56 protein-coding genes and 1 pseudogene (1 of these 57 cut by a window edge) are annotated in these 55,576 nt (G+C 75.8%); 16 read left to right on the top strand and 41 right to left on the bottom strand.

From position 1 onward, the window contains the following. The 3 genes from ACI79L_RS07460 to ACI79L_RS07450 form a co-directional block, all read right to left on the bottom strand. On the bottom strand, positions 1-175 hold the start of the coding sequence (locus ACI79L_RS07460) for a winged helix DNA-binding domain-containing protein (protein ID WP_456936164.1). 911 nt of this gene lie to the left of the window's left edge; 175 of the gene's 1,086 nt are visible here — the first part of the coding sequence; its start codon is at positions 173-175; the stop codon falls past the left edge of the window. Between the two features lie 54 nt (positions 176-229). Beyond that, positions 230-1,099 carry a diguanylate cyclase domain-containing protein gene (locus ACI79L_RS07455; RefSeq protein WP_456936163.1) on the bottom strand — a complete coding sequence of 290 codons (870 nt, stop codon included), beginning with the start codon at positions 1,097-1,099 and terminating at the stop codon, positions 230-232. A 525-nt stretch (positions 1,100-1,624) separates the two neighbouring features. After that, positions 1,625-2,824 carry an EAL domain-containing protein gene (locus tag ACI79L_RS07450; protein ID WP_456936162.1) on the bottom strand — a complete coding sequence of 400 codons (1,200 nt, stop codon included), beginning with the start codon at positions 2,822-2,824 and terminating at the stop codon, positions 1,625-1,627. Between the two features lie 151 nt (positions 2,825-2,975). Here ACI79L_RS07450 and ACI79L_RS07445 point away from each other — a divergent pair, with 151 nt between their 5' ends. Both ACI79L_RS07445 and ACI79L_RS07440 read left to right on the top strand, forming a co-directional pair. Further along, positions 2,976-3,611: a dihydrofolate reductase family protein gene (locus ACI79L_RS07445; protein ID WP_456936161.1), complete on the top strand. Its 636-nt coding sequence runs from the start codon at positions 2,976-2,978 to the stop codon at positions 3,609-3,611. A gap of 71 nt (positions 3,612-3,682) precedes the next feature. Next, entirely contained in the window at positions 3,683-4,432 is a 750-nt protein-coding gene (locus tag ACI79L_RS07440) for a thioesterase family protein (protein ID WP_456936160.1), read from the top strand. 10 nt (positions 4,433-4,442) lie between these two features. On the opposite strand, the gene ACI79L_RS07435 is transcribed toward ACI79L_RS07440, so the two are convergent. Then, on the bottom strand, positions 4,443-5,117 hold the full coding sequence (locus ACI79L_RS07435) for a response regulator transcription factor (RefSeq protein WP_456929733.1): 675 nt from the start codon (positions 5,115-5,117) through the stop codon (positions 4,443-4,445). Then, positions 5,114-6,259: a sensor histidine kinase gene (locus ACI79L_RS07430; protein WP_456936159.1), complete on the bottom strand. Its 1,146-nt coding sequence runs from the start codon at positions 6,257-6,259 to the stop codon at positions 5,114-5,116. The genes ACI79L_RS07435 and ACI79L_RS07430 overlap by 4 nt, the downstream gene beginning before the upstream one ends. A gap of 182 nt (positions 6,260-6,441) precedes the next feature. Here ACI79L_RS07430 and ACI79L_RS07425 point away from each other — a divergent pair, with 182 nt between their 5' ends. Together ACI79L_RS07425 and ACI79L_RS07420 are read left to right on the top strand one after the other, a co-directional pair. Then, positions 6,442-7,317: an ABC transporter ATP-binding protein gene (locus ACI79L_RS07425; protein WP_456936158.1), complete on the top strand. Its 876-nt coding sequence runs from the start codon at positions 6,442-6,444 to the stop codon at positions 7,315-7,317. A 25-nt stretch (positions 7,318-7,342) separates the two neighbouring features. Beyond that, the gene (locus ACI79L_RS07420; RefSeq protein WP_456936157.1) at positions 7,343-8,125 is read left to right on the top strand and encodes a hypothetical protein; all 783 of its coding nucleotides are present in this window, start codon (positions 7,343-7,345) and stop codon (positions 8,123-8,125) included. Positions 8,126-8,217: 92 nt separating this feature from the next. Here the strand turns inward: ACI79L_RS07420 and ACI79L_RS07415 are convergent, their stop codons facing one another. The 3 genes from ACI79L_RS07415 to ACI79L_RS07405 all read right to left on the bottom strand — a co-directional run bounded on the left by ACI79L_RS07415 (position 8,218) and on the right by ACI79L_RS07405 (position 10,832). Further along, positions 8,218-8,751 carry a DUF4240 domain-containing protein gene (locus ACI79L_RS07415; RefSeq protein ID WP_456936156.1) on the bottom strand — a complete coding sequence of 178 codons (534 nt, stop codon included), beginning with the start codon at positions 8,749-8,751 and terminating at the stop codon, positions 8,218-8,220. A gap of 72 nt (positions 8,752-8,823) precedes the next feature. Then, the gene (locus ACI79L_RS07410) at positions 8,824-9,972 is read right to left on the bottom strand and encodes an acyl-CoA dehydrogenase family protein (RefSeq protein ID WP_456936155.1); all 1,149 of its coding nucleotides are present in this window, start codon (positions 9,970-9,972) and stop codon (positions 8,824-8,826) included. After that, positions 9,966-10,832 (bottom strand): hypothetical protein, encoded by an 867-nt coding sequence (locus tag ACI79L_RS07405; RefSeq protein WP_456936154.1) that lies wholly within the window; start codon positions 10,830-10,832, stop codon positions 9,966-9,968. The genes ACI79L_RS07410 and ACI79L_RS07405 overlap by 7 nt, the downstream gene beginning before the upstream one ends. A gap of 72 nt (positions 10,833-10,904) precedes the next feature. Between ACI79L_RS07405 and ACI79L_RS07400 the strand changes: the two genes are divergently transcribed. After that, a complete protein-coding gene (locus ACI79L_RS07400) occupies positions 10,905-11,981 on the top strand; it encodes an alkene reductase (RefSeq protein WP_456936153.1) in 1,077 nt (358 codons plus the stop codon). A gap of 55 nt (positions 11,982-12,036) precedes the next feature. On the opposite strand, the gene ACI79L_RS07395 is transcribed toward ACI79L_RS07400, so the two are convergent. From ACI79L_RS07395 to ACI79L_RS07350, 10 genes are read right to left on the bottom strand one after another with little or no spacing between them, the layout of a single operon-like run. Continuing rightward, entirely contained in the window at positions 12,037-14,499 is a 2,463-nt protein-coding gene (locus ACI79L_RS07395; RefSeq protein ID WP_456936152.1) for an FAD-dependent monooxygenase, read from the bottom strand. Beyond that, positions 14,496-15,743 (bottom strand): beta-ketoacyl synthase N-terminal-like domain-containing protein, encoded by a 1,248-nt coding sequence (locus ACI79L_RS07390; RefSeq protein ID WP_456936151.1) that lies wholly within the window; start codon positions 15,741-15,743, stop codon positions 14,496-14,498. The genes ACI79L_RS07395 and ACI79L_RS07390 overlap by 4 nt, the downstream gene beginning before the upstream one ends. Continuing rightward, positions 15,740-17,026, bottom strand: coding sequence for a beta-ketoacyl-[acyl-carrier-protein] synthase family protein (locus tag ACI79L_RS07385; protein WP_456936150.1), 1,287 nt, complete (start codon positions 17,024-17,026; stop codon positions 15,740-15,742). The genes ACI79L_RS07390 and ACI79L_RS07385 overlap by 4 nt, the downstream gene beginning before the upstream one ends. Next, entirely contained in the window at positions 17,023-17,448 is a 426-nt protein-coding gene (locus ACI79L_RS07380) for a cupin domain-containing protein (protein WP_456936149.1), read from the bottom strand. Before ACI79L_RS07380 ends, ACI79L_RS07385 begins: the two co-directional genes overlap by 4 nt. A gap of 19 nt (positions 17,449-17,467) precedes the next feature. After that, on the bottom strand, positions 17,468-18,424 hold the full coding sequence (locus tag ACI79L_RS07375) for an ACP S-malonyltransferase (protein WP_456936148.1): 957 nt from the start codon (positions 18,422-18,424) through the stop codon (positions 17,468-17,470). Beyond that, a complete protein-coding gene (locus tag ACI79L_RS07370) occupies positions 18,421-18,912 on the bottom strand; it encodes an SRPBCC family protein (protein ID WP_456936147.1) in 492 nt (163 codons plus the stop codon). The genes ACI79L_RS07375 and ACI79L_RS07370 overlap by 4 nt, the downstream gene beginning before the upstream one ends. Positions 18,913-18,940: 28 nt before the next feature. Next, the gene (locus tag ACI79L_RS07365) at positions 18,941-20,683 is read right to left on the bottom strand and encodes an acetyl-CoA carboxylase biotin carboxylase subunit (RefSeq protein ID WP_456936146.1); all 1,743 of its coding nucleotides are present in this window, start codon (positions 20,681-20,683) and stop codon (positions 18,941-18,943) included. Continuing rightward, positions 20,680-21,186 (bottom strand): acetyl-CoA carboxylase biotin carboxyl carrier protein, encoded by a 507-nt coding sequence (accB, locus tag ACI79L_RS07360; protein ID WP_456936145.1) that lies wholly within the window; start codon positions 21,184-21,186, stop codon positions 20,680-20,682. The genes ACI79L_RS07365 and accB overlap by 4 nt, the downstream gene beginning before the upstream one ends. A 37-nt stretch (positions 21,187-21,223) precedes the next feature. Continuing rightward, positions 21,224-22,981, bottom strand: coding sequence for an acetyl-CoA carboxylase carboxyltransferase subunit alpha (locus ACI79L_RS07355; protein WP_456936144.1), 1,758 nt, complete (start codon positions 22,979-22,981; stop codon positions 21,224-21,226). Further along, positions 22,978-23,292 carry a TcmI family type II polyketide cyclase gene (locus tag ACI79L_RS07350; protein WP_456929754.1) on the bottom strand — a complete coding sequence of 105 codons (315 nt, stop codon included), beginning with the start codon at positions 23,290-23,292 and terminating at the stop codon, positions 22,978-22,980. The genes ACI79L_RS07355 and ACI79L_RS07350 overlap by 4 nt, the downstream gene beginning before the upstream one ends. A gap of 441 nt (positions 23,293-23,733) precedes the next feature. Here ACI79L_RS07350 and ACI79L_RS07345 point away from each other — a divergent pair, with 441 nt between their 5' ends. Then, positions 23,734-24,426, top strand: a complete 693-nt coding sequence (locus ACI79L_RS07345; RefSeq protein WP_456936143.1) for a LuxR C-terminal-related transcriptional regulator — start codon at positions 23,734-23,736, stop codon at positions 24,424-24,426. A 361-nt stretch (positions 24,427-24,787) separates the two neighbouring features. After that, positions 24,788-25,468, top strand: coding sequence for a LuxR C-terminal-related transcriptional regulator (locus tag ACI79L_RS07340; protein WP_456936142.1), 681 nt, complete (start codon positions 24,788-24,790; stop codon positions 25,466-25,468). Between the two features lie 26 nt (positions 25,469-25,494). On the opposite strand, the gene ACI79L_RS07335 is transcribed toward ACI79L_RS07340, so the two are convergent. Continuing rightward, complete coding sequence (locus ACI79L_RS07335; protein ID WP_456936141.1) at positions 25,495-26,376, bottom strand: ABC transporter permease; 882 nt, start codon at positions 26,374-26,376, stop codon at positions 25,495-25,497. After that, positions 26,373-27,389: an ABC transporter ATP-binding protein gene (locus tag ACI79L_RS07330; protein ID WP_456936140.1), complete on the bottom strand. Its 1,017-nt coding sequence runs from the start codon at positions 27,387-27,389 to the stop codon at positions 26,373-26,375. Before ACI79L_RS07330 ends, ACI79L_RS07335 begins: the two co-directional genes overlap by 4 nt. Positions 27,390-27,732: 343 nt before the next feature. Between ACI79L_RS07330 and ACI79L_RS07325 the strand changes: the two genes are divergently transcribed. Beyond that, on the top strand, positions 27,733-29,070 hold the full coding sequence (locus ACI79L_RS07325; RefSeq protein ID WP_456936139.1) for a right-handed parallel beta-helix repeat-containing protein: 1,338 nt from the start codon (positions 27,733-27,735) through the stop codon (positions 29,068-29,070). Between the two features lie 60 nt (positions 29,071-29,130). On the opposite strand, the gene ACI79L_RS07320 is transcribed toward ACI79L_RS07325, so the two are convergent. The 5 genes from ACI79L_RS07320 to ACI79L_RS07300 are packed head-to-tail and all read right to left on the bottom strand — an operon-like array spanning position 29,131 to position 35,093. After that, a complete protein-coding gene (locus ACI79L_RS07320; RefSeq protein WP_456936138.1) occupies positions 29,131-29,814 on the bottom strand; it encodes an SRPBCC family protein in 684 nt (227 codons plus the stop codon). Further along, positions 29,811-32,222, bottom strand: coding sequence for an aerobic carbon-monoxide dehydrogenase large subunit (cutA, locus tag ACI79L_RS07315; protein WP_456936137.1), 2,412 nt, complete (start codon positions 32,220-32,222; stop codon positions 29,811-29,813). Before cutA ends, ACI79L_RS07320 begins: the two co-directional genes overlap by 4 nt. Continuing rightward, positions 32,219-32,737: a (2Fe-2S)-binding protein gene (locus tag ACI79L_RS07310; RefSeq protein WP_456936136.1), complete on the bottom strand. Its 519-nt coding sequence runs from the start codon at positions 32,735-32,737 to the stop codon at positions 32,219-32,221. Before ACI79L_RS07310 ends, cutA begins: the two co-directional genes overlap by 4 nt. Beyond that, positions 32,734-33,609, bottom strand: a complete 876-nt coding sequence (locus ACI79L_RS07305) for an FAD binding domain-containing protein (RefSeq protein ID WP_456936135.1) — start codon at positions 33,607-33,609, stop codon at positions 32,734-32,736. The genes ACI79L_RS07310 and ACI79L_RS07305 overlap by 4 nt, the downstream gene beginning before the upstream one ends. Continuing rightward, the gene (locus tag ACI79L_RS07300) at positions 33,606-35,093 is read right to left on the bottom strand and encodes a uracil-xanthine permease family protein (protein WP_456936134.1); all 1,488 of its coding nucleotides are present in this window, start codon (positions 35,091-35,093) and stop codon (positions 33,606-33,608) included. Before ACI79L_RS07300 ends, ACI79L_RS07305 begins: the two co-directional genes overlap by 4 nt. A 183-nt stretch (positions 35,094-35,276) precedes the next feature. Here ACI79L_RS07300 and ACI79L_RS07295 point away from each other — a divergent pair, with 183 nt between their 5' ends. The 3 genes from ACI79L_RS07295 to ACI79L_RS07285 are packed head-to-tail and all read left to right on the top strand — an operon-like array spanning position 35,277 to position 38,846. Further along, positions 35,277-36,776, top strand: a complete 1,500-nt coding sequence (locus ACI79L_RS07295; RefSeq protein WP_456936133.1) for an FdrA family protein — start codon at positions 35,277-35,279, stop codon at positions 36,774-36,776. Then, a complete protein-coding gene (locus tag ACI79L_RS07290; protein ID WP_456936132.1) occupies positions 36,773-38,182 on the top strand; it encodes a DUF1116 domain-containing protein in 1,410 nt (469 codons plus the stop codon). The genes ACI79L_RS07295 and ACI79L_RS07290 overlap by 4 nt, the downstream gene beginning before the upstream one ends. A 52-nt stretch (positions 38,183-38,234) precedes the next feature. Beyond that, positions 38,235-38,846, top strand: a complete 612-nt coding sequence (locus tag ACI79L_RS07285) for a hypothetical protein (RefSeq protein ID WP_456936131.1) — start codon at positions 38,235-38,237, stop codon at positions 38,844-38,846. Positions 38,847-38,849: 3 nt separating this feature from the next. Here the strand turns inward: ACI79L_RS07285 and ACI79L_RS07280 are convergent, their stop codons facing one another. After that, complete coding sequence (locus tag ACI79L_RS07280; protein ID WP_456936130.1) at positions 38,850-39,614, bottom strand: DUF2470 domain-containing protein; 765 nt, start codon at positions 39,612-39,614, stop codon at positions 38,850-38,852. A 130-nt stretch (positions 39,615-39,744) separates the two neighbouring features. Between ACI79L_RS07280 and ACI79L_RS07275 the strand changes: the two are divergent. Continuing rightward, positions 39,745-39,870, top strand: a pseudogene (locus ACI79L_RS07275) (30S ribosomal protein S4); the annotation flags it as partial. A 92-nt stretch (positions 39,871-39,962) separates the two neighbouring features. Continuing rightward, positions 39,963-40,280: a 30S ribosomal protein S4 gene (gene rpsD / locus ACI79L_RS07270; protein WP_456936129.1), complete on the top strand. Its 318-nt coding sequence runs from the start codon at positions 39,963-39,965 to the stop codon at positions 40,278-40,280. Here rpsD and ACI79L_RS07265 read toward each other — a convergent pair. The 14 genes from ACI79L_RS07265 to ACI79L_RS07200 form a co-directional block, all read right to left on the bottom strand. After that, the gene (locus tag ACI79L_RS07265; RefSeq protein WP_456936128.1) at positions 40,268-40,939 is read right to left on the bottom strand and encodes a 3-oxoacid CoA-transferase subunit B; all 672 of its coding nucleotides are present in this window, start codon (positions 40,937-40,939) and stop codon (positions 40,268-40,270) included. The two genes, rpsD and ACI79L_RS07265, sit on opposite strands and share 13 nt — an antisense overlap. Next, positions 40,936-41,604, bottom strand: coding sequence for a 3-oxoacid CoA-transferase subunit A (locus ACI79L_RS07260; RefSeq protein ID WP_456936127.1), 669 nt, complete (start codon positions 41,602-41,604; stop codon positions 40,936-40,938). The genes ACI79L_RS07265 and ACI79L_RS07260 overlap by 4 nt, the downstream gene beginning before the upstream one ends. A gap of 154 nt (positions 41,605-41,758) precedes the next feature. Further along, entirely contained in the window at positions 41,759-42,022 is a 264-nt protein-coding gene (locus ACI79L_RS07255) for a hypothetical protein (RefSeq protein WP_456936126.1), read from the bottom strand. A 12-nt stretch (positions 42,023-42,034) separates the two neighbouring features. Continuing rightward, on the bottom strand, positions 42,035-43,165 hold the full coding sequence (locus tag ACI79L_RS07250) for an SRPBCC family protein (protein WP_456936125.1): 1,131 nt from the start codon (positions 43,163-43,165) through the stop codon (positions 42,035-42,037). Next, complete coding sequence (locus ACI79L_RS07245) at positions 43,162-44,751, bottom strand: hypothetical protein (protein ID WP_456936124.1); 1,590 nt, start codon at positions 44,749-44,751, stop codon at positions 43,162-43,164. The genes ACI79L_RS07250 and ACI79L_RS07245 overlap by 4 nt, the downstream gene beginning before the upstream one ends. A gap of 93 nt (positions 44,752-44,844) precedes the next feature. Further along, complete coding sequence (locus ACI79L_RS07240; RefSeq protein WP_456936123.1) at positions 44,845-45,597, bottom strand: GvpL/GvpF family gas vesicle protein; 753 nt, start codon at positions 45,595-45,597, stop codon at positions 44,845-44,847. A gap of 2 nt (positions 45,598-45,599) precedes the next feature. Continuing rightward, positions 45,600-46,040, bottom strand: a complete 441-nt coding sequence (locus tag ACI79L_RS07235) for a gas vesicle structural protein GvpA (RefSeq protein ID WP_456936122.1) — start codon at positions 46,038-46,040, stop codon at positions 45,600-45,602. After that, the gene (locus ACI79L_RS07230) at positions 46,037-46,411 is read right to left on the bottom strand and encodes a gas vesicle protein K (protein WP_456936121.1); all 375 of its coding nucleotides are present in this window, start codon (positions 46,409-46,411) and stop codon (positions 46,037-46,039) included. Before ACI79L_RS07230 ends, ACI79L_RS07235 begins: the two co-directional genes overlap by 4 nt. Then, positions 46,408-46,620, bottom strand: coding sequence for a gas vesicle protein GvpJ (gene gvpJ / locus ACI79L_RS07225; protein ID WP_387991074.1), 213 nt, complete (start codon positions 46,618-46,620; stop codon positions 46,408-46,410). The genes ACI79L_RS07230 and gvpJ overlap by 4 nt, the downstream gene beginning before the upstream one ends. Next, entirely contained in the window at positions 46,613-47,668 is a 1,056-nt protein-coding gene (locus ACI79L_RS07220) for a GvpL/GvpF family gas vesicle protein (RefSeq protein ID WP_456936120.1), read from the bottom strand. Before ACI79L_RS07220 ends, gvpJ begins: the two co-directional genes overlap by 8 nt. After that, positions 47,665-48,090 carry a gas vesicle protein gene (locus ACI79L_RS07215; protein WP_456936119.1) on the bottom strand — a complete coding sequence of 142 codons (426 nt, stop codon included), beginning with the start codon at positions 48,088-48,090 and terminating at the stop codon, positions 47,665-47,667. Before ACI79L_RS07215 ends, ACI79L_RS07220 begins: the two co-directional genes overlap by 4 nt. After that, positions 48,087-48,368: a gas vesicle protein GvpO gene (locus tag ACI79L_RS07210; protein ID WP_456936118.1), complete on the bottom strand. Its 282-nt coding sequence runs from the start codon at positions 48,366-48,368 to the stop codon at positions 48,087-48,089. The genes ACI79L_RS07215 and ACI79L_RS07210 overlap by 4 nt, the downstream gene beginning before the upstream one ends. A 554-nt stretch (positions 48,369-48,922) precedes the next feature. Next, entirely contained in the window at positions 48,923-50,026 is a 1,104-nt protein-coding gene (gene bar, locus ACI79L_RS07205; protein ID WP_456936117.1) for a barbiturase, read from the bottom strand. A 13-nt stretch (positions 50,027-50,039) separates the two neighbouring features. After that, a complete protein-coding gene (locus ACI79L_RS07200) occupies positions 50,040-50,993 on the bottom strand; it encodes a carbamate kinase (RefSeq protein ID WP_456936116.1) in 954 nt (317 codons plus the stop codon). A gap of 121 nt (positions 50,994-51,114) precedes the next feature. On the opposite strand from ACI79L_RS07200, the gene ACI79L_RS07195 reads away from it, so the two are divergent. Beyond that, positions 51,115-51,555: a hypothetical protein gene (locus ACI79L_RS07195; protein WP_456936115.1), complete on the top strand. Its 441-nt coding sequence runs from the start codon at positions 51,115-51,117 to the stop codon at positions 51,553-51,555. A gap of 3 nt (positions 51,556-51,558) precedes the next feature. Here the strand turns inward: ACI79L_RS07195 and ACI79L_RS07190 are convergent, their stop codons facing one another. Continuing rightward, positions 51,559-52,377, bottom strand: coding sequence for a PHP domain-containing protein (locus ACI79L_RS07190; RefSeq protein ID WP_456936114.1), 819 nt, complete (start codon positions 52,375-52,377; stop codon positions 51,559-51,561). A 78-nt stretch (positions 52,378-52,455) separates the two neighbouring features. Here ACI79L_RS07190 and ACI79L_RS07185 point away from each other — a divergent pair, with 78 nt between their 5' ends. Both ACI79L_RS07185 and ACI79L_RS07180 read left to right on the top strand, forming a co-directional pair. Continuing rightward, the gene (locus ACI79L_RS07185) at positions 52,456-54,681 is read left to right on the top strand and encodes a DEAD/DEAH box helicase (protein WP_456936113.1); all 2,226 of its coding nucleotides are present in this window, start codon (positions 52,456-52,458) and stop codon (positions 54,679-54,681) included. Positions 54,682-54,723: 42 nt separating this feature from the next. Then, positions 54,724-55,356, top strand: a complete 633-nt coding sequence (locus ACI79L_RS07180; protein WP_456936112.1) for an alpha-ketoglutarate-dependent dioxygenase AlkB — start codon at positions 54,724-54,726, stop codon at positions 55,354-55,356. Positions 55,357-55,576: the final 220 nt, after the last annotated feature.

The following is a 55,576-nucleotide window of genomic DNA, read 5'->3' as shown; positions in this document are numbered from 1 at the left end:
CGCCGTCGTCCGGCACGACACCGCGGATCGCCAGCGCCCACAGCCCGCCGTCGGGCCCGGTGTCCTGGACGCCGAGGTCGAGGACGGCGGTGTCGGCGGACGTGCCGGCGACGCGGTCGAGCTGCTGGGTGGTGACGCGGTACGCGAGGACGTCGTCGGCGGTCGCGGTCGGCACGCCGCGGACCCTAGGCCCGGCCGGGCACGGGCGGCCCGTCCCCGGCCGGGGGAGTCAGTCGCGCCGGCCGCGGCGGAGGCTCTTCACGCCGTACATGGCCATGTCGGCGCGGTTCATGACGCTGTCCGGGTCGTCGCCGGGCCCGCCGGTCGCCGTCCCGGTGCTCACGCCCACCCGGACCTCGCCGTCGGCGACGTCGAACGGCTCCTGCACCGCGGCCTCGATCCGGCGCGCCCGGTCGGCGGCCGCGTCGGGGTCGAGGCCGCGGGAGACGACGACGAACTCGTCGCCGCCGAGGCGCGCGACGACGTCGTGCGGGCCGGCGAGCGCGCGCAGCCGCCGGGCGACGGCGACCAGCAGCCGGTCGCCGGCCGCGTGCCCGAAGCGGTCGTTGACCGCCTTGAAGCCGTCGAGGTCGCAGAAGACCAGGCTGCACCCGTCGCCGGTCTCGACGTCCAGGCGGGCGGCGAGCACGGCGAACAGCGCGCTGCGGTTGGCCAGACCGGTCAGCGGGTCGGTGACCGCCTGCCGCCGCACCTGCGCCTCCCGCTCGCGGTGTGCGGTGACGTCGATGCCGATGAAGGCGACGGCGTAGGGGGTGCCGTCGTCGCGGGTCAGCACGCTGGTCTGCAGCTCGACGCGGCGCTGCCGGCCGTCGCCGGTGCGCCAGTCGACCTCGCCGGGGATCGCCGGCCGGCCGGACAGGACCATCGCCAGCGCGGCGCGGGCCAGCTCGACCTCCTCGGAGAGGGTCACCACCTGCCAGAAGGGGACGCCGACCAGCTCGGCGGCGCGGCGGCCGGTGAAGCGCTCGAGGGCGGGGTTGGCGAGCAGGACCCGCCCGTCGCCGTCGCAGACGAGCACGAGGGCCGCCGTCGCCTGCACGGTGGCGCGGGCCAGGCCGTCGAGGGCGGTGGGCGTCACGGACACGGTGGCACCGGACCGGGCGCCACGGGGGCCGGCCGGCCGGTCGGGGGTCCCGGCCGCGGACGGCCGTCGGGGTGCGTGCACCGGAGCTCCTCGGGGTGGCTGCTGACCTCCTCTGCATCGGCGCGTCCGGGCCGGTCCTCGAGGGCGCCTCCCCCCGTCGGGTGGGCTCGAGTGGCGCGCGCGGCCGGTCCTGGCGTAGGGGAGCCGGTCACGTTCCGTCCGCTGACCCGCGCGGACCTGCCGCTGCTGGGCCGCTGGCTCGAGGAAGCGCTGGTCGCCCGCTGGTGGGCGCACGAGACGACGCCCGAGGCGCTGGAGGCCGACCTCGGCCCGAGCGTCGACGGCACCGACCCCGGCGAGGGGCTGCCGGCGCTGACCGGCGGGCGGCCGTTCGGGCTCGTGCAGCGGTGCCCCGATCGCCGACTTCCCCGAGTACGCCGAGGAGCTCGGGCCGGTGGTGGACGTGCCGCCGCGGGCGCTGTCGATCGACCACCTGCTGCGCCGGCCGGCGCCCGGGGGTCAGGCGGCGGGCAGGGCCATCGGCGGCATCACGGGGGACAGCGCCTCCGGCGGGCCGGGGCGGCCGTAGTACCAGCCCTGGCCGAGGTCGACGCCGAGGTCGCGCAGCCGGGAGGCCTCCTCCGCCGTCTCGATGCCCTCGGCCACCAGCGTCACACCGCAGCCGTGGCCGAAGGTCACCAGCGACCCGACCAGCGTCGACAGCACCGGGTCGGTGTCCAGGCCGCTGACGATGCTGCGGTCCATCTTGATGACGTCGGGGCCGGTCACCACGATGTGCCGGAGGGAGGAGAAGCCGGCGCCGACGTCGTCGATGGCCAGCCGCATGCCGGCCGCGCGGAAGGGCACCAGCGCCCTGGTGAGCGCGTCGTAGTCCTCGACCGGGTCGTGCTCGGAGAGCTCGAGCAGGACGCGGTCGAGCGGCAGCTCGCGCAGCAGCGCGGCGCACTCCGGGGTGAGCAGGGTCTGCGGGGACACGTTCATCGCCACGTAGCCGCCGACCCGGTCCAGGTGGGCGGCCGCGCCCCGGAGGGCGAGCAGCTCCACCTCGGAGCCGCGGCCGACGCTGTGCGCCTCCTCGAAGACGACGTCGGGGCCCTTGGCCCACTCGCGCGGGAAGCGGCTGAGCGCCTCGGCGCCGACGCGGACGCCGGTGACCAGGTCGACGATCGGCTGCAGGACCACGCTCGGGCCGCCCGCGGCGACCAGCGGGTCGAGCCGGCCGTCGATGTCGTCGCGGCGCTGCTGCTCGCGGATCTCGGGCTCGATGATCACCGACGCCGCCGACGCGAGGACCTGCATCAGCGCCTCGTCGCGGCGGGTGAGCTCCTTGTCCGAGGTGAAGCCGAAGGCGCAGAAGGTGCCGTAGAGGCTGCCGTCGGAGAGCGTGACCGGCGTCGACACGTAGCTGCGGATGCGGGGGATGCGCGCCGAGGGCAGGGACATCGCCAGGGGGTGGCGCGTCACGTCGTCGATGACGGCGGGCAGCTTCCCGTCGAGGATCGCCTGGCAGAACGAGGTGTCCTGGGCGACCTTCGCCTTCTCCCGCACGAGCAGCGGCACCCGGGTGTCGACCACCTCCAGGTGCTGGGTGGTGCCGTCCAGGCGGCTGAGGAACGCCACGCTCATGTGCAGCGACGTGCGGGCCGTCCGCAGCAGGTCGGCGATCTGCTGCTCTGCGTCGGTGCGCTGTCGGGCCATCGGGTGCTCCTCGTCCGGAACGGGTGACGTCCTCCCATCGACACCGGTCGTGCACGGCTGGAGCGGGCGCGATGGGGCTCACCCGGACCGATGAGTCCCGGCGCCGCCCGCCGTCTGCACCTGCGACCGCACCACCCCGGAGGAGAGACCGATGCGCCCGCTCACCGTCACCACGTTCCTGACCCTCGACGGCGTCGCCCAGGCCCCCGGCGGGCCCCAGGAGGACCCGTCCGGCGGCTTCCCCTACGGCGGCTGGCTGGTGCCCTTCGCCGACGAGGCGATGGGGGAGCAGATGGACGCCTGGTTCCGCCCGGCCGAGGACTTCCTGCTGGGCCGGACGACGTACGAGATCTTCGCCGCGCACTGGCCGCACGTGGACGCCACCGGCGACCCGGTGGCCCAGGCGCTGCAGACCAGGACCAAGCACGTCGCGTCGCGGACGCTGACCTCGCTGGAGTGGTCCACCGCCCGGCTGCTCGGCGCCGACGTGCCGGCCGCCGTCCGGGAGCTCAAGGCCGCCGACGGCGGTGAGCTGCAGGTGCACGGCTCGATCGGGCTGGTGCGGACGCTGCTGGCCGAGGACCTGGTCGACGAGCTGCGCACCACCGTCTTCCCGGTGGTCCTCGGCACGGGCAAGCGGCTGTTCGAGGGCGGCGCCGCGCCGCGCACCTGGGAGCTGGTCAGCTCGACGACCACCTCGACCGGCGCGGTGATGACCGCCCACCGGCGCACCGGCGAGGTGGTCACCGGCTCCTTCGCGCTGGAGGACGCCGACACGACGGTTTGACATCCGTACCGACGGGTGTACGGTCCTCCCGTCCCGGTTGGAGAGTCCAACCGGGATGGGGGGAGGGACCCGTGACCGCCATCGCTCTCGAGGCGTCGCCGCTCGTCTTCGACCCGTCCTGGCGGTCGTTCACGCACGTGCAGGGCGGCCTGGTGGCCGGGCACCTGATGGCCGCCGCCGCGGACCGCACCGGCGCCGCGCCGCGGGCGGTCACCGCCCACCTGCTCGCCGGGGTCGAGCCGGGCGTGGAGACGGCGGTCGACGCCGTCCTCGACCGCGCCGGGACCACCGGCAGCGTGCGGGCCACGATGAGCCAGCAGGGCCGGGTGCTCGCCGTCGCCCAGGTGCTCACGCTGGCCCGCTCCGCCTCCCCGGTCTCGGAGAGTGCACCGCCGGCGCCCGGGCCGACCGTGCGCGAGGGCGTGCCGTTCCGGCTGCCGCGGGAGTTCGTCCCGATCGCCGACCACACGGAGATCCGCGCGCTGGGGGCGTCCCGGCCGCTGGCCGGCGGGCCCGAGCCGCGGCTGTCGGCGTGGGTGCGCATCGACGGCGACCTCGAGCCGCTGGTCCAGCTCGGCGTGCTGCTCGACGCACTGCCGCCGGCGCTGTTCGCCGTCCGCACCACGCCGGCGGTGATGCCGACCGTCGAGCTCACCGCGCACCTGGCCGGCCCGCCGCCGGAGACCGGCGCGTGGGTGCGGATCGACCAGGTCACCACCTGGGCCGACGCCGACGTCGCGGTCGACGACGCCGAGCTCCGCGCCGTCGACGGCTCGCTCGTCGCCCGGGCCCGCCAGACCCGCCGCCTGCTCTCCCGCTGAGCGGGGCCGGTCAGCCCTCGAGCAGGCCGGCCTCGTGGGCGAGGATCGCGGCCTGCGTGCGGTTGGCGAGGTCCAGCTTGGTGAGCAGCCGGGAGACGTAGGTCTTCACGGTGGCCTCGCTGACGAACAGCCGGCCGGCCAGCTCGGCGTTGGAGCCGCCGCTGCCGAGCAGGGTGAGCACCTCGCGCTCGCGGTCCGACAGCGTGGCCACCCGCTGCAGCGCCTCCGCCCGGCGCGGGGTCGCGCGGCTGTCCACGTAGGAGGCGATCAGGCCGGCGGTCACGGCGGGGGAGAGCGTCGCCGTCCCGTCGGCCACCGCCCGGACGGCGGCGGCGATCTCGCGCGGCGGCGTGTCCTTGAGCAGGAACCCGGCCGCGCCCGCGGCCAGCGCCGCGTACACGTACTCGTCGACGTGGAAGGTGGTCAGGACGGCGACCTGCGGCGGATCGGGCAGGGCGAGGATCGCGCGGGTGGCGGCCAGCCCGTCCATCCCGGGCATGCGGACGTCGGTGAGCACGACGTCGGGCCGCAGCTCCCGCGCGGCGGCCACCCCGGCCGCGCCGTCGCCGGCCTCGCCGACGACCTCCACGTCGCCGGCCGCCTCCAGCACGGTGCGCAGGCCGAAGCGGACCAGCTCCTCGTCGTCGACGAGCAGCACCCGGATCCGGCGCCCGTCCCCGCTCACGTCGGCAGCACCGCCTCGACGCCGAAACCGCCGTCCAGCCGCGGTTCCGCGGTCAGCCGCCCGCCCAGCGTGCGCACCCGCTCGGCCACGCCGACGAGACCGAAGCCGCCCCCGGGGACGGCGTCGGGGGTGCGGGCGGGCGGTCCGTTGACGACCCGCACGTGCAGCTCGCCGGGCCGCCGCTCCACGGTCACCCGGACCGGCGCGCCGGGGGCGTGCCTGCCCGCGTTGGTCAGGGCCTCCTGCACGATGCGGTACGCCGCCCGGCCGACGACGGGGTCGACCGGTGCGGTCCCCTCCGCCGGGCCGGTCCAGGCGACGGACATCCCGGCCTCGCGGGCCGACCCCACCAGCCGCGGCAGGTCGGCCAGCCCCGGCTGGGGACCCAGCGGCGCGGCCTCGTCGAGCTCCCCGGCCCGCAGCACCCCGACCATCTGACGCAGCTCCTCCAGTGCCTGACGCCCGGCCGTCTGCACCTGCCCGGCGAGCTGCTCCACCCGCGGCCGGTCGCCGGCGGCCACCTCGATGGCGCCGGCCTGCAGCACCATGAGGCTCACCCGGTGTCCGACGGCGTCGTGCATCTCCCGCGCGATCCGCGTCCGCTCGGTCACGACGGCGTCGTGTGCCAGCCGCTCCCGCTCGGCCTCGGCCCGCACCGCCCGCTCGCGCAGGGCCGCGAGCAGCTGGGCGCGGGTCCGCTGCCAGATCCCGAGCGCCGCGGGGAGCACCAGGGCGAGGGCCACGCCGCCGAGAGCGCCCACCGCCTCGTTCGCGGTGCCGATGGTCCAGGGCTGGACGAGCGCGACCGCCCCGAGCACGCCGGCGACGACGCGCACCGGCCACCGGCCGTCGTAGCGGCCCACCGCGTAGGCGGTGAGCAGCAGGCCGACCGACAGCGCCGGGACCAGCGCCGTGAGAGCGGCGCTGACGACGAAGGGCACCACGGGCGCCGAGCGCCGGAAGAGGAACAGGGTCAGCACCAGCAGCACGCCGCCGGCGACGAGGACGGCGTCCGGCGCCAGGCGGGCCTCCGGGGTGACGACGCCGACCGTCACGGTGGCCGCGCTCGCCAGCGCGACCAGCGCCTCGAACCCGACGCTGCGTGCGCGCAGGCCGGGCCAGACGCGCTCCCGGATCCCCACGGGGCGGAGCGTATGTCCGGCCGGTGCGCCGGCGGGTCGCCCGTCCGGCGCGGACCGGATCACCTTTCGGATGACACGGCCGCGCCGTCCGTGGACCCCGATCGGCTGCCTCCGGCCGACGCGGGGAGCGGGCCCGGCCCGGCAGGTTCGTCGTCGACAGCAGCGACTCCCCGGAGGCAGCCATGATCGAGGTCAGCGGACTGACCAAGCAGTACGGCTCCCGGACCGTCGTCGACGACGTGTCCTTCACGCTCGAGCCCGGCACCGTGACCGGGTTCCTCGGGCCCAACGGCGCCGGCAAGAGCACGACCATGCGGATGATGACCGGCCTGGTCCCGGCCACCGCGGGGACCACCCGCATCGACGGCCGTCCCTACGCCGGCCTGCCGAACCCGGCCGCCGTCGTCGGGACGCTGCTCGACGCCTCCGCGGTCCACCCCGGGCGCACCGGGCGGACGCACCTGCGGCTCGCGGCCTCGGCGGTCGGCGTGCCGGCGGCGCGGGTCGACGAGGTGCTCGAGCTCGTCGGGCTCACCCCGGCCGCCCGGCGCCGGGTCGGTGGCTACTCCCTCGGCATGCGGCAGCGGCTCGGCATCGCCGGGGCGCTGCTGGCCGACCCGCCGGTGCTGGTCTTCGACGAGCCGGCCAACGGCCTGGACCCGGAGGGCATCCGCTGGATGCGCGACCTGCTGCGCGGCCACGCGGCCCGCGGCGGGACGGTGCTCCTGTCCTCGCACCTGCTCGGCGAGGTCGAGTCGACCGTCGACCGGCTGCTGGTCATCGGCGCCGGGCGGATCGTCGCCGACGGCCCGGTGGGCGACCTGCTCGGCAGCGAGGGGACCTCGGTGCGGGCCGCCGATCCCGCCGCGCTGACCCGGGCGCTCGAGGCCGCGGGGTTCCACGTGCAACACGGGCCCGACGGCGCGCTGGTCGTGCCCGGCGCCGAGCCCGGCGCGGTCGGCGCGATCGCCGCGGCCGGCGGCCACGTCCTCACCGACCTGCGCCCGGTCCGCCGCGGCATCGAGGACCTGTTCTTCCAGCTCACCACCGCCTCCTGACCCTCCCTCCTCCCTGGAGACCGCCATGGCCACCGTCCTGCCCGCCGTCGTCCCCGCCCCGGGAGCCACCCCCGCCGGCACCCGTCCGCCGGTCCGCGCCGGGGCGCCCTCTCCCGCCGCGCTGGTCGGCATCGAGGTCCGCAAGTCCCTGTCCACCCGCTCGGGCCGCTCGCTGGCCGTGGCCTCGGTGCTGCTGGCCCCGGCCGCGACCGCGGTCGTCGCCGCGGCCAGCGAGGAGGGCCTGGCCTCGGTCACCGGCCCGATCGGCGTGATGGGGGTGCTCACCGGCCTGGTGCTGGTGGCGCTCGGAGCGCTGTCCACCGCGGGGGAGTGGAGCCACCGGACGGTGCAGACCACCTACCTGCTCGTCCCGCGCCGCGGCCGGGTGCTGGCCGCCAAGGCGGTCGCCGTCGCCCTGCTCGGCGCGGCCCTGGCCGCGCTGTCCGCGGCGCTGACCGCGGGCGTCCTGGCGGTCCTCGTCGACGGCGCGTCGTGGGAGGGCGCCGGGCGCGCGCTCGGGGTGGTCGTGGCCGCCGGAGCGGTGCTCGCGGTGACCGGCGCCGGCGTCGGGGCCGCGCTGGCCAACACCCCGGCGACGCTGACCTCGTTCTACCTCGTCGTCCTCGGGGTCCTGCCCCTGGTGCGGAACTTCGAGCCGGAGATCGGGTCGAGGCTGGACCCGGCCGACGCGGTGGTGGCACTGGCGATGGGTCAGGCGCAGACCCGGCCGGTGCTGGTGCTGACCGGGTGGGTCGTGGTGAGCGTGGTCGCCGGCGCCGTGGTCACCCGCCGCCGCGCGGTCGCCTGATCCCGGCGGACCCCGGCCCCATCCCCTCCCTGTCCCGTCCCCGGCGGTCCCGGCTCCGGCCGGGGCCGCCGGTCCGTGCCGGCGTCCCCGCGTCAGTCGCCGGACGCCCGAGCCGACAGCCGGGGCAGGCGTGCCGCGAACCAGGCGTCGTCGTCCTCGGGGAACGGCTCGCCGCGGGGGTCGTCGGAGGAGCCGACGGCCAGGTCCTCGTCGAGGTCCTCGGTGTCGACGCCGGCCTCCTCGAGCACGTCGGCCGGCACGTAGGCCAGCGACTCGGCCTCGCTGAAGACCTCGCCGTCCTCGTCCCACTCCAGGTCGGCCAGGGCGTCGGGGTCGGCGAGGACCCGCTCGAACGCCTCCCTGCCCTGGGCGACCAGCCAGACGCGGAAGTCGAGGAAGGCGTCGTCGCTCATGCCGCCGGCGGCCACGTACCCGGCGGCCCACACCCGCCACTCGTTCGCCCGCTCGACCTGGTCGTGCAGGTGCCGCGCGAAGGCGACGACTTCTTCCGTCCCGCGCGCGGACAGCTCCTCGGTGAGCGCCTCCACCTGGGAGGCGACGGGGTCGTCGGACCCGGGCGCGGGCCGGCTCCGCTCGATCACGGTCCAGAAGACGTCGAGGTCCATGCCGGGACCGTACGGCCGGGCGCCCGCGGTCCCGGCAGGGACGCGGCCGGCGGACGATCCAGCGGAACGCCCTCAGTCCAGGCCGCCCCGGGCGACGAGCTGGCGGGCGATGACGTCGCGCTGGATCTCGTTGGTGCCCTCGCCGACGATCATCAGCGGGGCGTCGCGGAAGTAGCGCTCGACGTCGAACTCGGTGGAGTAGCCGTGCCCGCCGTGCACCCGGATGGCGTCCAGCGCGACCTTCATCGCCGTCTCGGAGGCGAACAGCTTGGCCATCCCGGCCTCCATGTCCGACCGCTGTCCCGACTCGTGCCGCTCCGCCGCGTACAGCACCAGCTGCCGGGCGGCGGTGAGCGAGGTGGCCATGTCGGCGAGCAGGTTGCCCACCGCCTGGTGTCGCCAGATCGGCTTGCCGAAGCTCTCCCGCTCCTGGGCGTAGCGCAGCGCGTCGTCGAAGGCGGCCTGCCCGACGCCGAGCGCCCGCGCGGCCACCTGGATCCGGCCGGTCTCCAGCCCGGTCATCATCTGCGCGAACCCGCGGCCCTCCACCCCGCCGAGGACGGCGTCGGCCGGCGCCCGGTACCCGTCGAAGGACAGCTCGCAGCTCTCCACGCCCTTGTAGCCGAGCTTGGGCAGGTCCCGCGAGACGGTCAGCCCGGGCCCGTGCTCGACCAGCAGCACCGACACCCCGCGGTGCCGCGGCTGGGCCTGCGGGTCGGTCTTGCACAGCAGCGCCACCAGCTGCGACCGGCGCGCGTTGGTGATCCACGTCTTCGCGCCGTCGACGACCCAGCCCTCGCCGTCCCGCCGCGCGACGGTCCGCATCGCCTGCAGGTCCGACCCGCCGCCGGGCTCGGTCAGCGCCATCGTCGCCCGCACCTCGCCGGTGGCCATCCGGGGCAGCCAGCGGTCCTGCTGCTCCCGCGTCCCGAACGCCAGCAGCAGCGTGGCGACGACGGTGTGCCCACCCATCGCCCCGGCCAGCGACATCCACCCGCGCGCGAGCTCCGCGGTGACCAGGGCGTAGCAGGGCATGGACACCGGCGCCTCGCCCCACGGCTCGGGGATCGCCAGGCCGAAGACGCCGAGCTGTTTCATCCGCTCGATCAGCGCCTCGGGATAGGTGTCCGCGTGCTCGAGCTCGCGCGCCACCGGCCGGACCTCGCGGTCGACGAAGGCGCGCACGGTGGCGACGACGTCGCGCTCCTCCGGGCTCAGCACGGGGCGGCCCCCGCGAGCACCGCGGTCCCCGTGACCGACGCCGGCTGCCCCACCGCCGCCGCGGTCAGCGCGAACCGGTCGCCGTCCAGCCGGCCGGTCGCCCGCACCGGCGTGCCCGCGTACGCCGGCCGGGTCAGCCGGTGGCTGAAGGACGTGACGGACCGGTCCGGGGTGTGCCGGCGCGGGACCTCGAGCAGCAGCAGGGCGAGCAGCGGCCCGTGCACCACGAGGCCCGGGTGGCCCTCGACCTGCGTCACGTAGGGCTGGTCGTAGTGGATGCGGTGCGCGTTGTAGGTCAGCGCGCTGAACCGGAACAGCAGCGGCGGGTCGGGCAGCACCTCGGCCACGTGGTCGCCGACGTCGGCGGGGGAGCCGGCTCCCGCCGGGGCCGGGGACGAGCCGGCCTCCTGGGAGCGGTAGACGACGTCCTGCTCCTCGGCGACCAGCAGCGCGCCGTCCGCCCGGTACTCGCTGCGCACGGTGACCAGCAGCATCTCCCCGCTGCGGCCGGCCTTCACCTCGCACCGGGCCAGCGACGAGGTCCGCTCGACCACGGCGCCCACCCGCAGCGGCGCGGTCACCTCCATCCGCCCGCCGGCGATCATCCGGCGCCGGTGCGGCAGCGGCGGGAGGAAGTGCCCGGCGCGGGGGTGGCCGTCGTCGCCGAGGTCGGCGGTGGCCGGCCGGTCGAGGAAGGTGAACCAGTGCCAGCCCGGCGGCAGCGGGTCGCCGTCGGCCAGGGGCGGGGCGGGCCGGTCGAGGACGGCGGCGAACGCGGCCGCGGGCCCGGGCGCGACCAGCGCGGAGTCGGTCAGCGGCCCCGGGGACCAGCCCGCGACGGCGTCGGACAGGAGCGTCACCGGGTCATCGTGCCGCCTGTGACGCCGCCCGCATCCCGGAATGGCCCGGCGCCGGGCGGTGTCGGAATCCCCGTGGACCTGTTCTCTCCCGTGAAGCTCGGCGACCTCGAGCTCGCCAACCGCGTCGCCATGGCGCCCCTGACCCGCATGCGCTCCGGCAAGGCCGGCGTCCCCGGCGACCTCGTCGTCGAGCACTACGAGCAGCGCGCCGGCATCGGCCTCATCGTCACCGAGGGCACCTACCCGACCCACGAGGGCCAGGCGTTCGTCGGCCAGCCCGGCATCGTCACCGACGAGCAGGTGGCCGGCTGGCGCCGCGTCGCCGACGCCGTGCACGCCCGCGGCGGCCGGATCGTCGTGCAGGTGATGCACGGCGGCCGCGTGACCCACCCCGACGTCAACGGCGGCCGCCGCGTCGTCGCCCCCAGCGCCATCGCCATCGACGGCGCCGGCCACACCGAGAAGGGCAAGCAGCCCTACCCGGTGCCGCACGCGCTGACCACCGACGAGGTCCGCGAGGTCGTCCGCGACTTCGTCCGCGCCGCCGAGCGCGCCGTCGAGGCCGGCCTGGACGGCGTGGAGATCCACGGCGCCAACGGCTACCTGCTGCACGAGTTCCTCTCGCCGGCGTCCAACGTCCGCGACGACGAGTACGGCGGCTCCCCGGAGAACCGCGCCCGCCTGGTCGTCGAGGTCGTCACCGCGGTCGCCGAGGCGATCGGCGCGGGCCGCGTGGGGCTGCGCATCTCGCCCGAGCACAACATCCAGGACGCCCTCGAGACCGACCGCGAGGACGTGCGCGCCACCTACGGCACGCTGGTCGACCAGCTGCGCCCGCTGGGCCTGGCCTACCTCTCCGTGCTGCACCGCGAGCCGGCCGGCGACCTGGTCCAGGAGCTGCGCAGCCGGTTCTGCGGCCACCTGATGGCCAACAGCGGCTTCGGCTCGGTCACCACCCGCGAGGAGGCGCTCGCGCTCATCGAGGCCGCGCACGCCGACGTCGTCGCCGTGGGCCGGGCGGTCATCGCCAACCCCGACCTGGTCGAGCGCTGGGCCGGCGAGCACCCGGAGAACGAGATCCGGTCGCACCTGTTCTACGCGTCCGGCGCCGAGGGCTACACCGACTACCCGACGCTGCGCGCCGGCTGAGCACACACCACGAGGGCGGTCCCGGCGAGCACGCCGGGACCGCCCTCGTCGGGTCTCACACCGCGTAGACGCCCGCGAGGTGCTCCCGCAGCACCTCCTCGGACACCGGCCGGGTGCGGAAGCCGACGTGCCCGTCGGGCCGGACCAGGTAGGCGGCCGTGCCCGGGCCCGCGATCCCGTAGGCGGCGCGGAAGCCGTCGCCGGGGTCGGTGAGCACCGGCAGCTCCACCAGCGGCGGGACGGGGGTGCCCGGCGCGAGCAGCAGGTACGGGTGCACCTGCCCGCGGGTCGCCGTCCGGACGCCCACCGCCAGCTCCTCGAGCGCCGCGGGGTCGGCCGTCGCGTCGGCCGACAGCAGCAGCGTCGCGTGGGTGCCGCGGGTGAGGTCGAACAGCCGCACGTCGTGCGCCACGCCGAACCGGCGCAGGCCCGTCACGTCCGGCGCCCGGTGGCCGGGCTCCGGCCCGCCCGCGAAGCCGCCGTCGACCTGCCCCACCAGCGGGCTCCCGGCGTAGTTCATGGTCATCTGCATCTCGAGCAGGAACTGCGCCTTCTCGTCCTCCATGTCCATCTCGTCGGTGAACGCGATGGCCACGGCCCGGTCGACGATCGCCTTGCCCGCCGGGCGCCGCTCGGCCTCGTAGCTGTCGAGCAGCCCGGGGGAGCCCTGCCCGCGGACGGCGAGGGCGAGCTTCCAGGACAGGTTCCACGCGTCCTGGATGCCGGTGTTCATGCCCTGGCCCCCCGCCGGCGGGTGCAGGTGCGCGGCGTCCCCGGCGACGAACACCCGCCCCACCCGGTACCGGTCGACGATGCCGTGCTTGATCCGGAACACCGACGACCAGCGCAGGTTGCTCGCCGTCGTCCCGGGCGGGCCGAGGTCGTCGATGGCGGCCTGGATGTCGGCCAGCCCCGGCGGGTCGTACTCCTTCCAGAACCCGGCGGGGACGACGCCGCTGCCGATCGTCTCCTGCAGCCGCTTCGGCGCCAGCGTGGCCACCCGGAACCGGTTGCGGCCCCGCAGCGGGACGCAGACGAGCATGCCGGTGAAGTCGCCGTCGTCCTCGATCCGCACCCACCGCAGCAGGTGGCCCGGCGGCATCTCCCAGTCCACGTCGACGTCGCCGAGCATGAACAGCTGCGGGAACATCGACAGCCCGCCGTCGAACCGCAGCCCCAGCTGCGCGCGCACCGCGCTGGAGGCGCCGTCGGCCCCGACCAGGTAGGCCGCCCGCGCCGCCTCGACCTCCCCGGAGGCGTGCGCCAGCTGCGCGGTCACGCCCTCGTCGTCCTGGGTGAAGCCGGTGAGCTCGACGCCGCGCTCCACCTCGACGCCGAGGGACCGCAGCCGGTCGCCGAGGATCCGCTCGGTCTCGTACTGCGGCAGGCCGAGGTGGGCGTAGGGCAGCTCCTCCAGCCCCGACCAGTCGACCTGGTGGGTGAGCTTGCCGTTGACGAAGACGGTCTGGCCGTAGAGCCAGCTGCCGGCGTCCATCGCCTCGGTGACGATGCCCTGGTCCTCCCAGATCTCCATCGTCCGGCAGTGGATGCCGATCGCCTTGTCCGCCTGCGTCGAGGCCTCGGGCCGCTTGTCGACGACGCGGACGGCGATCCCGCGGCGGGCCAGCTCGATCCCGGCGGTCAGCCCCGCCGGCCCGGCGCCGATCACGAGCACCTCGGCGTCCGGCCGGGTCCGCCGGGCGGCGGGGGCCGCCGGCACGGGGAGGGGGGAGGGCAGCGAGCCGAGGTCGATCGGCGCGGTGACCGGCTCGGCCAGCGCCGGCCGGGGCGCCGGCACCTCGGCGGGGGCCTCGACCGGGGCCTCGACCGGCGCCGGGGCCGGCGGTGCCGCCGCCCGCACGCCCCGCACGCCGGCCTCCTGCGGGCGGAACCGGATCTCGTAGAGCTTGCGCTGGAAGAACACCGACAGCCAGCGGATGAGCGGGCCGCTCTGGTCGGCGTGCGAGGGGTCCTCCACCCAGTTGCGGAAGTCCTCGTCGGACTCCCACTCGGCGAAGATGTGGTATAGGTCCGAGTCCGGCTCCCGGAGCAGCTCCTCGCGGATCAGCCCCTTGGTGCCGCGCAGCCGGTCGGTGACGATCGCGTAGGCCCGCTCGAACGCCTCCTCCTCGCCCGGCGCCACCTTCGTGCTGATGTCCACGCGCACGTGCGAGGCCTGCTCGCCGCCGGTGATCCCGTACAGCACCTCGTAGGTGCTGCGGTCGGCGTCCTCGCGCAGGTCCCGCAGCGCCGCGGTCAGCGTCTCCCGGGCGGCGGAGCGGCCGAAGCCGTCGACCGCCGCCCGGTCCACCCAGTCGGCGACGACGAGGAACGTCCGCGGGTCGGCCGCGTCCCGCATCAGCTCCTGCCGCAGGTTGCCGGGCACCGAGGCGATCTGCGCCGCGGCCTCGCGCCAGGCGTCCTCGAACGCCTGCTCGCAGCCCTCCCGCACCCGCATGCGCAGCAGCGTGCGCACCGCGCCGTCGTGGGTCGTCGGCCGCTCCTCCAGGGTGGTCATGAACGAGCTCCTCCAGCGTGTCGGCGCAGCACGAGGCTGCTGTTGAAGCCACCGGCGCCGCGGGCGAGGACGACCACGGTGGCCAGGTCCTGCACGCGGCCGGCGCGGACGAGGTCGACCCCCGGCGGCGTGTCGACCGGGTCGTCCAGGAAGGCGGTGCCGGGCACGATCCCGTCCCGCATCGCCAGCAGCGCCGTCGCCACGTTCAGCGCCGACCCGCCGGCCATGAGCCGGCCGGTCCACGACGACGGCGCGGTCACCGGCACCGGGGCCGACCGCCCGCCGAACACCGCGCCGATCGCCTCCAGCTCCAGCCGGTCCAGCGCCGGGACGCCGGCGCCGTCGGCGACCACCAGGTCGACCTCGTCCGGGGAGACGCCGGCGTCGGTCAGCGACAGCCGGATCGCCCGGGCGTACTGGGTCGCGTCGGGGGCCGGGTCCTCGTGGTGGTGGGCGTCGTGGGTGGCGCCGTAGCCGGCGACCTCGCCCCACACCTTCGGCGCGCCGCGGGCCGCGGCCGCGCCGGGCTCCTCCAGCAGCAGGATGGCCCCGCCCTCGCCGACGACGTGCCCGTTGGCCCGCCGGTCGAAGGGCTTGTAGGCGTCCTCCGGGCGGTCGGCGCCCGACAGCCGGCCGCCGGTGGCCTGGCACAGCACCGCGTACGGGCACAGCCCGGCCTCGGTGCCGCCGACCAGCACCGCCGGGGTGCCGCGGCGGACCACCCGCCGCGCCCAGCCGATGCTGTCCAGCCCGCCCGCGCCCTCGGTGACGACGACGCCCGAGGGGCCCTTGAAGTCGTCGCGGATGGACACCTGGCCGGTGGAGGCCGCGTAGAACCAGGCGATCGACTGGTAGGCGCCCACCGACCGGGGCCCCTTGGCCCACAGCCCCTGGATCTCGTGCTGGCTGAACTCGTTGCCGCCCGAGCCGGAGGCGAGGAACACCGAGGTGGCGTAGACGTCGTCCTCGGGGGCGGTGTAGTCCGCGTCCTGCGCCGCGAGGGTGGCCGCCGCCAGCGACATCCACGTCCACCGGTCGGTCTGCACCATCAGCTGCGGCGAGACGTGGTCGGCGGGCACGAAGTCGCGCACCTGCCCGGCCAGCGGGACCCCGTAGCGGTCGGCGTCGAAGCCCTCCAGCGGCCGGATGGCCGGCTCCCCGCGGACCAGCGAGGCCCAGTGCTCCTCGACGCCGACGCCGGTCGGGGCGACGACGCCGATCCCGGTGACCAGCAGCCCGCTCACGACTCCCTCCGGGTGGGGCCGGCCAGCACGATCGCCGACTGGAACCCGCCGAAGCCGCTGCCCACCGAGATGGCGACGTCGACCTTCTGCTCCCGCGCCACCTTCGGCACGTAGTCGAGGTCGCACTCGGGGTCGGGCACCTCGTAGTTGGCCGTGGGCGGCAGCACGCCGCGCTGCACCGCCAGCGCGGTCGCGGCGATCTCGATCGACCCGATCGCGCCCAGCGAGTGCCCGACCATCGACTTGATCGAGCTCATCGCCACGCTGCCGGCGGCGGGACCGAGGCTCTTCTTGACCGCCGCCGTCTCGTGCCGGTCGTTCTGCTTGGTGCCCGAGCCGTGCGCGTTGACGTAGCCGACCTCGTCCGGCGCGATGCGGCCCTGGTCCAGCGCCCGGGTGATCGCCTCGGCCATCTCGGTGCCGTCGGGCTTGAGCCCGGTCATGTGGAAGGCGTTGCAGCGGTTGGCGTAGCCGGTGATCTCGCAGTACACCTCCGCGCCGCGGCGGCGGGCGTGCCCGAGCTCCTCGAGCACGAGCACCGCCGCGCCCTCGCCCATGACGAACCCGTTGCGGCGGGCGTCGAAGGGCTTGGAGGCGTGCTCGGGGTCGTCGTTGCTGTCGGTGGTCGCCCGGATGGTGTCGAAGCAGGCCATCGAGATCGGCGAGATCGGGGCGTCGCTGGCCCCCGCGATGACGACGTCGGCGTCGCCGTCCTCGACCAGCTGCGCGCCGTAGCCGACCGCGTCGATGCCGGAGGTGCAGCCGGTGGAGACGACGGTGGCCGGGCCGTGCGCGCCGAACCGGACGGCGAGCTCGGTGGCGCCGCAGCTCGGCACCAGCGCGGAGGCGAGGAACCGCGACGCGTACCGCGGGTCGACCTCCCACAGCCGGCCCGAGTCGCTGACCTGCACGTACTCCTGCTCCAGGCGCATCGTCGCGCCGACGGCGCTGCCCAGGGTGACGCCCACGCGGTCGCCGTCGGGGCCGTCGTCGGCGCCGAACCGCAGCCCGCTGTCGGCGACCGCCTCGTCCGCGGCGACCATCGCCATCTGGACGAACCGGTCGTTGCGGAACACCTCGTGGGCGGTCAGGCCGAGCTTGCGGCCGTCGAAGTCCACCTCGGCGGCGACCTGGGAGCGGAACCGGGCCGGGTCGAAGAAGGTGATCCGGCGGGTCGCCGTCCGCCCCTCGGTGAGCATGTCCCAGAAGCCCTCGCGGCCCATCGAGCCGGGGGCGACCACCCCGATGCCGGTGACGACGACCCGGCGCCGGTCGGTGCTCACCGCACGCCCGGGGGCAGCTCGGTGTCCACGTGGCCCAGCTCGGGCCGCGGCGCCAGCGGACCGCACAGGAAGACGAACGTCGCCGTCGTCCCCGTGTCGTTGACGATCCGGTGCCGCACCCCGATCGGGATGTGGACGGCGGACTCGGCGACCAGGCGGCGCTCCTCGCCGTCGAGGGTGACCAGGACGTCGCCCTCCTGGCAGTAGAGGAACTCCTCCGAGTACGGGTGCCAGTGCTCGGTCACGACCTCGCCGGGCTCGAGGGTGAGCGTGCCCATGAAGCCGGCGGTCGAGCCCACGCTGGCCGGGGACAGCAGCACCCGGATGTCCCCGCCGCGGCGGCGGTTGGGCGCGGTGTCGGCGCGGTGGACGGTGGGGCCGCAGCGCGTCGGGGTGGCCGGCGCGTGCTGGATCGTCGTCATGTCTCTCCTCGGGAGCGGGTCAGGTGGGGAGCGAGCCCGCGAGCGCGGGGCCCGGGACGTCGGCGGGGACGGGGGCGGGCGCCCCGGTGGCCAGGGAGAGGGGCAGGTCCGGCTGCACCTGGGCGACCAGCGGCCCCAGCACCGGGACGGCGCCGATCTCGACGACCGACGTCGCGCCGGCGCCGGCCAGCGCCCGGGAGGTGGCCTCCCATAGCACCGGCGCGGTGAGGTGGCGGCGCAGCGCCGAGCGCAGCCGCCCGGGGTCGCGGGTCGGCTCGCCGTCGGCGTTGGGGACGACGGGCACCAGGGGGACCGACCAGTCCAGGTCGGCCAGCGCGGTCGCCAGGTGCGCGGCGACCGGCGCCATCAGCGGCCCGTGGCACGGCGCCCGGCCGGGCAGCCGCACCAGCTCCAGGCCCGCCCCGCGGACGACCTCGGCCGCGCGGGCGAGCTCGGTGCGGCCGCCGGACAGCACCGCGCGCTGCGGGGCGTCGAGGGCGGCGACGCACAGCGGGCCGTCGTCGCCGACCGCCGCGACGGCGGCGCGGGCGACCTGCTCCGCGCCGGGGCCGAGGACGGCGGCCAGGCCCGCGCAGGAGGGCCTCGGCGCCAGGCACAGCAGCTCGGCGCGCCAGTGCACCAGCTCGACGACCTGGTCGAGCTCGAGGGCGCCGGCGGCTACGAGCGCGGCGAACTCGCCCACGCCGTGCCCGGCGACGACCGCCGGGAACAGGCCGCGGGCGGTCAGGCTGCGGTAGCCGGCCACCCCGGTCACGACGACCTCGAGGTGCGTCGCGACGGGGTCGGGTGCGGTCGCGGGGTCCCGCCACCAGGCGGCGACGTCGCGGCCGACGACGGCGTCGACCTCGGACACGGTGGCCGCGGCCACCGGGTCGGCCAGCCACGGGTCGACCATGCCCGGGCGGGAGCCCTCCTCCCCGGGCAGGACGACCGCGGGACCCCGCGCCGCGGTCACCCCACCGCTCCCCGGGTCGCGGCCGCCTCGACCTTGTCGCGGATGATCCCCATCTGGACCTTGCTGTTCGCGTCGATCCGCCGGGTCATCGTCTCGGTGTCGACCGGGGCCTCCGGCCGCATCCGGAAGTCCTGCACCCAGCGCATCCGGGTGCCGCCGTCCTCGGCCGTGTAGCTCCAGTGGATGTCCATGAACTCGAACGGCCCGGGCTCCACGCGGCGCGCGCGCACCTCGTGGGTGGCCGGGTCGAGGGTCCGCTCGGACACCCAGCTCCACACCCGGCCGGACTCGTCGGGGTGCATGGTCAGCCGGAACCGGAACCAGGTGTCGGTGGACTCGAGGACCTCCACGCTGCGGTACTCGGTGAACAGGTCCGGCCAGGACCGCAGGTCGTTGGTCATCGTCCAGACGTGCTCGAGGTCGGCGTCGATGAGGATCGAGTTGTCGGTGTGGCCGACGGTCAGGGCGCGCGGGTCGGTGCTGGTCATGTCGGGTGCTCCCTCGGGACGGGGTGGGCTACGCCGGCTGCGCCTGGGCCGCGCACACGGCCTCGACGATGTCGCCGAACGTGTAGTTGTCGGGGCTGTCGTCGGGCATCGCGGTGCCGAAGCGGTCCTGCAGCTCGGTCTGCATGGACAGGAAGGCGAGCGAGTCCAGGCCGACGTCGGCGAAGCGGGCGTCGGGGTCGGCGGTGTGCGCCTCGGCCGGCAGGCCCGCCTTCTCGGTGAGCAGCTGCATGAGGTCGGCCTGGGTGAACGGGGCAGCGGACATGGGTGGGTCCTCCTCGGGACGGGAGTGGGGGACGGACGCCGGACCGGCGGGGGCGCCGGACGGGACGAGGTGCAGCGCGCCGCGCGAGGCGGGCAGGGCCGGCTCCCGGGACGCGGCGATGGCCACGGCGCGGGCCACCAGGTCGGGCAGCCGGCGGTCGAGGAACTGGACGTCGTGCCGGTCGGCGCGCACGTCGGGGTCGCGCAGCAGCGCGCGGTGCAGGGCGGCGGTGGTGTGCACGCCGGGGCCCTCGACGCGCAGCTCGGCCAGCGCCCGGTCCATCCGGCGCACGGCCTGCTCGCGGTCGGGCGCCCAGACGACGAGCTTGCCCAGCAGGGAGTCGTAGTGCGGGCTGACCTCGTCGCCCTGGCGGTAGCCGGTGTCGAAGCGGGTCCACGGGCCGTCGGGGACGCGCAGCACGTCGAGCCGGCCGGGGGCGGGGGCGAACCCGCGGGCGGGGTCCTCGGCGTTGATCCGGCACTCGATCGCCGCGCCGCGCACCACGACGTCCTCCTGCCGCAGCCGCAGCCGCTCGCCGCCGGCCACCAGCAGCTGCTCGCGGACCAGGTCCACGCCGGTCAGCAGCTCGGTGACCGGGTGCTCGACCTGGATGCGGGCGTTCATCTCCATGAAGTACGCGCGCCCGGCGTCGTCGACGAGGAACTCCACGGTCCCGGCGCCGGTGTAGCCGACCGACAGCGCGCCGCGGACCGCCAGCTCGCCGAGCCCGGCCCGCTGCTCGGGCGTGAGGTGCCCGGCCGGGCCCTCCTCCAGCAGCTTCTGGTGCCGGCGCTGCAGCGAGCAGTCGCGCTCGCCGAGGTACACGCCCGCGCCGTGGGCGTCGCAGAGCACCTGGACCTCGACGTGCCGGGCGCCGGACAGATAGCGCTCGACGTAGACGGTGGGGTCGCGGAACACCGCCCGGGCGACGGTGCGGGTGGTGGCGAACGCCTCGGCGAAGTCGGCGGGGTCGTGCACCACCGTCATGCCCCGGCCGCCGCCGCCGGCCGCGGCCTTGATGATCACCGGATAGCCGATCTCCGCGGCGATCGCCAGGCCCTCCTCGGCGGTGCGCACCGGGTCCACCACGCCGGGCAGCAGCGGCAGGCCGGCCGCGGCCATCAGCCGCCGCGCGGTGGCCTTGTTGCCCATCTGCTGCATGACCTCCGGCGGCGGGCCGACGAAGGTCAGCCCCTCGGCCTCGCAGATCTCGGCGAAGTCGGGGTCCTCGGAGAGGAAGCCGTAGCCGGGGTGCACGGCGTCGGCGCCGCTGCGCAGGGCCGCCTCGACGACGTTCGGCACGTGCAGGTAGCTCGCCCGGGGCGCCGGGGGGCCGATGTGCACCGCCTCGTCGGCCATCTCGACGACGGCGGAGCGCCGGTCGGCGGTGGAGTAGACGGCGACCACCTCGATGCCGAGCTCCCGGCAGGCGCGGGCGACCCGGACGGCGATCTCGCCGCGGTTGGCGACGAGCAGCCGGCCGATCACCGCGGCCCCCCGGACGGGCGCAGCAGCAGCAGGACCTGGTCGTACTCGACCGACTCGGCGTCGCCGACCCGGATCTCGGCCACCGCGCCCGCGGAGTCGGCCACGATCGGGTTCATCAGCTTCATCGCCTCGACGATCCCGAGCGTCTGGCCGGCCTCGACCTCGTCGCCGACCCGCACGAACGGCTCGGCGCCGGGGGAGGGTGCGGCGTAGAACGTGCCCACCAGCGGCGCCCGGACGGCGACGGTGCCCTCGGGGACCTCGGGCTCCTCGCCCGCCGGCTGCGGGACCGCGGCCGGGCCGGGCGGCGCGGCCACGGCCTGCAGGCCGCCGGGCACCGGCGCCGGCGCCGGCGGGGCGGCCGCGGGGACGGCGTCGGCCGCCCACTCCACCTCGACGGCGCGGTCGCCGCTGCGGACGGTCAGCCGGCGCAGCGGCCCGGGCAGGGCGCGGGCGAGCTCGACGACCTCGTCGCGCAGGCTGCGGCCCTCGTCCCCGGCCACGGGTTCCTCCCCCGCCTGTCCCGGCCGCGCCGGCAGCTCAGCGGGCCGCATCCCCGCCACCCCCCTCGGGTGCGGGGGCGACGACGCGCAGCGGCCGGTCGCCGTCGCCGCCGATGCGGGCCAGCCGGGCGGCCCGGGTGCCGAGCAGGGTGCCGACGTCGAGCCGGGCGAGCTCGTCGAGCTCGCGCACCAGCGCGGCGCGGACCAGGCCGGCGGCCGCGAGCGGGTCGGCGTCCGCGCCGCCGGGCGGCTCGGGCACCACCGAGGTGGCGATGCCGCTGGCCCGCAGGTGCGGCGCGCCCAGGCGCATGGCCCGCGCGGCGGTGGGCGCGGCGGTCGCCGTCCGCCAGAGGATCGCGGCGCAGCCCTCCGGGCTGATCACCGACAGGTAGGCGTTCTCCAGGACCAGCAGCCGGTCGGAGGTGCACAGCGCGAGCGCCCCGCCGCTGCCGCCCTCGCCGGTCAGCACCGCGACGACGGGCACCCGCAGCCGGCTGCTGCGCATGATCGTCTCGGCGATCGCGTGCGCCTGGCCGCGCTCCTCGGCCGCCGGCCCGGGGTGCGCCCCGGGGGTGTCGACCAGCGTGACCACCGGCAGGCCGAAGGTCTCGGCGTGGCTCATCAGCCGCATCGCCTTGCGGTAGCCCTCGGGGTGCGGCATGCCGAAGTTGCGGGCCACCCGCTCGCGGACCGAGTGGCCCTTCTCGTGGCCGATCACCACGACCGGGCGCCCGTCGAGGACGGCCACCCCACCGACGACGGCCGGGTCGTCGGCGAACGCGCGGTCGCCGTGCAGCTCGACGAAGTCGTCGAAGACGGTGTGCAGGTAGTCCAGCGTCGTGGGCCGGCCCGCGACCCGGGCCCGCTGGACGACGTCCCAGGCGTCCGCGTCGGGCGCGTCGTCCGCCGGGGTCCCGTCCCGGGGCGCCTCCGGCGCCGGCGCCGGGGCGGTGACCGGGGGAGGAGCCGGACGGCGGCCGTGCAGCTCGAGCAGCCGCGCCAGCAGCGGGCGCAGCTCCGCGCGGCTCTCTACCCGGTCGACCAGGCCGTGGGCCAGCAGGAACTCCGCCGTCTGGAAGTCGCTGGGCAGCTCGGCCCGGATGGTCTCCTGCACCACCCGCGGGCCGGCGAAGCCGACGTGCGCGCCGCGCTCGCCGACCAGGACGGCGGCCAGGGTGGCGAACGACGCCGACACCCCGCCGTAGGTGGGGTCGGTGAGCACGCACACCGACAGCAGGCCGGCCTCGTGCAGCTGGGCGAAGGCGTGGCTGACCCGCGCCATCTGGAACAGCGAGAACACGCCCTCCTGCATGCGGGCGCCACCGCTGGCGCAGACGGTCACCAGGGGCAGGCCGCGCTGCAGGGCGAGGTCCGCGGCCGCGCTGACGCGGCGGCCCACCTCGATGCCCATGCTGCCGCCGAGGAAGCCGAAGTCCATCGCGGCGAGGACCACCGGGGTGCCGCCGATGCGGGCGGTGCCGAGCACGACGGCCTCGCTCTCGCCGGAGCGGGCGGCGGCCTCGTGCAGCCGGTCGCGGTAGTCGCGCAGGTCGGTGAAGGCCAGCGGGTCGGCGGGCCCGGGCGGGCAGGCGTGCTCGTCGAAGCTGCCGTCGTCGGCCAGCAGCGCGATCCGGGCGCGGGCGCCCAGCCGCAGGTGGTGGTCGCACTCGGGGCAGACCGACAGGTTGCGGTCCAGGCGCTTGCGGTACAGCAGCCAGCCGCAGCTGGGGCAGCTCACCCAGTCGACCGTCCCGGGCGCCGCGGCGTGCGGCCGGGCCGGCGTCGTCGCGGTCACGACCGCTCCGCCGACCACTCGTAGAACCGGCGCGCCATGGCGTCCCGCGGCGACCGCCAGTTCGGGTCGTAGGCGACGATGTAGGGCCGCAGCTCCTCGCTGACCGCCCGGAACGCCGGCAGCGACTGGGCGACCGCCATGGCCTCCTGCTCGGGGCGGTCGAACTCGATCAGGTGCACGTAGAGGTCGTGGAAGGTGAACAGCGACCGGTGCCGCACCCCGATCTCGTACGGCATCGACGTCGCGTCGGAGCGGGCGAAGACGTCGGCGACCTTGTCCGCGTCGGCGGGGGTCATCCTCGCGATGATCATCGTCTGGTGCACGGGCACTCCAGCGTCGCTGTGGGCCGGCAGGGGGCCGGCGGACCGGTGCGGCCGGCGGGCCGGGGACGGATGCCCGGCGACGCTAGGGCGGCGGCGCGGCCGTCCGACAGCGCCACGGGTCGGATCCGTCGCGCCCGCCCGGGGGAGGGTCCGGCCGGTCGCCGGGGCGGGCACCGGCCGGAGGGGGTGGCGCGTCCCCCGGCCCAGCGCCCGCGGACGGGGGCGAGGCCGTCCTTCTGGCCGGGGGACCACGACCCGGGTATGAAATCCGGCGGCTCATCGCGCTCACCGCGTCGCAGACCGGTGGCGTCAGGTCACCGTCCGTCGCTAGCTTCCGGGTCCTGGGAGAACGGCACGGGGGCCGGACCTGAGCGGAGCGGACGCATGGGCGGCGAGCCAGGGGAGAGCGTTCCCCCACCGCGGGACGGGGTGCGGCCCCCGGGGGCCCCGGCGCGCGTCCTGATCTGCGACGACCACGAGGTGCTGCGGCACGGCCTGCGCGCCGTGCTGCGCTGGGCGCCGGACCTCGTCGTCGTCGCGGAGGCGGCCGACGCGACGCGGGCGCTGGAGCTGGCCACCGAGCTGCACCCCGACGTCACGCTGCTCGGCCTGGGCGCCCAGGGGCCGGCGATGACCGACCTGGTGCGGGACCTGACCGCGGCCGGCACCCGGGTCGTCCTGCTCGGCGAGGCCGGCAGCGGCAGCGACCTGGTCGAGGCGCTGCGCGCCGGCGCGCGCGGCTACGTCTACACGACCGTCAGCTCCGACCGGCTGGTCGAGGGGGTGCGGGCCGTGGTGCGCGGCGAGACGCTGCTCGACGCCGCCGTCACCGGGGAGCTGCTGCACCACCTCGACGGCGCGCGGAGCTCGGCCGGGACCGACGAGCCGGGTGGGCGCAACCCGCTCACCGCCCGGCAGCAGGCGGTGTCCGAGCTGGTGGCCGAGGGCCTGACCAATGCGGAGATCGCCACCCGGCTGCAGGTGAGCCGGGCGACCGTGAAGGGCCACATCACCGTCGCGCTGCGCCGGCTGGGACTGCGCGACCGGACGCAGCTGGCCATCCACGTCAACCGCACCGCCCGGCCCGGCAGCGGGTGGGAGGCCGGGCCCGTCGGCGGCTGACCTCCGTGCCCGGTCCGACACTCTCCGTACAGGCCCGGCGTACACGCCGGGAGGACTCCCGCGCCGCATGCACACGAAGCTGGACGCCACCTGTGAACGCCGTGCAGATTGCCTGGCAGCACCGGACGGTTGCGCGCTACCGTTCGGCACGTCCGATTGAGACGGACGGGTTCCACCCGGCCGGAGACCCCGGTCCAGGGCCCGTCAGCCACCCGGACAGGGGGAATGCATGAGCTCCGACGACGTCCTGCGGGGTCCAGGCCCCGCCGCGCCGAGACCACGGCGCCCCGTCGGCCCGGCACCCGGCGTGCCGCTCACGGGACGGGGCGCCCCGCCCCGCCCGCGCCCGGTCCCGCACCCGGTGCGCCCGCTCGCCATCCGGCCGCCGTCCAGCCTGGTCCGGGTGCTGCTGTGCGAGGACCGGGAGGTCTTCCGGCTGGGGCTGCGGGAGGTCCTCGAGGCCGAGCCGGACATGGCCGTCGTCGCCGAGACCCACCACCTGCCCGGGGCGCTCGCCGCCGTCGACGACGTGCCCACCCAGGTCGTCGTCGCCCGCCAGGGCCTGGTCGAGGGCGCCACGCTGCCGCTGCTGCGCGACCTCTGCCGCCGGGGGACCGCGGTCCTCGTGCTGGCCGAGCCGCGCGAGGCCGGGCCCGAGCTGGTGCACGTGCTGCGGGCCGGGGTGCGGGGCTACCTGCCGCGCTGCTCGGCCGCCGCGCGGCTGGTCGAGGCCGTGCGCGCGCTGGCCCGGCACGAGCCGGCCATCGACTCCTCGGCCACCAGCCAGCTGGTGCGCTACCTGACCGACCCCACGCCGCCGGCCGAGGCGCCCGACCGCGCGCTGGACCGGCTCACCGACCGGCAGCGGGAGGTCGCCGAGCTGGTGGCCCAGGGGCTGAGCAACGAGGAGATCGCGCGCCGGCTGTTCCTGAGCCTCGCGACGGTGAAGAGCCACCTCACCGCCTCGATGCGGCGGCTGGGCCTGCGCAGCCGGACCCAGCTGGCCATCCTCGTCAACCGGGACCACTCGCCCGCGGCGTGAGGCGGCCTCCCTGCGGGGAGGCCGCCTCAGCTGAGGTCGCGGCGGGCCAGCAGCACCGCGGTCAGGGCGACGGCGCCGGCGAGGAAGGCGCCCAGCACCCAGGCGGCCTGGCCGCCGTCGACCACCGCGACGACGCCCGGCGTGCGCACCGGATCCCCGGCCAGCGCGGCCACCAGCGACCCGGCGTTGACCCCCGGCAGCGCCCGCTGCACGGTGTCGAAGACCTCGAGCAGCGGCGCGGCCACGTTGACCACCAGGCTCTCGACGGCGAGCACCCACACCAGGCCCAGCCCGATGGCCAGCGCGGTGCCGCGCAGCGCCGTCCCGAGCAGCATGCCGAGGACGCCCCACGTGGCGGCCACGAGCAGGCCGCCGCCGAAGCCGCGGGCGACCTCCCCGATCCCGGGCCAGTCGGCGGGCGCGGACTCGACCCCGGCGATCAGCGCGCTGACCCCCGCGGTGAGCGCGAGGCTGAACGCGACCGTGCCGGCGAGGACGGTGAGCAGGGCCAGCACCTGGCCCGCGAGGACGGTGGTCCGCCGCGGCCCCTGGGCGAGCAGCGTCTTGAGCGTCCCCCAGCCGTACTCGCTGCCGGCCAGCAGCGCGCCGAGGGTCAGCAGCAGCGCGCCGCCGAACAGCGGCAGGCCCGACAGCGCATTGCCGACCAGCCGGTCGGGCAGCGTGTCGGCCAGCAGCGCCTCCGGCGGGCTGCCCTCGTAGGAGGAGCCGCGCCGGTAGCTGGTGTAGGGGATGACCAGGCTGAACACCAGCTGCAGCGCGGGCCACAGGCCGAGCAGCACCCAGGTGGCCGGGCGGCGGCGCAGCTTGAGCAGCTCGGCGCCGACGATCGCCGGCAGGGAGCCGGCGGAGCGGGGGACCGGCCCCGCGACGGCGGCCGCCGCGCTCACCGGGCACCCCGGCGGGTCCGGCGCGTGGGCGCCGGCTCCGGAGGCGGGTCCCCGTCGGCCGCACGGTCGTCGGTGAGCTGCAGGAAGACCTCCTCCAGCGTGCGCGCCTCCTGCCGCAGCCCCGTGACGTCGACGTCGGCGCGGACCAGCGCGCGGTTGACCGCCGCCGTCTCGTCGGGCGCGGCCTGCAGGTGCAGCGCGCCGTCGACGACCGACACCCGGTCGGGCCCGAGCAGCCGCGACGCGACCGCCACGGCGGCGTCCAGCGGCTGCGCGTCGACGACGAGCCGGCCCAGGCCCCGCAGCTCCTCGACGGTGCTCTCCACCACCAGCCGGCCCGACGCCACCACCGCGACCCGGTCGCACAGGTGCTCGACCTCGCCGAGCAGGTGGCTGGACAGGACGACGGTGCGGCCCTCCGCGGCCAGCCGGCGGAGCAGGCCGCGCACCTCGCTGATGCCCGCCGGGTCCAGCCCGTTGGTGGGCTCGTCGAGGACGACCAGCTCCGGGTCCTTGAGCAGCGCCGCGGCGATGCCCAGCCGCTGCTTCATGCCCAGGGAGTAGGTGCCGAAGCGGTCGCCGGCGCGGTCGGTGAGGTCGACGGTGCCGAGCACCGCGTCGATGCGCGCCGTCCCGACGCCGGCGTACCGGGCGAGGACCCGCAGGTTGTCCCGGCCGGAGAGGAAGGGGTAGAGCCCGGGGCCCTCCACCAGTGCCCCGACCCCGGCCACCGACGTGCCCGCCGGGCGGCCCAGCACGGTGGCCGACCCGCTGGTCGGGCGCACCAGGCCGAGCAGCATGCGCAGCGTCGTCGTCTTGCCGGCGCCGTTGGGCCCGAGGAAGCCGAAGACCTCGCCGCGGCGCACCTGCAGCGACAGCGCGTCGACGACGGTCCGGGAGCCGTAGCGCTTGGTGAGCCGGTCGGTGGTGACCACCGTGTCGGCGAGGGACGGACCGGGCGCCGCCACTGGCGGTGCGGGGCGCCGGCCGACGGTCTCGGGGGCGGTCGTCATGCGGGGACTCTGCCCGCGCGCGTCTCGCGCTGTCGACGCTGCGAGGGTCCTTCGTCCCGAATCCGACCGGGGGCGTGCGACCTGGGGCGGAGGAGCCCTCCCGGGGTCGGTCGCCGTCCTCGCCCGGCGGTGGAACGGGCCCCTCCCCGGGCCGGTCGTACGACCTCGGGCGGGCCCAGGTTCACACCCCTGACCCGTGGACGCTCCTGTTCCGCCCGTGGATGGTGTGCCGCGTTGCCAGGTTCCTCACAGGTTCCCCGAGCGCTCCTCACAGGTCGCCGGGGCCCTGTCCCCGCCCCCGGGGCTGCTCCCGGGAGCGGCCGCAGACCAGAGAGGCCACGCCATGGACCCATCCACGACGACGAGGACGAGGACCCGCGCCCGAGCCGCACGCGTCACGGCGGCCGCGGGCGCGGGGGTCCTGCTCTTCGCCGCACTGCCCGCCGGGATCGCCTCGGCGAACGGCGGCCCCCGGACGTGGGACGTCAAGCCCGGTGAGTCGATCCAGGCCGTCGTCGACCAGGCCGCCTCGGGCGACACGATCCGGATCGCGCCCGGCACCTACACCGAGGCCGTCTGCGTCGTGGACAAGGGCCTGACGATCCAGGGCGCCGGCCGGAGCCAGACCACCATCCGGTGGAAGGGCGGGGAGCCCGCGCCGACGCCGTGCTGGGAGGCGACGAACGCCGCCGACCTCGAGGACGACGACGCCACCCTCGCCGACAACGTCTCCGGGCTGTTCTTCCTCAACCCGGACAGCCCCGTCGTGGTCAAGGACCTGCGCACGAAGAACCACACGGCGAACGGCATCGCCGCCTGGGGCGCCGACGGCTTCACGGTCACCAACACCAAGGGCATCGGCCACGACCGGTACGGCATCCTCGCGGCCGACTCGCGGCACAACCACATCGTGGGGAACATCGAGCAGGGCGTGGACCGGGCCGGCCCGGGCGAGGCGCCGGACTCCGGCACCGCCGGCATCTCCGTCGGTGACTCGGCGAACTCCGAGTCGCTCATCGCCCACAACCAGGTGGACGGCTACAACCTCGGCATCTTCCTCCGCGAGTCCAGCGGCGGGAAGGTCGAGGCCAACACGGTGACCGGCAACTGCATCGGGATCCTGACCTTCGACGACTCCGGCACGGAGATCCCCGACCGCACCCGCAACGTCGAGGGCGGCGACTGGCGGATCACCGGCAACACGTCGGCGGCCAACAACCGGTGGTGCCTGCAGGGCCGCGAGGGAGACCAGCGGATCTCCGGCGTCGGCATGGCCGTGGTCAACGCATCCCACGTCCAGGTGAGCGGCAACGTCATCCGGGACCACGTCCCGACCATCCCGCCCGCGCGGTTCATCCCGCCGAACGCGCCGCCGCTGACCTTCCCGACCGGTGGACTCGTGCTGCTGACCTTCCTGCCGCCGCCCCCGCCGGCGCCGCAGGGCATCGCGAACCCGGGACAGGTGTCCCACGTCGCGGTCGTGGCCAACACCTTCGGCGACAACCGCGGGTTCGTGTTCGACCCGGCGACGGGTGGTTCGCAGCTCGGAAGGGTCGACATCCACGTCGTGCCGCCGATCCCGCCCTTCATCGGGGCGCCCGGTCCGGGCCTGCAGTTCCGCGACAACGCCTGCGACGGCAGCATCCCGCCCGACATCTGCGGGAACCCGCTGCCGCTCTGATCCGCACCACCCCGCCCGAGGGCGGTCCCGGCACCCGCCGGGGCCGCCCTCGGCGCGCGTCTAGCGGCGGCGGCCGAGCAGCCAGCCGACGAGGACGCCGAGCAGGGTGAGCCCCGCACCGCCGAGCGCGCCGACGGCGAGGGTCTGCAGCTCCGACGACGGCGCCGCCGCGGGGGCCTTCGCGCCGCGGAAGACCTGCGGCTCGGGTGCGGCCGGCGCCCCCGCGGGAACGGCCGCGGGCACCTCGGTGGAGCTCACCGCGGCCGAGGTCGCGCGGGCGGCGGCCGGCGCGGCGGCCACGGGGGCGCCCTCGGTGAGCTCGCGGTCGATCGCGGCGAAGAACTGCCCGGCCATCCGCTTGGCGACGCCGGAGATCATCCGCTGCCCGACCCCGGCCACCGGCCCGCCGACGACGGCGTCGGCCGAGTAGCTGAGCGTCGTCCCCTCCTCGTGCGGCTCCAGGGCGATGTCCACCTTCGCCCGCACGTTGCCCGGGGCGCCGGCGCCGGAGGCGTGCATGACGTAGGACGAGTGCGGCTGCTGGTCGGTCAGCCGGACCTCGCCGGCGTAGGTGCCGCGGATGGCGCCCACGCCGACCGAGACGTCCATCCGGTACTCGTCCTCGCCGGTGCGCTGCAGCGACTCGCAGCCGGGGATGGTCCGCGCGAGCACGGCCGGGTCGGTGACGACCCTCCAGACCTCCTCGGGCGTGCCGTGCAGCACCGCCGAGCCGTCGAGGTTCACGCGGGCACTCCCGTCTGGAGGGACGTCTGCGTCCGCTCCGCCGTCTCGTCTCTCATCAGGTCGTACAGCTCGGTCGGCGAGATCGGCATCGACGCGATCCGCCGTCCGGTGGCGTCCTCGATCGCCGAGGCGATCGCCGCCGTCCCGGGGATGACCCCCGCCTCGCCGGCGCCCTTGATCCCCAGCGGGTTCAGGGGCGACGGCGTCTCCTGGTGGTCGATGACCACGTCGGGCACCTCGGAGGCGTAGGGCATGAGGAAGTCCATGAACGACGCGTTCTGCAGCTGCCCGTCGGCGTCGTAGGCCATCCGCTCGTACAGCGCGCCGCCCACGCCCTGCGCGACGCCGCCGTGCACCTGGCCCTCGACGATCATCGGGTTCACCACGTTGCCGCAGTCGTGCACGACCGCGTACCGGACGACGTCGATCTCCCACGTCCGCGGGTCGATCTCCACCACGGCGGCGTGCGCGCCGGACGCGAACGTCGAGCGGATCGGCGAGTAGTAGTCGCGGTGCTCCAGGCCCGGCGCGTCCCCGGGCGCGACCGGCGGCTTGCTGTCGTCGTGCGTGGCGAACTGGGTGGCCTGCTTGGCCGCCTCGTCGAAGGCGTAGCGCAGCGGGTTGGACAGGACGGCGACCGTGCGCAGCGGGATCGACGCCCCCGGCGTCCCCTTGACCTGCACCTGGCCCTCGTCGATCTCCAGGTCCTCGGGGTTGGCCTCGAGCACCTCGGCGGCGATCCGCAGCGCCTTCTCCCGCACCCCGCGGGCGGCCAGCGCGACGGCGTTGCCGCTCATCACCGCGGCGCGCGAGGCGAACGTGCCGACGGCGTACCCGAAGCGCCGGGTGTCGCCGGTGTGCACCTCGACGTCCTCGATCGGCACCCCCAGTTCGGAGGCGACGATCTGCGCGAACACCGTCTCGTGCCCCTGGCCCTGCGAGGTGAGCCCGGTGGAGACCAGCACCTTGCCGCTGCCGAGCACCTGCACGTGCCCGCCCTCGTAGGGACCGGGCCCGGTGCCCTCCACGTAGAGCGCCATGCCGACGCCGAGCAGCTTCCCGCGCGCCTGCGCGTCCGCGCGCAGCGCGGCGGCCTCGTCCCAGCCGACCAGCGCGACGAGCTTGTCCAGCAGCCCGGGGTAGTCGCCGGAGTCGTAGATCACCGGCCGGCCGTCCTGGAACGTCAGGCGGTGGTCGTAGGGGAACCGGTCGGGCGTGATCAGGTTCCGCCGGCGCACCTCGGCGCGGTCGAGGCCGAGCGCGTCGGCGATGCGGTCCATCGTCCGCTCCATCGCGTAGCAGCCCTGCGGCCGCCCGGCCCCGCGGTAGGGCGTGACGATGACGGTGTTGGTGTAGACGCTCTCGACGACCACCCGGTACACGGGGATCACGTACGGGCCGACCAGCTGGGTCGCCGTCACGATCGGGACGATGATCCCGTAGGGCGTGTAGGCGCCGTTGTCGTGCCAGACGTGCACGTCGAGCGCGGTGATCCGGCCGTCGTCGTCGTACCCGACGGTGATCTCCTGCCGCTGCTGGCGCTCGTGGGCGCTGGAGACGAAGTGCTCGCGCCGGTCCTCGGCCCACTTGACCTCGCGGCCCAGCCGGATCGCCGCCATCGGCACCAGCAGTTCCTCGGGCCACGGGTGCACGATCTTGACGCCGAAGCCGCCGCCGACGTCGGGGGCGATCACCTCGACGCGGTCCAGCGACAGCTCGAGCTTGGCGGCGATCGCCGCGCGCACCGACGTCGAGGCCTGGGTGCTGGAGTGCACGCGCAGGCTGCCGTCGTCGGCGTCCCAGCGGGCGTGCACGCCCTTGCCCTCCAGGGGCGTGCAGGCGCTGCGCTCGATGTACTGGGTGAACGACAGCGTGTGCGGGGCGGCGGCCAGCGCCGGCTCGACGTCGCCGGTCTCCTGGTGGTGCCGGGCGGCGACGTTGTCGGGGATCTCCTCGTGGACGGCGTGCTCGGCGGCCCGGGCGGCGTCCACCCCGACGACGACCGGCAGCTCCTCGTAGGTGACGACGATCCGCTCGGCGGCGTCCTCGGCGACGTACCGGTCGGTGGCCACGACCATGACGACCGGCTCGCCGACGTGGTTGACCTCGCCGTTGGCCAGCGGGTACCCGGTGCGCGGCGCGTGCAGCTGCGGGTGGGGGATGAGCACCGGCAGCGGCTCGGCCATCGGGCCGGTGAGGTCCTCGTAGGTGTAGATCGCGACCAGGCCCTCGACGTCCAGCGCCGCCTCGACGTCGACGTCGACGACGCGGGCGTGCGCGTGCGGGCTGCGCACGAAGGCCGCGGCCAGCGCGCCGGCGCCGATGTCGTCGAGGTAGCGGCCGCGGCCGGTGATGAGGCGGGCGTCCTCGCGCCGGCGGACCGGCTCCCCGAACAGCTTGGTGGTCACGGTGCCTCCTCCCGCATCGCGGCGGCGGCGTGCCGGACGGCCTTCTTGATGTTGGCGTAGCCGGTGCACCGGCAGAGGTTGCCGCCGACGAGCTCGTCGACCTCCTCCTCGGTGATCTCCGTGCCCGCGTCCCGCGCCTCGAGGCCCGCGGCGATCGTCACCAGGAAGCCCGGCGTGCAGAACCCGCACTGCAGGGCGTGGCACTCGCGGAAGGCCTCCTGCACCGGGTGGAGCACCTGCCCGCTCTGGTGGTCCTCGCGGGCCAGGCCCTCGACGGTGGTCACCTCCGCGCCGTCGACCTGCACGGCGAGCACCAGGCAGGAGCGCACCGGGTCGCCGTCGACGAGCACCGTGCACGAGCCGCAGACGCCGTGCGCGCAGCCGACGTGCGTGCCGGTCAGCCCGAGGTCGTCGCGCAGCGCGTCGGCGAGCACCCGGCGCACCGGGACGGTCACCTCCCGCGGGACGCCGTTCACCGTCACGCGGACGGTCCGCTCCGTGTCGACGGAGGTCATGCGGCGGTCCTCTCGATCGCCTCGGCGGCCGCCTCGGCGAGCGTCCGTTCCGTGAGCACGCCGACCAGCAGCCGGCGGTAGTCGGCGCTGGCGTGGATGTCGGTGTCGGGGTCGACCAGCGTGCGGGCCAGCGCGCCGGCCGCGGCCCAGTCGGCGCTGTCGACGGGCTTGCCGGCGACGGCCTCGGTGAGGTCGTGCACCTCGGGCACCAGCCCGACCGACAGGTAGGAGGCGCGGACGGCGGCCACCCGGCGCTCCGCGTCGAGGGTCACGACGACGCCGGCCCCGCAGACGGCGTAGTCCCCCTTGCGCCGGGCGATCTCGGCGAAGGCGGTGCCCGAGCGCTCGGGCAGGGCGGGGAAGAACGCGTCGACGACGACCGCGCCGCCGGGCAGCGAGGTCTCCAGCGGCCCGACGAACAGGTCCTGCCAGCCGACGGTCTCCCGGCCGGCCGGCGTCGCCACGGTCACCGAGCCGCCGGTGAGGGCGAGCACCGAGGTCATCTCCCCGGAGGGGTCGGCGTGCGCGATCGACCCGACCGTCGTCCCGCGGTTGCGGATGGCCGGGTGGGCGACGTTCGCCGTCGCCCGGGCCAGCAGCGGCTGGACCCGGGCGGCGGCGTCGTCGCGGAGCAGCCGCGCGTGCCGGACGAGGGCGCCCACCCGCACGCCGTCCCCGGTCGCCTCGACGGCGTCGAGGCCGGGCACCCGGTTGACGTCGACCAGCGTGGCCGGCGCCGCCAGGCGCATCGCCAGCAGCGGCAGCAGCGACTGCCCGCCGGCGAGCACCTTGGCGCCGGGCTCGGCGGCCAGGACGTCGAGCGCCTCGTCGAGGGACCGGGGGTCGGCGTAGCGGAAGGGTGCGGGCTTCACCTGTCGAGCGTCCCCTTGCGGGTGTCGACACCGGGCCGGCCCACCTGGTCCACCGACGACGGGTCGGCGCTGTACTCGCGCGCCCCGGGGCCGTACTCGTGCGCCCCGGCGTGGCCGAGCGCGGGGCCCGTGCCACCGGCGTACTCGCGCTCGGCCAGGAGCGCGGCCTTCATCTCCGCCGGCGCGAGGGCGCGGGCGACGTGCCAGCCGAGCACCGCCACGATGGTGCCCAGGGCGATGCCGCCCAGCGAGAAGGTGTCGGTGATCTGCAGGTTCACGTTGCCGATGGCGATGATGATGCCCGCGGCGAGCGGCACGAGGTTGATCGGGTTGGCGAAGTCGACCCGGTTCTCCTTCCAGATCTTCGCGCCGAGCAGGCCGATCATCCCGTAGAGGACGACGGTGATCCCGCCCAGCACGCCGCCCGGGATGATGTTGATCAGGGCGCCGAACTTCGGGCAGAGGCCGAGCAGGATCGCCACGAGGGCCGCCACGTAGTAGGCCGCCGTCGAGTAGACGCGGGTGGCGGCCATGACGCCGATGTTCTCGGCGTAGGTGGTGGTCGGGGAGCCGCCGACCGAGGAGGCCACGACGGTGGCGACACCGTCGGCGGCGATCGCCCGGCCCATGTACGGGTCCAGGTCGCGCTTGGTCATCTCGGCGACGGCCTTCACGTGGCCGGCGTTCTCCGCGACCAGCGCGATGACGGCGGGCAGCACCAGGAGGCTGAAGTTGAGGGAGAAGCTGGGCGCGGTGAAGTCGGGGAGGCCGAACCAGTCGGCCTGGGTGACGGAGTCGAAGTTGATCCGGTCGCGGGTGACGACCTCGCCGGTGCCGTCGGGCGAGGTGATCTGGCCTGCGGTCGCGTCGAGCAGGATCGACAGCAGGTAGCCGAAGACGAGGCCGAGCAGGATCGAGATGCGGGCCCAGAAGCCGCGCAGCAGCAGCGAGGCGACGATGACGAAGGACATCGTGGCCAGCGCCACCCACTGGTCCTGGGGCCAGTAGATGCCGGCGACCACCGGGGCCAGGTTGAAGCCGATCAGGAGCACGACCGCGCCGGTCACCGCCGGCGGCAGGATCGCGTGCAGGAACCGGACCCCGGCGAAGTGGATGAGCACGCCGACCAGCGCCAGCACGACGCCGGAGACCAGGATCGCGCCGACGACGTCGCCGGAGTCGCCTCCCTGCGCCCGGACGGCGACGACGCCGCCGACGAACGAGGCGCTGGTGCCCAGGTAGCTCGGCACCTTCCCGTTCACGATGAGCAGGAAGATGATCGTCGCGATCCCGCTCATCATGATCGCCAGGTTCGGGTCCAGGCCCATGACGATCGGGAAGACGAAGGTCGCGCCGAACATCGCGACGACGTGCTGGGCGCCGATGCCGATGGTGCGGGGCCACGACAGTCGCTCGTCGGGCGCGACGGCCTCGCCCAGTGGCGGCGTCTTGCCGTCGCCGTAGAGCTTCCAACCGAACGCCATGGGGTCCTCCTCGCGAGGCACAGCCGATGCGGGCCGGGAGGTGCCGCCACCCCCGGGAGGCCGTCACAGTGTCACGCGACACGCCGCCGCGAAAGTGCCTCACCGCTAAATCTTCGACCGGAAACAAGATCGTTGCGCCGCCGATATCTCACCGCTGAGGGATCTCCCGGTACGGTCGGCGGGGTGAGCGATCCAGGCCCCGGAGAGGGCGTCCGGCACGTCTCCCTGCGCAGCGGTGTCTACGCCGACTCGGTGCGGTTGATGCAGGTCAGCCGCGACGTCGGCGCCCGCGAGGGCGTCACCGCCGTCCTCGTGGCCATGGCCACGCCGCTCAACGTCGAGCTCGCCGCGGGCATGAGGCTGGCGCCCGAGGGGACCCCCGCGCCCGACCAGCTGCTGATCGCCGTCCGGGCCGTCGACGACGACGCGCTGGCCGCCGCGGTGGCCGCCGTCGACGCCGCCCTGGCCGAGCGCGAGCGCTCCCGCGCCACCGCCGACGCGCAGCCGGCCCGCACGATCGGCGCCGGCCTCGACGACCTCGAGCCGGGCGCCCCGGCGCTGGCGATCGTCAGCGTCCCCGGGCAGTACGCCGCGCTCGAGGCCGCCGACGCGATCGCCGCCGGCCGCAGCGTGCTGGTCTTCTCCGACGGCGTCCCGGTCGAGCAGGAGGTCGCGCTCAAGCGCGCCGCGCACGCGGCCGGGGTGCTGGTCATGGGCCCCGACTGCGGCACCGCGATCGTCTCCGGCGTCGCGCTCGGCTTCGCCAACGTGGTGCGCCCCGGCCCGGTCGGCGTCGTCGCGGCGTCGGGGACCGGCGCGCAGCAGGTGTCCTGCCTGCTCGACGCGGCCGGCGTCGGCGTCTCGCACGTGATCGGCGTCGGCGGGCGCGACCTGTCCGAGGCCGTCGGCGGGCTGGCCACCCTCGACGCGCTGGCGGCGCTGGACGCCGACCCGGCCACCGAGCGGGTGCTCGTCGTCTCCAAGCCGCCGGCGCCGTCGGTGGCCGAGGCGGTGGAGCGGGCCGCCGCGGGGCTGGCCACGCCGGTCCGGTCGGCCGCGCTGTCGCCGGAGACACCCGACCTCACCGCCGCCGTCGAGGCGCTGCTGGCCGACATGGGGCTCGACGTCCCGGTCTGGCCGTCGCGGCCCGGCCCGGGGGAGGCCGCGCTGCCCGGCGCGGTCCTCAAGGGCCTCTACTCCGGCGGCACGCTGGCCGACGAGGCGATGCTCCTCGCCGCCCCGGTGCTCGGCGACGTCCGCTCCAACACCCCGCTGCGGCCGGAACTCGGCCTCGGGACGGACCTGTCCGCCCGCGGGCACGTGGTGATCGACTTCGGCGACGACGCCCTGACCGTCGGCCGCGCCCACCCGATGATCGACCCGACGCTGCGGCTGGAGGCGATCGCCCGGCTGGCCGACTCCGGCGAGCCCGCCGTGCTGCTGCTCGACGTCGTCCTCGGCCACGGTGCCGACGCCGATCCGGCGGCGGCCCTCGCGCCGGCGCTGACCGCCGCGCGCGAGCGCGCCCAGCTGCCGGTGGTGGTCGCACTGGTCGGCACCGAGGCCGACCCCCAGGGCTGGAGCCGCCAGGCCGACGCCCTCGCCGCGGCCGGCTCCGCGGTCTTCGCCTCCAACGCCGCGGCCACGCGGTACGCCCTCGACCTGCTGGGAGCGCAGCGATGAGCCTGGGTGGTCTGCTGGACGGCCCGCCGGCGGTGGTGGCCGCGGGCGTCGACGTCTTCTCCGGCGCGCTGCGCGCCCAGGGCGCGTCGGTGGCCGACGTCGACTGGCGGCCGCCGGGCTTCGGCGACGCCGCCGACCTCGCCGCGCTGGCGCTGGACCCGCGCCGCGCGGCGGCCAACCGGACGGCGGTCGAGCGGGTGCTGGCCGCGGGCTCGGTCCTGGTCGACGTCCGGCCGGCCCGCGAGGTGCTCGGCCTCGAGGGGCGCACGCTGCTGCACTCCGGCCCGCCGCTGACCTGGGAGGCGGCGTCGGGCCCGATGCGCGGGGCGCTCGTCGGCGCCTGCCTGTTCGAGGGCTGGGCGTCGACGGTGGAGGAGGCGGAGGCGCTGCTCGCCTCGGGCGGCGTGGAGCTCGAGCCGTGCCACCACCGCTCCGCCGTCGGCCCGATGGCCGGGGTGACCTCGCCGTCGATGTGGGCGTGGTGCCTGGAGGACCCGGTCAACGGCGGCCGGGCCTACTGCAACCTCAACGAGGGCCTCGGCAAGGTGCTGCGGATGGGCGCCTTCAACGAGGAGGTGCTCACCCGGCTGGCCTGGATGCGCGACGTCCTCGGCCCGCTGCTGGCCCGCGCGGTGCGCTCGATGGCCGAGCCGCTCGACGTCAAGGCCGTGCTCGCGCAGATGCTGCAGATGGGCGACGAGGGGCACAACCGCAACCGCGCCGGGTCGCTGATGACCCTGCGCGAGCTGTCCCCGGCGCTGGCCGCGCTCGACGCGCCGTCCGACGACGTCGCCGCCGCGCTGCGCTTCATCGGCGGCAACGAGCACTTCTTCCTCAACCTCGGCATGCCGACGGCGAAGCTGGCGATGGACGCCGCCCGCGACGTCCCCGGCTCGACGCTGGTCACCGTGATGGCGCGCAACGGCACCGAGTTCGGCGTGCAGACCGCCGGCACCGGCGACCGCTGGTTCACCGGCCCCGCGCAGACGCCCGTCGGCCTGTTCCTCGGCGACTACGGCCCCGAGGACGCCAACCCCGACATCGGCGACTCCGCGATCATGGAGACCTACGGCGTCGGCGGGTTCTCGATGGCCGCGGCGCCGGCGATCGTCCGCTTCGTCGGCGGCACCGTGCCCGACGCGCTGGCCACCACCGAGCGGATGTACCAGCTCACCCTGGCCGAGAACCCGGCGATGGCGATCCCGATCCTCGGCTTCCGCGGCGCCCCGACCGGCATCGACGTCCTCGCCGTGGCCCGCACCGGCTGGCTGCCGCAGATCAACACCGGCATGGCCGGGCGGGTGGCCGGCACCGGTCAGGTGGGCGCGGGCCTCGTGCAGCCGCCGCGGGAGTGCTTCGAGCAGGCGCTGGCCGCCCTCGCCGAGGAGGCCCGCGCCGCCGCCTGACCCGCGCCCGGTCACCTTGCCGGGGCCCGGGCGGTCGCACCAGGCTCGCTGCATGTGGACCAGCGCCTGGCCGGACGGCGAACCGGACGACGACGACCTGCGGCGGATGGGCGCGCCACAGAACGAGCTGCCGGTGGCCCTGCCGCAGAACGTGCTGCTCGCCCGCACCGACGACGCCGTGGTGGCCCTGGTGGGGATGCAGGTCCACTCGACGGGCCTGGCGTTCGACCTCGCCGTCCGCGTCCGTCCTGGGACGCTGTCCGGGACCGAGCTCCACGAGGTGCTCTGGCAGCCCGGCCCCGGGGCGCCACCGCTGCTCCTCGGACTCGAGCTGGCCGACGGCACCCGGGTGGACAACACCGGCGAGGCGGAGTGGGGCGGCGACGTCGTCTTCACCCAGGGGAGCGGCTCGGGCAGCGAGTACTCCGTGGACCACTCCTGGTGGCTGTCCCCGTTGCCGCCGGCCGGGCCGCTGACGGTCGTCGTGTGGTGCCCGGAGCTCGGCCTGCCGGAGACCAGCACGGTGATCGACGGGACAGCGATCCGCGCGGCCGCCGAGGGCGTGGTCGAGTTGTGGCCGTGGGAGCCGCCCCGACGGCGCGGCCCGGATCGACCGCGGCCCGCGCTGGAGATCCCGGAGGGCAGCTGGTTCGCCCGGCGATGACCGCTACGTCGGACCGCAGGTGAGCAGGGTGTCCAGCGCGGCGGCCAGGCCCTCCCCGCCGGTCAGCGGCGCCCGGAACGGCACGCGCAGGTCGTAGCAGGAGCGCCGCGCCTCGACGCGGAACCGCACGCCGTGCCGGTCCAGCCCGAGCAGGCGGACGTCGTCGCGCGGGCCGGCCCAGGCCCGCACCCGGCCGAGCAGGGTGTCCAGCGCCCCGGCGTGCGCGGCGGCGAGGCCGGACTCCGCGGCGCTCACCGGGTCCGGCCGCGCGTGCGCGAAGTCCTCGGGCTCCACCTCCGCCGCCGTCCCGGCGTCGGTGAGCAGCACCTCGGCGAGGTCCAGGCGCAGCAGCACCGCGCTCAGGCCGACGTCGAGCAGCGCGTCCGAGGGGCGGACGTCGGCGAGGTCCAGCAGCGCGGTCTGCACGCCGGCCGGGTGGACCGGGGTCAGCCAGCCGGACAGCTCCACCTGCCCGCGCACCGGGTGCTGCACCGGGAAGGGCGCGCGGTCGGTGACGGTCAGCCGCGCCGGCAGGTCGCCCAGCGGCGAGGTCCGCAGCGCCGCCGCCAGGCGCCCGTCCGCGGGGACGGCGACGAGCACCTGCCCGGCCGCCGTCGTCCCGGTGACCGTGACCTCGACCGCGCCGACGCCGACCGCGTGCAGCGCCGCCGAGGCGCAGGCGGCCACCGTGCGGGCGCGCTCGGCGGGGGAGGGCTGGGGGATGCCGGTGGTGCCCGAACCGGCGCGGGGGGAGGGGCCGGCGGTCATCGATCACCTCGGGGTCGGGATGCGGGTAAGGTGACCCTAACCTAACTCGACCACGGAGGTCCGGTTGAACACCCCGCGTCCCAAGGTCCGGCTCAGCCGCCGGCTCGGCCTGCCGCTCACCCCGAAGGCCGTGAGCTACTTCGAGCGCCGCCCCTACCCGCCGGGCGAGCACGGCCGCAAGCGCAAGCAGCAGAGCGACTACTCGACCCGGCTGCTGGAGAAGCAGCGGCTGCGGGCGCAGTACGACGTCAGCGAGACCCAGCTGCGCCGGGCGTTCGACCGGGCGCGGCGGACCGGCGGCAAGACCGGCGAGGCGCGATCCAGGACCTCGAGTCCCGGCTGGACGCCATGGTGCTGCGCGCCGGGTTCGCGCGGACGATCTACCAGGCCCGCCAGTTCGTCACCCACCGGCACGTGCTGGTCAACGGCCGCCGGGTGGACCGCCCGTCCTACCGGCTGCGCCCGGGCGACTGGATCTCGATCGCCGAGCGGTCGCGGACCCGGGAGCCGTTCCAGGTCGCCGCGGCCGGCGCGCACGCCACCGCCCCGGCCTACCTCGAGGTGCGGCTGGCCGACCTCGCCGCCCGGGTGGAGCGCGTGCCCGCCCGCGAGGAGGTCCCGGTGGTGTGTGAGGAGCAGCTGGTCGTGGAGTACTACTCCCGCTGACCCGGCACCAGCACGCCGACGTCGTCGGCGAAGGACAGCCGGGCGGCCGTGGCGCCCTGCAGGTCGTCGCGGCTGAGCCCGGCCACCATCTCGCGCACCAGGAACCCCTCGGCGGTGACGTCGAGGACGGCGAGGTCGGTGTAGACGCGGTCGACCACGCCGGCGGCGGTGAGCGGGTAGGTGCAGCGCGGCACGAGCTTGGGCTCACCGGCCTTGGTCGTGTGCGTCGTCATGACCAGCACCCGCCTCGCGCCGACGGCGAGGTCCATCGCGCCGCCGACCGCCGGCGGGTGCGTGGCGTCGTCGGTCGCCCAGTTGGCGAGGTCGCCGTGCTCGGAGACCTGGAAGGCGCCGAGCACGGTCACGTCGACGTGGCCGCCGCGCATCATGAGGAACGCATCGGTGTGGTGGAAGAACGCCCCGCCGGGCAGGAGGGTCACCGGCTGCTTGCCGGCGTTGATCAGCTCGGGGTCCTCCTCGCCCGGCGCCGGGGCGGGGCCCATCCCGAGGATGCCGTTCTCCGAGTGGTAGACGACCTCCTTGTCGTCCCCTACGCAGTCGGCGACCAGCGTGGGCAGGCCGATGCCGAGGTTGACGTAGGCGCCGTCGGGGATGTCCCGGGCGATCCGCCGTGCGACGTCCCGCGTGTCCAGCCTCACGCCCTGCCCACCTCCACGACGCGGTCCACGAAGATCCCCGGCGTCACGATCGCCTCCGGGTCCAGCGCGCCCAGCTCCACGAACTCGTCCACCTGGACGACCGTCAGCGCGGCGGCCGCGGCCATCGTCGGGCCGAAGTTCCGCGCCGCGGTGCGGTAGACGAGGTTGCCCCAGCGGTCGGCGCGCGCGGCCCGGACCAGGGCAACGTCGCCCGGCAGAGGCTCCTCGAAGACGTGCCGCCGGCCGTCGATCACCCGCACCTCCTTGCCCTCGGCGAGGCGGGTGTCGGCGCCGGTCGGGGTGAAGAACCCGCCGAGACCGGCGGCCGCGGCGCGCATCCGCTCGCTGAGCGTGCCCTGCGGGACCAGCTCCAGCTCCACCTCGCCGGCGCGCCAGCGCTCCTCGAACCAGATCGAGCCGGTCGAGCGCGGGTACGAGCAGACGATCTTGCGCACCCGCCGCTCGCGCAGCAGCGCCGCGACGTCGGTCTCGCCCGAGCCGGCGTTGTTGGTGACGACGGTGAGGTCGGTGGTCCCCCGGTCGAGCAGCGCGTGCACCAGCTCCACGGGGACGCCGGAGGCGCCGAACCCGCCGATGAGCACGGTCGCGCCGTCCTCGATGCCGGCGACGGCGTCGGCCAGTGACCTCACCCGCTTGTCGATCATCCGCACCCTCTCCGGCTCCGTCGGCGTGCCCCGACGCTAACGGGCCGGCGCCGTCCGGCCTCCCCCGGTCCCGCGCGGCCGCCCGGCCGCACAGACGCCACCGGCCGGCGCCGGGTGCCCGGAGGGGCCCCCGACGCCGGCCGGCGACGGTCGTTCAGGAGGACAGGCGGACCAGCCGCTGGATCAGCGACCGGCTGGGGAACCGGTCCTGGCGGATCTTGGCCAGCAGGATCTCCGCGTACTCCTGCTTGCGCCACGGCGTGAGGAGCGCCTCGACGTCGTCCATCATCGTCGCCGACGGGTAGTGGTCGGTCTCGATCTTCTCCAGGAGGACGTCGAGGACCTCCTCCCGGACGCTGAGCGAGATCGCCGCCTCACGCAGCGACGCCGGGACCTCGCCGTTCTCGGTCTGGGACATCGTCTCCTCCTCTCAGCGGGTCCCGGCGGGTGCCGGCCGTCGCGCCCGTCGCCGCTGGGGCGCCCCGCCCTCGGACCCGTCGCCCGAGGGCTCCTCCTCGGGGGCCGGCTCCTCCTCGGGAGCCTCCTCCGGGGCCTCCTCCTCGGGGGCCTCCTCAGCGCCCTCCTCGCCGGCCTCCTCCTCGCCGGCCTCTCCCTCCTCGGCTTCCTCGTCGTAGCCGGCTTCCTCGTCGTAGCCGGTCTCCTCCTGGTCCTCGGCCTCCTCCGGCGACTCGGCACCGGTCTCGTCCGGCTCCGGCTCGTCGGGTCCGCGGACCACCTCGCCGTCCCGGATCTCCCCGCGCCAGCTGCCGGTCGCCTCGCCGCGCATCATGATGAAGCGCCGGAAGTGCTTGAGGTCCAGCCGAGCGCGGCGGCCCTGGGCCCGCCAGATGTTGCCGGTCTTCTCGAACAGGCCCTGCGGGTAGTACTCCATGACCAGCAGCACCTGGGTGAGGTCGTCGGCCAGCGGGTGGAACGTGATGACGCCCTTGGTCGTGCCCTTGGCGCCCTCGGTGGTCCACACGATCCGCCGGTCCGGGATCTGCTCGGTGACGGTGGCCTTCCAGTTCCGCCGGGACTTGAACACCTTGACCCGCCAGTTGCTGGACACCTCGTCGGCCTGGTCGACCGAGTCGACGCCCTTCATGAAGCTGGCGAACTCCTGGTACTGCGTCCACTGGTCGTAGGCGACGTTCACCGGGACGCCGACGTAGACGTCCTCGACGATGTTGACGAACTTCTTGTTGCCGCCGGCGCCGCCGCCCTTGCGGAACAGGCCCTTGACCTTCTCCTTGACGCCCGTGCCCACGCCGCCGAGCACGGCCTTGACCGGGCTGTCGCCCTGGGCCACGCGGGAGATGGCGCCCATCGCGGCGGGGGCGACGAAGCCGCCGCCCTCGGCCTTGTCCTTGAGGTTGTCGGTGACGCCCCCGACCTTGCTGCCGAGCGACTTCACCGCGTCGGTGGCGCGGGCCTTGGCGTAGTCCTTCGCCGCGTCACCGAGGCGGCTGACCACCGGGTTGTGGGCGAGCCCGCCGAGCAGGCCCCCGCCACCTCCGCCGCCGCCGGTCTCCTGGTTCTCCTGGTTCTCGGTGCTGGTCATGCGCGGGTTCCTTCCGTGCGCGGACGACGGGGTGTGCGGCCCTGGGGCCGGGCGCGGCGTGCCGGCTCGGCCTCGGTCTGGCGGCCCTCGTCACGGCCGGCCGCCTCCTGGCCGCCGCCGGACGCGGCGTCACCGCTCGGGCGGGGCCGCCTGCGGGGAGCCTCCGAGGACTGCGCCCGGTCGCCCTGCGCCCGGTCGCCCCGGCCCTGACGGCTCTGCGGACGACGGGCGGCACGCCGCGGCGGCAGCGGGGTCTCCTGCTGCTCCCCGTCGTCGCCCTCGTCGTCGCCCCCGAGGTCCTGCGAGGCGTTGCCCCCGCCGGCGGTCCCCCCGGCGGCGCTGTCGGTGTCGCCACCGTCCGTGTCGTCACCGGGTGAGCCGCCGGCCTGGCCGGGGTCGACGTCGACGTCGGCGTGACCCGGGTCGGGGGTGCGGTCGCTGCCCTCGGCGGACGTCTCGTCCTCGGACTCGTCCTCACCGGACGTGTCCTCGGCCGAGGTGTCGTCCTCGGCGGTGGCGCCCTCCTCGTCTTCGGCGGTGTCCTCGGGGGACTCCTCCTCGGACTCCTCGTCCTCGTCCGAGGTCTCGTCCTCGGCGGTGAGGTCCTCGTCGCCCTCGTCCTCCGCCTCGTCGTCCTCCTCGTCGTCGTAGGAGTCCTCGTCCTCGTACTCGTCCTCGTCGGTGTCCTCGTCGGACTCCTCGTCCTCGTCCGAGGTCTCGTCCTCGGCGGTGAGGTCGTCGTCGCCCTCGTCCTCGTCCTCGTCGGACTCGGTGTCCTCCTCGGTGTCCTCCTCGGTGTCCTCGCCGGTGTCCTCGCCGGTGTCCTCGCCGGACTCCGCCTCGTCCTCGGCCGCGCCGGTGTCCTCCTCGGCCCGGTCGTCGGGGACGCCCTCGTCCTCGGACTCCTCGTCCTCGGACTCAGCGTCCTCGGACTGGTCCTCGGCGGTGCCGGTGTCCTGGTCCTCGGCGCCCTGGTCCTCGGCGGTGTCCTCGGCGCCCTGGCCCTCGGCGGTGTCCTCCTCCGCCTCCGCGGCCTTGCCGGTGTCCTCCTGCTCCTCGTCCTCCTTGCCCTTGCCCTTGCCGGTGATCGCCCGGAGGCCACGGCGGAGGACGCCGGTGCCGGACTCGGCAGCGCCACCCGCGGCGCCACCGGCCGCGCCGGCCGCCTTGCCGGCGGTGTCGGTGGCCGTGGAGGCGGCCTCGCCCGCGGTGTCGGTGGCCTTGAGCGCCGCCTCACCCACGGTGTCGACGGCCTTCCCGGCCTTCTCGTTCAGCGCGGCCGTGCGCTGCTCGAGCGCCTTGGTCAGCGCCGCGAGCTGGGTGTCGAAGGTGGCCGTCGCCGCGCTCCTGCCGGCCTGCAGCAGGGGCCCGCGCAGCTGGGTCAGCAGCTCCTTGGCCTCGTTGCTGCTGGCGACGGACAGGAGGGCCTCACGCAGGAGGCGCTTGGGGTCCAGGGCGGACTGCGAGCCGGCGACCCACATGGCGAAACTGAGTGCGGCCCGGCCCTTCTTCATGCGGCCCAGCAGGTAGCCACCGAGCGTGGCGGCTCCCAGCTTGAGCACGGACGGGGTGGGACTCTCGGTCACAGTGATCCTCTTCTCCGCTCGGGGACCCGGTCCCCGGTGCAACTGCTCGATCGACTGCCGCCGGCCCCCGTACCGACGGTGTGCTGCTTTCCCTCACCACCCCCATCGCGAACGGGGTGCGGGCTGCGAACCCACGACCACGTCGTCCAGGAAGCTGTAGACGGGCATCGGGCCCACGTACTCGACGCTGGCGCTGCCGGCGGCCGCCTCGCGCAGCCGGGCGACCGCGGCGTCGGCGTCGTCGAGCCGGCCGCGCCGGACGAGGTACGCCGTCCGCGACACCTGCTCGTCGACGTGCAGCTCACGCGACTGCTCGGCCACCCCCGACAGCTCCTGCGTCCAGGTCGCGGCGAGCTCGGCCTGCCGGTCGGCGACGCGCGCCGCCACCGCCTCGCCCACCGCCATCCGGTCGGCCAGCGAGGCCCCCGGCACCCGGGCGCGCGCGGCGAGCCGCGCGATGTCCGGGTCGTCGCGGCTCACCGCGGCGACCGAGGCGTCGGTGTCGAAGTCGAGGTCCAGCCGCAGCTCGACCAGGTCGGCCACGGCGTCCAGGCGCTGGGCCAGCTCGCCGGCCGACGGCTCGAGCACCTCGGCCCGGACGGCGTCCTCGTCGGGCGCGACGGTCCCGAACGGCAGCGGCAGCACCGGGACGGTCACGACCAGGGTCACCAGCAGGTCGAGGTGCGCGACGGCGTCGTCGCCCACCAGGTCGCCGTCCGGCGCGTCGGACACCACCGCCGCCAGCGGACCCGCGACGACGGCGCGCGGCTGCTGCAGCCGGCCGGGCGGCACCCGGCCGACGGCGACGGCGTCGGACCCGCGGACGACGCCGTGGACGAGCAGCACCGTCAGCTCCGGTTCTGCGGCCGCCGCGACGCCGGGGCGCCGCGCTCGCCGCCGCGCGAGCCGCCGTCGCCCTCCTCGTCCCGGTCCTTGTCGCGGCCGGTGAGGGAGCCGATGACGTCCTGGGCGGTCTCCCGCGCGCCGCTCAGGGCTCCTTTGGTCTTCGCCCGGGAGCCGCCCTGGGTGACCTCGCGGATGAGGCCGGGCAGGCCCGCGACCTGGTCCTGCGGCTGCAGGTCCAGCCGGTTGACCGCCTCGGCGAAGCGCAGGTAGGTGTCGACGCTGGCGATGACGATGCGCGCGTCGATGGTGAGCAACTCGATGCCCACCAGCGCCACCCGCACGTACGCGTCGATGACGATGCCCTTGTCGAGGACGACGTCGAGGACGTCCGCGAGGCCGCTGGGCCGGGGGGCGCGGTTGACGGAGGACGTGGACATGGTCATGGCTGTCTCCTGCTCGGGTCGGGGTCAGGGGGCCGTGCTCGGGTGCCCGTGGTGCCACCGCGCGCCAGCGCGGTGAGGTCGAGGGGCAGGTACAGGTCCTCGGGGACGACGCCGAACGCGTCGATCAGCTCGTCGAAGGTGGCCTCCAGGTCGATCAGCGCCCGGCCGAGCTGCTCGACCTGGGCGTCGGTGAGGTCGCCGGCGTCCACCCGCCGCAGCGCCTGGCGCTCGACGACCTGGCGGACGACCTCCAGCAGGGACACGACCAGCCGCCCCAGCGAGCGGCCGACCTCCTCGCCGCTGCCCTCGAGGCGGCGGGCGGCGCCGGACGGTCCCCTCCGCTGCGGTGGCGGGAGGTCGGGGCCGGTCACCGGAGGGCCTCCGTGCCGGCCGGCTGCGGCTCCCGGGGCTGGACGGCGGTGAGCAGCAGGCGCAGGTCCAGCCGGACCAGGTCGATGCCGGCCAGGGTGATGACGACGTCCCCGCCAACGTAGGCGCCGCGCTGCAGCACCCGGTCGAGCAGCTCGACCAGGCTCGTGCCCCGCGTGTCCCCGCCGAGGATCCCGGTCCGCTCAGCCACCGCTGCCCTCCGCGGTCAGCGCGGCGAAGGAGTACGGCGGCCAGGGGCCACTCACCTCCAGCGCGAGTCCGTCGTCCTCGAGCTCGGTCCGGAGCTCCCCGACCGCGGCGAGGAACGCCTCCTCGGCGTCGGGCGCCACCAGGCAGGCGAGGTCGAGCAGCAGCCCGGACGCCGGCGCGGCGCCGCGGTGCAGGCACTCCCGGACGTGCGGGTCCAGCACCTGCTCGAGCCGGTCGGCCGCCCGGGCGGCGTCACGGGCGGCCTCCTCCCGCTGGCGCAGCGCCTGCCGGCGCTGGGCCAGGTACGCGGTGCCGGTCAGCTCCTCGCGGTCGGGCCGGGGCCCGCCGTCGCCGGCCTCCTCGCCGTCGGCCGGGCGGACCAGCCGGACGCCCCACTCGCGGGCGTCGCCGATGCGGGTCAGCTGCTCGCGGGCGACGGCGGCGTGCTCGGCCAGGAGGCGGCGGGCGGCCGTCGCGTCGGGGACGGCGGTGCCGAGCCGCAGCGGCAGCACCGGACCCGCGGCGACGGCGGCCCGGACGACGGCGTCGTGGCCGCGGGCCAGCAGCGCCAGGCGCCCGCCCTCGGACAGGTCATCGGGGTCGACCTCCAGGTCGGCCCGCGGCACGCGGCGCACGAGCAGGCCGAGGTCACCGTCGGTGACCAGCTCGAGGGGGCGCCCGCCGTCGGGGGCGCCGGGCGGGTCCGCGGGCACCGGGAGGTCGGCGCGGGTCAGCGCGAAGGCGTACAGCACCTCGTCCGGCAGCGGTGCCGCGTCGGTCCGCGGCGGGGGCACGGGAGGCGGTGCCGACTCGGGCGGTACAGAGGGTCCGGGCGGCGCAGCGGGCTCCGGGCGTGCGGCCGCGGCCGGCGCGGGGGCCGCACCCGCGGCCCGGCCGGCGAGGACCTCCGCGACCAGGGCGTCGGCGAGCAGGCCGGCCAGCCGCTCGACCGCCAATTCGCGGCCCCGGACGACCGCGTCCGCCAGCACCTCGGGGCCCAGCTCGCGGGCTACCCGGGTGAGGCGGTCGGGGACGTCGGGACCGGTCACGGCTGCTCGGCCTCCCGCCGCTCCGTCGTCCGGTCCGTCGCCGCCGGGCCGGCCTCGAGGCCCTGCCGGCGGACCAGGTCCTCCAGCTCGGCGACGCGCGCCCGCAGCGCGGCGACCTCGCCGTCGTCGCGCTCGCCGTCGTCGCGCTCGCCGCCCTCGACGGCCGGCGCGGGCCGGCCGGAGAAGAACGGGTCGTGGCTCCACCAGTCCAGGCCCATCTCGCGGGCGGTCTCCGCGGAGGAGACGAACAGGCGCAGCTTGAGGGTCAGGAGCTCGATGTCGAGGATGTTCACGACGATGTCGCCGGCGATGACGATGCCCTTGTCGAGCACGCGCTCGAGCACGTCCGCCAGCGAGTCGGGCTGCCGGCCGAGCGCTCCGCTGCCGACGCCGACCTGACGGCGGGCGACGGGTCCGCTCATGCCTGGTCCACCTGGCCGCGGCTGAAGCGGCGCAGCCGCTCGAACCCGGTCAGGGTGCCGGAGCCGTCCATGTCGACCCGGTAGGTCGCCATGACGCTCGTCGTGGAGGGGATGCGCTCGAGCTCGACGACGTCGACCAGCACGGACCACCCGTCGCCGTCCCGGCGCACGCCGGTGGTGGCGACGGGTTCGAGGCCCGTCAGAGCCATGAACTGCTCCAACGCGCCTCGTACAGCGCCCACGAGTCCCCCGTGACCCTCGCGATGATCGGTGTCCATGAGCGGCCCACTTCACGTCGTCGAATGATCAGGATCCGCCCCTACCCGACCCCCATCCAGGGGAAACGGGATGATCACGGACGGGTGACGGTGTACCGGAGCGGGCCCGGGCGCGCCACCGCGGGGCCGGATCGCCGCGTGCGCCGGGACGATCGGGGGCGGCGCGGTGGTCGACCACCCGGGGAACACGACCGCGTCTGCCGGGAGCTGTTCGACCCGCGCCCGTCTGCCCGGGATGCGCGAGCGCGGCCGGGGCCGGGTGCAGTACACCGCCCGCGACTCCGCGGTCGCCATCCCGGCGGAGGTGGTCCCCCACGGCGTCACCGAGACGGCGCTGCTCGCGGTCTCCCGCGGCAACGCCTGCGGAGGCGGCCGGCTCCGGGGTCACGGTGAACCCGGTGATCGCCGGGCCCACCCCCACCGGCGGTTCATGCGCGAGCACCGCCCGGCCTCGCTGCTGCAGCGGCGCGCTGCGCGTCGACGGCGGGTACGTGGACGCGATCCTGCCGTGATCGGGACCCGCAGGGGAGCGCCCGGCGGGTCCCGCTCGGGCCTCAGGCCTTGACGATCGCGGCGACCGGGCCGCCGCCGGAGGGGCCCTGGTGCACCGCGGCCACCGACACGAACACCGCCGGGTCGCCGGTCACCGACGCCGCGACGCCGCCGACCGTGGCCTTGATCTGCCGGTGCCAGAAGACGTCGGAGTCGTCGAGCATCGCGTTGCGCCGGCCGCGGACGTAGCCGGTCGGGTCGGCCTCGCACTTGAGGAAGACGTTGACCAGCCGGTCGCCGAGGTCGCTGACGTGCGGCCGCTCGGGCAGGTCGAGCCCGGCCTGGCGGATGGCGTCCCAGATGCCGTCCTGGTCCAGGGCGTCCTTCATCACCGAGTGGCCGATGCGGTAGTTCCCGCCGTGCCCGCGGGCGTTGCCGACGACGACGATCTGCGCCCGGTCCAGCTCCACGCCCGACGAGCAGGAGGCGACGGCGCTGTACAGGGACAGGTCGCGCATGACCTGCTCCTGCTTCGGCATCTCGATCTCGCCGAGCGCCACCGCGATGCCGAGCGCCGTCGTGCCGTTGGACAGGTCCATCGAGCCGTGCGGCTCGTCGTAGTACGTGTCCTTGCCGCGGTTCTTCGCGTCGCGGATGGTCTCGATGGTCAGCAGCGGCGTCTTGGTCTGCACGTAGTGGACGTCGGCCGGGTCGGTGATGCCGGCCGCCTCCATCGCGCGGCGCACGCCCTCGGCGACCTTCTCCACCATCGAGATGCGGCCGATGTCCTCGGGCAGCAGGACGTCGCTCATCGCGTAGCCCACGGTCAGCCGCGGCTCGTCGGTCTTCTCGACGGCGTCCTCGGGCAGCGTGGCGAAGATCGTGGCGTGCGGGCTGATGACGCCGTCGGTGCCGCCGGACCACACGATCGGGATCTGCGCGACCTCCTCCTTCGACCGGCTGCCCTTCTCCAGCAGCACCTCGCGGAAGGCGCGGTCGGCGATGATCCGGGTGTAGTCGTTGACGCCGCCGTTGCCCTCGGTCTTGCCGATGACGGCGACGACCCGGTCGGCCTCCATGACGCCGTCGTCGATGAGCTTGGCCAGCTCGCTGGCGTCGCTCACGTTGTGCAGCGGGACCTTGCGGACCTCGATCGGTGCGGGCACCTGTTCCTCTTCTCTACGCAGCGGTCAGGACGGTGCCGACGGCGTCCCCGGTGACGGCGTCGGCGATGTTCTCGAGCGAGGTGACGACGGCGCGCTCGCCGCCCGCCTCGACGAAGCGGAGGACGGCCTCGACCTTGGGACCCATGGAGCCCCGGGCGAACTGGCCGTCGGCGGCGTGCGCGCGGAGCTCGGCCACCGTGACCCGGCCGAGCGGGCGCTGCGCCGGCGTGCCGAAGTCGACCATCACGTTCGGGACGTCGGTGGCGATCACCAGGGTGTCGGCGTCCAGGTCGCGGGCCAGGACGGCGGCGGTGAGGTCCTTGTCGATGACGGCCTCGACGCCGCGCAGCGCGGCGCCGTCCCCGCCGTCGTCGGTCACCGGGATGCCGCCGCCCCCGGCGCAGACGACGACGAAGCCGGCCGCGGCGAGGGCGTGGATCGCGGGGGAGTCGACGACCGACCGCGGCTCGGGGGAGGCGACCACCCGCCGCCAGCCCCGCGGGCCGCGGTCCTCCCAGACCTGGCCGAGGGCGAGGAAGCGCTCGGCCTCCTCGCGCGGGAGGAACCGGCCGACCGGCTTCGACGGCTCGGCGAAGTGGGGGTCGGCGGCGTCGACCAGGGTCCGCGTGACCAGCCCGGCGGTGCGCTGCGGCAGGCCCCGGGCGGCCAGCGCCGCGTCCAGCTCGTCGGCGACGGTGAAGGCGATGGTCGCCTGGGTCTGCGCGACGTTCCAGTCCAGCGGCACCGGCGGCACGACGTGCGCCGCGAGCTCGTTCTTGACCAGCAGGTTGCCCACCTGCGGGCCGTTGCCGTGGGTGAGCACCACCTCGACCCCGGCGGCCACCACCTCGGCGACGTGGCCGGCCGCCTCGCGGATCGCGGTCCGCTGCGCCTCCGGGGTGGCCGAGCCGTCGGGTCCGGTCATGGCGTTGCCCCCGAGGGCGATCACCACGCGGCGGCACGTCACCCCGGCGACCCTAGCGGCGTTTCTCTTAGCGGTGAAGTAGTTGCCGGGACGACGTCCCACCCGTCGGCCCCCTGGGCAGGGGAGGATCCGCGGCAGCGGGGCCACCCGGAGGGAGACGGCCATGCGCGTGCGCTTCGGCTTCGACACCCGCGCCACCCCGGTCCAGGTCCGCGAGGCGTTCACCGACGTCACCGACCGGCGGCTCGAGGTGTGGTCGAAGACCCTCGACCCGGCGAAGTACGAGGTCCGCGAGCAGGGTGAGGGGTGGGCCGTCATCCGCGAGGGCAGCGCGGGCGTCCCGTTCTGGGTGCTGCTGCGCTACGAGTGGCCCGACCCCGACCGCGTCTCCTGGACGCTGCTCGACAGCGACCACTGCGACCGCGGCACCGGCGACGTCCGGATCACCCCGCGCGACGGCGGGGGCAGCCACGTCGACGTCGTCATGCACCACACCGGCGGCCGGGGGCTGCGCGGCCGGGCCGTCCTGCTCGTCCAGCGCCTGATCGGCCCGCCCGGCCTGCGGCGCAGGTGGCGCGACGCCCTCGACCGGGTGGCCTGCTGAGCCTCAGCGGCGCCAGAAGTCGAAGCGGTCCCGCCCGGGCCGGAAGCCGGCCGCCTCCACGACGTCGACGGCGAGGTCGAAGCGCTGCCCGACCGCGCCGGGCTGGTGGGCGTCGCTGCCGAAGCTGACCGCCTCGCCGCCCTCCTCGCGGAACCAGCGCACCTGGTCCACCGAGGCCAGCGGGCTGCTGGTGTTAACCTCCAGCGCCCGGCCGGTGCCGGCCAGCGCGCGGAACACCGCCCGGTACTCCTCCTCGTAGTCCTTCTCCACGTACCGGTGCGAGCCGCCGGGCCAGTACCGCCGCGGGAAGTCCACGTGCGCGAGCACCTGGAAGACGTCGCTGCTCTCCACCATGTCGACGATCTCGGCCAGGTAGCGGCGCATGGTGCCGTCGGCGTCCTGGTAGAGCAGCTGCCCGACGCCGTAGAGCCGGCCCTCGTGGTGCAGCGAGTGCAGCGACCCCAGGACCCGGTCGACGGGCGCGCCGGCCAGGTGGGCGGCGACGCTGGACTCGAACAGGTGCGGCTCGCCGGCCTCGACGCCGGACCAGATGCGCAGCTCGGGGAACCGCTCGCGGACCTCGGTGAGCTCGGCCCAGTAGCCCTCGGTGTCGATCGGCTCGTGCCGCGAGGCGTGCCGGTCGACCAGGCCGAGGGTGGTGGCCCGGTCGTCGGGGCCCCAGACGGTGAAGTCGAGGTGCTCGGTGAAGGCGATCGCGGGCAGTCCCTGGGCGACCGCCCGCTCGCACGCGCGGGCCATCGTGACCGAGCTGGGGGTGTCCCACGACCACCCGGTGTGCACGTGGTTATCCGGCGGTCGCATCGTCCCCATCCTGCCCGTCGTCCCCAGGTCCTGCTCACACGGTCCCGCTGTCGGGGGACGCACCTACTGTCGGGTGCCATGAGCACCGCCGCGCCGTCCGCCGACCTCGCCACCGAGGCCCTCGACGTCCTCCGGGAACTGACCGGCCGGCCCGACGCGGTGTTCCGCGAGGGGCAGGACGCCGCCGTCGCCGCGCTGGTCGAGCGGTCCGAGCGGGCGCTGGTCGTCCAGCGCACCGGCTGGGGCAAGTCGGCGGTGTACTTCGTCTCCACCGCGCTGCTGCGCCGCCGCGGCGCCGGCCCCACCCTGCTGGTCAGCCCGCTGCTCGCGCTGATGCGCGACCAGGTGGCCGCCGCGGCCCGCGCCGGCATCCGCGCGGTGGAGATCTCCAGCGCCAACGCCACCGAGTGGGACGACGTCGCCGCGGCCCTGGCGGCCGACGACGTCGACGTCCTGCTCGTCTCCCCGGAGCGGCTGACCAACCCGCGCTTCCGGGAGGAGCAGCTGCCCGGCCTGGTCGCCCGCTGCGGCCTGCTGGTCGTCGACGAGGCGCACTGCGTCTCCGACTGGGGCCACGACTTCCGTCCCGACTACCGCCGCATCCGCGACCTGCTCGGCACCCTGCCGGCCGGCACGCCCGTCCTCGCGACCACCGCCACGGCCAACGAGCGCGTCGTCGCCGACGTCGCCGAGCAGCTGGGCGCCGGCGGCGTCGGGGTGACGACGGTCCGCGGCCCGCTGGCCCGCGACTCGCTGCGCCTCGGGGTCCTGCGGCTGCCCACCGACCGCGCCCGGCTGGCGTGGCTCGCCGCCCACCTCGGCGACCTGCCGGGCAGCGGCATCGTCTACACGCTCACCGTCGCCGCGGCCGAGGAGACGGCGGGCCTGCTGCGCGACGCCGGGCACGACGTGCGCGCCTACACCGGCCGCCTCGACGACGCCGACCGCAAGGAGGCCGAGGAGGCGCTGCGGGAGAACCGGGTGAAGGCGCTCGTCGCCACCTCGGCGCTGGGCATGGGCTTCGACAAGCCCGACCTCGGCTTCGTCGTCCACCTCGGGGCGCCGTCGTCGCCGGTCAGCTACTACCAGCAGGTGGGCCGCGCCGGCCGCGCCGTCGAGCACGCCGACGTCCTGCTCCTGCCCGGCCCGGAGGACCTCGCCATCTGGCAGTGGTTCGCCACCTCCTCCATGCCGCGCGAGGACCACGCCGCCGCCGTCCTCTCCGCGATGGCCGACGCGAAGGCCTGGTCGGTGGCCCGGCTGGAGACCGTCGCCGACGTCCGCCGCTCCCGCCTGGAGTTGCTGCTCAAGGTGCTCGCCGTCGACGGCGCGGTGGAGCGGGTGCAGGGCGGCTGGCGGTCCACCGGCCGCCCGTGGGTCTACGACGCCGACCGCTACGCCCGCGTCGCCCGCACCCGGGAGGCCGAGCAGCGGGCGATGATCGCCTACGCGAAGCCGGTCGACGAGGCGCGCTGCCGGATGGCCTTCCTCCAGGAGGCGCTCGACGACCCGACCGCTGCCCCGTGCGGCCGCTGCGACGTCTGCGCCGGCCCCTGGTACCCGACCGACGTCCCCGCCGGCGCCGCCGAGGCGGCCTCCGCCGCGCTCGACCGCCCGGGCGTCGAGCTCGCCCCGCGGGCGCAGTGGCCCACCGGCGCCGACCGGCTCGGCGTCGAGGTGAAGGGGAAGATCGCGGCGGGCGAGCAGGTGGACCCGGGCCGGGCCGTCGCCCGGCTCACCGACCTGGGCTGGGGCCAGCGGCTGCGCACCCTGCTCGGCGACGACGGCGTCGGGGGCACGGTGACCCTCGACCTCGAGGCGCCCGGCATCGAGGAGGACCCGGACGCCGCCTTCGACATGCCGGTGCAGCGCTCGGTGTCCGACGTCCCGCCGGACGAGGACCTGCTGCGCGCCTGCGCCCGCGTGCTCGGCGCCTGGGACTGGGCCGAGCGGCCGGCGGCGGTGGTCGCGGTCCCGTCCCGCCGCCGTCCGCGGCTGGTGACCGGGGTGGCGCAGGGCCTGGCCCGGGTGGGGCGGCTGCCGTACCTGGGGGAGCTGTCGCTCGCGCACGGCGGCCCGACGGGGGGCCCGGGCGGGAACAGCGCCTTCCGGCTGGCGGGGGTGTGGCAGCGGATCGCCGTCGGACCGGAGCTGCGGTCGCGGCTCTCCGAGCTGGGGCCGGTGCCGGTGCTGCTCGTCGACGACCTCGCCGACTCGCGCTGGACCATGACCGTCGCCGGGCGGGAGCTGCGGCTGGCCGGCGCATCCCGCGTGCTGCCCTTCGCGCTCGCGCTCACCGCGTAGCAGGAACTCGTACACACGTTCGACCACGCGTAGCCTGCCGCCATGTCGCTCGCGCACCAGCCGTCGATGTTCGACGTCGCCGAGGAGGCCGCGCTCACCCCGCTACGGGGCCGGGTGCGGCGGCACGTGCTCACCAGGGGCGCGTGGGTCGACCACCTGCCGGGCTGGGTGACCGGTTCCGACGAGGTGCTCGAGGTGCTGCTCGGCGACATCGGCTGGCGGGCCGACCGGCGGCAGATGTACGACCGCGAGGTCGCCGTCCCGCGGCTGCTCCGCTGGTACGGGCGCGGCGAGACGCTGCCGCACCCGCTCCTGACCGAGGCCCGCGCCGCGCTCGACGCGCACTACGCGCCCGAGCTCGGCGAGCCGTTCGTCACCGCCGGGATGTGTCTGTACCGGGACGGCCGGGACAGCGTGGCCTGGCACGGCGACCGCCTGGGCCGGAGCCGCACCGAGGACACGATGGTGGCGATCGTCTCCTTCGGGTCGCCGCGGCCGCTCCTCCTGCGCCCGGCCGGCGGTGGCGGCGAGACGCTGCGCTTCCCGCTGGGGCACGGGGACCTCGTGGTGATGGGCGGCTCCTGCCAGCGCACCTGGGAGCACTGCATCCCGAAGACCAGCAGGCCCGTCGGGCCGCGCGTGAGCGTCCAGTTCCGCCCGGCCGGCGTGGCCTGAGCCGGCGAGGGCCGGCGGGAATGGCGCCACCTACCGAGCCGTTCCCACCTGTGTCCACCGCGGTCCACGACGGCCGCGGGGGACACCGGGACCCCCCCTGCAGAGCCCCTTGGGGGGCGTGTATGGTTCTTCCTGCACCGAGCGAGAACGGACCGGGCCGGAAGGCGCGGGAAACCGCCGGGCCGGCCTGGGGGCCGGACTGTTGCGGAGCCGGTGCTAG

The organism is Geodermatophilus sp. SYSU D00684 (genome assembly GCF_054050455.1).
The sequence above is the reverse complement of the archived record's forward strand: the minus strand, read 5'-3'. Positions and strand labels throughout refer to the sequence as shown.

What these genes read in the sequence shown, in the direction of transcription:
- ACI79L_RS07235 (WP_456936122.1), bottom strand. Translation starts at nt 46,040, where the DNA reads ATGACCATGTCCACGTCCTCCGTCAACCGCGCCCCCCGGCCCAGCGGC.
- ACI79L_RS07185 (WP_456936113.1), top strand. Translation starts at nt 52,456, where the DNA reads ATGAGCACCGCCGCGCCGTCCGCCGACCTCGCCACCGAGGCCCTCGAC.
- ACI79L_RS07350 (WP_456929754.1), bottom strand. Translation starts at nt 23,292, where the DNA reads ATGATCATCGCGAGGATGACCCCCGCCGACGCGGACAAGGTCGCCGAC.
- ACI79L_RS07425 (WP_456936158.1), top strand. Translation starts at nt 6,442, where the DNA reads ATGATCGAGGTCAGCGGACTGACCAAGCAGTACGGCTCCCGGACCGTC.
- ACI79L_RS07415 (WP_456936156.1), bottom strand. Translation starts at nt 8,751, where the DNA reads ATGGACCTCGACGTCTTCTGGACCGTGATCGAGCGGAGCCGGCCCGCG.
- ACI79L_RS07210 (WP_456936118.1), bottom strand. Translation starts at nt 48,368, where the DNA reads ATGGACACCGATCATCGCGAGGGTCACGGGGGACTCGTGGGCGCTGTA.
- ACI79L_RS07190 (WP_456936114.1), bottom strand. Translation starts at nt 52,377, where the DNA reads ATGCGACCGCCGGATAACCACGTGCACACCGGGTGGTCGTGGGACACC.
- ACI79L_RS07290 (WP_456936132.1), top strand. Translation starts at nt 36,773, where the DNA reads ATGAGCCTGGGTGGTCTGCTGGACGGCCCGCCGGCGGTGGTGGCCGCG.
- ACI79L_RS07250 (WP_456936125.1), bottom strand. Translation starts at nt 43,165, where the DNA reads ATGACCAGCACCGAGAACCAGGAGAACCAGGAGACCGGCGGCGGCGGA.
- ACI79L_RS07285 (WP_456936131.1), top strand. Translation starts at nt 38,235, where the DNA reads ATGTGGACCAGCGCCTGGCCGGACGGCGAACCGGACGACGACGACCTG.
- ACI79L_RS07370 (WP_456936147.1), bottom strand. Translation starts at nt 18,912, where the DNA reads ATGACCAGCACCGACCCGCGCGCCCTGACCGTCGGCCACACCGACAAC.
- ACI79L_RS07255 (WP_456936126.1), bottom strand. Translation starts at nt 42,022, where the DNA reads ATGTCCCAGACCGAGAACGGCGAGGTCCCGGCGTCGCTGCGTGAGGCG.
- ACI79L_RS07300 (WP_456936134.1), bottom strand. Translation starts at nt 35,093, where the DNA reads ATGGCGTTCGGTTGGAAGCTCTACGGCGACGGCAAGACGCCGCCACTG.
- ACI79L_RS07330 (WP_456936140.1), bottom strand. Translation starts at nt 27,389, where the DNA reads ATGACGACCGCCCCCGAGACCGTCGGCCGGCGCCCCGCACCGCCAGTG.
- ACI79L_RS07195 (WP_456936115.1), top strand. Translation starts at nt 51,115, where the DNA reads ATGCGCGTGCGCTTCGGCTTCGACACCCGCGCCACCCCGGTCCAGGTC.
- ACI79L_RS07310 (WP_456936136.1), bottom strand. Translation starts at nt 32,737, where the DNA reads ATGACCTCCGTCGACACGGAGCGGACCGTCCGCGTGACGGTGAACGGC.
- ACI79L_RS07395 (WP_456936152.1), bottom strand. Translation starts at nt 14,499, where the DNA reads ATGACCACCCTGGAGGAGCGGCCGACGACCCACGACGGCGCGGTGCGC.
- ACI79L_RS07445 (WP_456936161.1), top strand. Translation starts at nt 2,976, where the DNA reads ATGCGCCCGCTCACCGTCACCACGTTCCTGACCCTCGACGGCGTCGCC.
- ACI79L_RS07280 (WP_456936130.1), bottom strand. Translation starts at nt 39,614, where the DNA reads ATGACCGCCGGCCCCTCCCCCCGCGCCGGTTCGGGCACCACCGGCATC.
- ACI79L_RS07450 (WP_456936162.1), bottom strand. Translation starts at nt 2,824, where the DNA reads ATGGCCCGACAGCGCACCGACGCAGAGCAGCAGATCGCCGACCTGCTG.
- ACI79L_RS07380 (WP_456936149.1), bottom strand. Translation starts at nt 17,448, where the DNA reads ATGACGACGATCCAGCACGCGCCGGCCACCCCGACGCGCTGCGGCCCC.
- rpsD (WP_456936129.1), top strand. Translation starts at nt 39,963, where the DNA reads ATGGTGCTGCGCGCCGGGTTCGCGCGGACGATCTACCAGGCCCGCCAG.
- ACI79L_RS07180 (WP_456936112.1), top strand. Translation starts at nt 54,724, where the DNA reads ATGTCGCTCGCGCACCAGCCGTCGATGTTCGACGTCGCCGAGGAGGCC.
- ACI79L_RS07215 (WP_456936119.1), bottom strand. Translation starts at nt 48,090, where the DNA reads ATGAGCGGACCCGTCGCCCGCCGTCAGGTCGGCGTCGGCAGCGGAGCG.
- ACI79L_RS07325 (WP_456936139.1), top strand. Translation starts at nt 27,733, where the DNA reads ATGGACCCATCCACGACGACGAGGACGAGGACCCGCGCCCGAGCCGCA.
- ACI79L_RS07420 (WP_456936157.1), top strand. Translation starts at nt 7,343, where the DNA reads ATGGCCACCGTCCTGCCCGCCGTCGTCCCCGCCCCGGGAGCCACCCCC.
- ACI79L_RS07260 (WP_456936127.1), bottom strand. Translation starts at nt 41,604, where the DNA reads ATGATCGACAAGCGGGTGAGGTCACTGGCCGACGCCGTCGCCGGCATC.